The sequence below is a fragment of the Microbacterium sp. 2MCAF23 genome, from assembly GCF_052115565.1.
Classification (GTDB): Bacteria; Actinomycetota; Actinomycetes; order Actinomycetales; family Microbacteriaceae; genus Microbacterium.
The window spans coordinates 56,976-113,161 of the sequence record NZ_JBFRGY010000014.1; the positions used below are offsets into that span (position 1 = coordinate 56,976).

Annotated in this window: 50 protein-coding genes, 1 tRNA gene and 1 other RNA gene (2 of these 52 cut by a window edge); 25 read left to right on the forward strand and 27 right to left on the reverse strand. The window is 69.6% G+C overall.

Annotated elements, in window-relative coordinates; all coding sequences use genetic code 11:
- Positions 1-18, reverse strand: the 5' end (the start) of a protein-coding gene (locus AB4078_RS15105) for an NAD-dependent epimerase/dehydratase family protein (protein WP_441977809.1). 990 nt of this gene lie to the left of the window's left edge; 18 of the gene's 1,008 nt are visible here — the first part of the coding sequence; its start codon is at positions 16-18; its stop codon lies beyond the left edge, outside the window.
- 86 nt (positions 19-104) lie between these two features.
- Between AB4078_RS15105 and AB4078_RS15110 the strand changes: the two genes are divergently transcribed.
- Positions 105-1,334, forward strand: a complete 1,230-nt coding sequence (locus AB4078_RS15110) for a glycosyltransferase (RefSeq protein ID WP_441977810.1) — start codon at positions 105-107, stop codon at positions 1,332-1,334.
- A 3-nt stretch (positions 1,335-1,337) separates the two neighbouring features.
- Here the strand turns inward: AB4078_RS15110 and AB4078_RS15115 are convergent, their stop codons facing one another.
- The 3 genes from AB4078_RS15115 to AB4078_RS15125 are packed head-to-tail and all read right to left on the reverse strand — an operon-like array spanning position 1,338 to position 4,873.
- Positions 1,338-2,249: an arginase family protein gene (locus tag AB4078_RS15115; RefSeq protein WP_441977811.1), complete on the reverse strand. Its 912-nt coding sequence runs from the start codon at positions 2,247-2,249 to the stop codon at positions 1,338-1,340.
- Positions 2,250-2,261: 12 nt separating this feature from the next.
- Positions 2,262-2,738: a GNAT family N-acetyltransferase gene (locus AB4078_RS15120; protein ID WP_440731866.1), complete on the reverse strand. Its 477-nt coding sequence runs from the start codon at positions 2,736-2,738 to the stop codon at positions 2,262-2,264.
- Positions 2,738-4,873, reverse strand: coding sequence for a DNA gyrase/topoisomerase IV subunit B (locus tag AB4078_RS15125; RefSeq protein WP_441977812.1), 2,136 nt, complete (start codon positions 4,871-4,873; stop codon positions 2,738-2,740). The genes AB4078_RS15120 and AB4078_RS15125 overlap by 1 nt, the downstream gene beginning before the upstream one ends.
- Positions 4,874-5,056: 183 nt before the next feature.
- Between AB4078_RS15125 and AB4078_RS15130 the strand changes: the two genes are divergently transcribed.
- Positions 5,057-5,269 (forward strand): DUF7455 domain-containing protein, encoded by a 213-nt coding sequence (locus AB4078_RS15130; RefSeq protein ID WP_440731868.1) that lies wholly within the window; start codon positions 5,057-5,059, stop codon positions 5,267-5,269.
- An 82-nt stretch (positions 5,270-5,351) separates the two neighbouring features.
- Here AB4078_RS15130 and AB4078_RS15135 read toward each other — a convergent pair whose 3' ends face one another.
- Both AB4078_RS15135 and AB4078_RS15140 read right to left on the reverse strand, forming a co-directional pair.
- Positions 5,352-6,401: an alanine racemase gene (locus AB4078_RS15135; RefSeq protein WP_441977813.1), complete on the reverse strand. Its 1,050-nt coding sequence runs from the start codon at positions 6,399-6,401 to the stop codon at positions 5,352-5,354.
- Positions 6,389-7,111 carry an alanine racemase gene (locus tag AB4078_RS15140; protein WP_441977814.1) on the reverse strand — a complete coding sequence of 241 codons (723 nt, stop codon included), beginning with the start codon at positions 7,109-7,111 and terminating at the stop codon, positions 6,389-6,391. The genes AB4078_RS15135 and AB4078_RS15140 overlap by 13 nt, the downstream gene beginning before the upstream one ends.
- Before the next feature lie 116 nt (positions 7,112-7,227).
- On the opposite strand from AB4078_RS15140, the gene AB4078_RS15145 reads away from it, so the two are divergent.
- Positions 7,228-8,250: a sugar-transfer associated ATP-grasp domain-containing protein gene (locus AB4078_RS15145; RefSeq protein ID WP_441977815.1), complete on the forward strand. Its 1,023-nt coding sequence runs from the start codon at positions 7,228-7,230 to the stop codon at positions 8,248-8,250.
- Positions 8,251-8,320: 70 nt separating this feature from the next.
- Here the strand turns inward: AB4078_RS15145 and AB4078_RS15150 are convergent, their stop codons facing one another.
- From AB4078_RS15150 to AB4078_RS15160, 3 genes are all read right to left on the reverse strand, one after another.
- A complete protein-coding gene (locus AB4078_RS15150) occupies positions 8,321-9,025 on the reverse strand; it encodes a coenzyme F420-0:L-glutamate ligase (protein ID WP_441977816.1) in 705 nt (234 codons plus the stop codon).
- The gene (locus AB4078_RS15155; protein ID WP_441977817.1) at positions 9,022-10,263 is read right to left on the reverse strand and encodes an RNA polymerase sigma factor; all 1,242 of its coding nucleotides are present in this window, start codon (positions 10,261-10,263) and stop codon (positions 9,022-9,024) included. The genes AB4078_RS15150 and AB4078_RS15155 overlap by 4 nt, the downstream gene beginning before the upstream one ends.
- Before the next feature lie 224 nt (positions 10,264-10,487).
- Positions 10,488-11,423, reverse strand: a complete 936-nt coding sequence (locus AB4078_RS15160) for a proteasome assembly chaperone family protein (protein WP_441977818.1) — start codon at positions 11,421-11,423, stop codon at positions 10,488-10,490.
- 111 nt (positions 11,424-11,534) lie between these two features.
- On the opposite strand from AB4078_RS15160, the gene AB4078_RS15165 reads away from it, so the two are divergent.
- From AB4078_RS15165 to sucB, 3 genes are all read left to right on the forward strand, one after another.
- Complete coding sequence (locus AB4078_RS15165) at positions 11,535-13,013, forward strand: leucyl aminopeptidase (protein ID WP_441977819.1); 1,479 nt, start codon at positions 11,535-11,537, stop codon at positions 13,011-13,013.
- A complete protein-coding gene (gene lpdA / locus AB4078_RS15170; protein WP_441977820.1) occupies positions 13,010-14,383 on the forward strand; it encodes a dihydrolipoyl dehydrogenase in 1,374 nt (457 codons plus the stop codon). Before AB4078_RS15165 ends, lpdA begins: the two co-directional genes overlap by 4 nt.
- A gap of 97 nt (positions 14,384-14,480) precedes the next feature.
- Entirely contained in the window at positions 14,481-16,187 is a 1,707-nt protein-coding gene (gene sucB / locus AB4078_RS15175) for a 2-oxoglutarate dehydrogenase, E2 component, dihydrolipoamide succinyltransferase (protein WP_441977821.1), read from the forward strand.
- 6 nt (positions 16,188-16,193) lie between these two features.
- Here sucB and AB4078_RS15180 read toward each other — a convergent pair whose 3' ends face one another.
- The gene (locus tag AB4078_RS15180) at positions 16,194-17,771 is read right to left on the reverse strand and encodes a hypothetical protein (RefSeq protein ID WP_441977822.1); all 1,578 of its coding nucleotides are present in this window, start codon (positions 17,769-17,771) and stop codon (positions 16,194-16,196) included.
- Between the two features lie 156 nt (positions 17,772-17,927).
- Here AB4078_RS15180 and AB4078_RS15185 point away from each other — a divergent pair, with 156 nt between their 5' ends.
- Positions 17,928-18,638, forward strand: a complete 711-nt coding sequence (locus AB4078_RS15185) for a DUF4191 domain-containing protein (protein WP_441977823.1) — start codon at positions 17,928-17,930, stop codon at positions 18,636-18,638.
- 73 nt (positions 18,639-18,711) lie between these two features.
- On the opposite strand, the gene AB4078_RS15190 is transcribed toward AB4078_RS15185, so the two are convergent.
- Positions 18,712-19,908, reverse strand: coding sequence for a RimK family alpha-L-glutamate ligase (locus AB4078_RS15190; protein ID WP_440731880.1), 1,197 nt, complete (start codon positions 19,906-19,908; stop codon positions 18,712-18,714).
- A 17-nt stretch (positions 19,909-19,925) separates the two neighbouring features.
- Here AB4078_RS15190 and AB4078_RS15195 point away from each other — a divergent pair, with 17 nt between their 5' ends.
- Positions 19,926-20,417, forward strand: a complete 492-nt coding sequence (locus AB4078_RS15195) for an ATP-dependent zinc protease family protein (RefSeq protein WP_440731881.1) — start codon at positions 19,926-19,928, stop codon at positions 20,415-20,417.
- A gap of 54 nt (positions 20,418-20,471) precedes the next feature.
- Here AB4078_RS15195 and AB4078_RS15200 read toward each other — a convergent pair whose 3' ends face one another.
- The gene (locus AB4078_RS15200; RefSeq protein WP_441977824.1) at positions 20,472-20,900 is read right to left on the reverse strand and encodes an RDD family protein; all 429 of its coding nucleotides are present in this window, start codon (positions 20,898-20,900) and stop codon (positions 20,472-20,474) included.
- A gap of 163 nt (positions 20,901-21,063) precedes the next feature.
- Between AB4078_RS15200 and glnA (AB4078_RS15205) the strand changes: the two genes are divergently transcribed.
- Positions 21,064-22,488 carry a type I glutamate--ammonia ligase gene (gene glnA, locus AB4078_RS15205; RefSeq protein WP_441977825.1) on the forward strand — a complete coding sequence of 475 codons (1,425 nt, stop codon included), beginning with the start codon at positions 21,064-21,066 and terminating at the stop codon, positions 22,486-22,488.
- A gap of 152 nt (positions 22,489-22,640) precedes the next feature.
- A complete protein-coding gene (locus AB4078_RS15210; protein WP_441977826.1) occupies positions 22,641-23,036 on the forward strand; it encodes a hypothetical protein in 396 nt (131 codons plus the stop codon).
- A gap of 49 nt (positions 23,037-23,085) precedes the next feature.
- On the opposite strand, the gene AB4078_RS15215 is transcribed toward AB4078_RS15210, so the two are convergent.
- Genes AB4078_RS15215 through AB4078_RS15230 form a run of 4 tightly spaced genes read right to left on the reverse strand, consistent with a single transcriptional unit; the run spans position 23,086 to position 28,604 of the window.
- The gene (locus tag AB4078_RS15215) at positions 23,086-24,009 is read right to left on the reverse strand and encodes a diacylglycerol/lipid kinase family protein (protein WP_441977827.1); all 924 of its coding nucleotides are present in this window, start codon (positions 24,007-24,009) and stop codon (positions 23,086-23,088) included.
- Positions 24,010-24,057: 48 nt separating this feature from the next.
- Positions 24,058-27,039: a bifunctional [glutamine synthetase] adenylyltransferase/[glutamine synthetase]-adenylyl-L-tyrosine phosphorylase gene (locus tag AB4078_RS15220; protein ID WP_441977828.1), complete on the reverse strand. Its 2,982-nt coding sequence runs from the start codon at positions 27,037-27,039 to the stop codon at positions 24,058-24,060.
- Positions 27,040-27,051: 12 nt separating this feature from the next.
- The gene (gene glnA / locus AB4078_RS15225) at positions 27,052-28,389 is read right to left on the reverse strand and encodes a type I glutamate--ammonia ligase (protein WP_440731905.1); all 1,338 of its coding nucleotides are present in this window, start codon (positions 28,387-28,389) and stop codon (positions 27,052-27,054) included.
- 5 nt (positions 28,390-28,394) lie between these two features.
- Positions 28,395-28,604: an SPOR domain-containing protein gene (locus AB4078_RS15230; RefSeq protein ID WP_440731906.1), complete on the reverse strand. Its 210-nt coding sequence runs from the start codon at positions 28,602-28,604 to the stop codon at positions 28,395-28,397.
- A 65-nt stretch (positions 28,605-28,669) separates the two neighbouring features.
- Here AB4078_RS15230 and ppgK point away from each other — a divergent pair, with 65 nt between their 5' ends.
- Positions 28,670-29,416: a polyphosphate--glucose phosphotransferase gene (gene ppgK / locus AB4078_RS15235; RefSeq protein WP_441977829.1), complete on the forward strand. Its 747-nt coding sequence runs from the start codon at positions 28,670-28,672 to the stop codon at positions 29,414-29,416.
- Between the two features lie 63 nt (positions 29,417-29,479).
- Here ppgK and rnpB read toward each other — a convergent pair.
- Both rnpB and AB4078_RS15245 read right to left on the reverse strand, forming a co-directional pair.
- Positions 29,480-29,853: RNase P RNA component class A (gene rnpB, locus AB4078_RS15240), an RNA gene on the reverse strand.
- A 12-nt stretch (positions 29,854-29,865) separates the two neighbouring features.
- Positions 29,866-31,593: a bifunctional 3'-5' exonuclease/DNA polymerase gene (locus AB4078_RS15245; protein WP_441977830.1), complete on the reverse strand. Its 1,728-nt coding sequence runs from the start codon at positions 31,591-31,593 to the stop codon at positions 29,866-29,868.
- 143 nt (positions 31,594-31,736) lie between these two features.
- On the opposite strand from AB4078_RS15245, the gene AB4078_RS15250 reads away from it, so the two are divergent.
- Positions 31,737-32,576 carry an aldo/keto reductase gene (locus AB4078_RS15250; protein ID WP_441977831.1) on the forward strand — a complete coding sequence of 280 codons (840 nt, stop codon included), beginning with the start codon at positions 31,737-31,739 and terminating at the stop codon, positions 32,574-32,576.
- 34 nt (positions 32,577-32,610) lie between these two features.
- Here the strand turns inward: AB4078_RS15250 and AB4078_RS15255 are convergent, their stop codons facing one another.
- Positions 32,611-33,363 carry a zinc ribbon domain-containing protein gene (locus AB4078_RS15255; protein WP_441977832.1) on the reverse strand — a complete coding sequence of 251 codons (753 nt, stop codon included), beginning with the start codon at positions 33,361-33,363 and terminating at the stop codon, positions 32,611-32,613.
- A gap of 49 nt (positions 33,364-33,412) precedes the next feature.
- Positions 33,413-33,817 carry a YchJ family protein gene (locus tag AB4078_RS15260; protein WP_440731911.1) on the reverse strand — a complete coding sequence of 135 codons (405 nt, stop codon included), beginning with the start codon at positions 33,815-33,817 and terminating at the stop codon, positions 33,413-33,415.
- A 70-nt stretch (positions 33,818-33,887) separates the two neighbouring features.
- Here AB4078_RS15260 and AB4078_RS15265 point away from each other — a divergent pair, with 70 nt between their 5' ends.
- Positions 33,888-36,068 carry a heavy metal translocating P-type ATPase gene (locus AB4078_RS15265; RefSeq protein ID WP_441977833.1) on the forward strand — a complete coding sequence of 727 codons (2,181 nt, stop codon included), beginning with the start codon at positions 33,888-33,890 and terminating at the stop codon, positions 36,066-36,068.
- Between the two features lie 27 nt (positions 36,069-36,095).
- Here the strand turns inward: AB4078_RS15265 and AB4078_RS15270 are convergent, their stop codons facing one another.
- Entirely contained in the window at positions 36,096-37,226 is a 1,131-nt protein-coding gene (locus AB4078_RS15270) for an aminotransferase class V-fold PLP-dependent enzyme (RefSeq protein ID WP_441977834.1), read from the reverse strand.
- 42 nt (positions 37,227-37,268) lie between these two features.
- Between AB4078_RS15270 and AB4078_RS15275 the strand changes: the two genes are divergently transcribed.
- Positions 37,269-37,341, forward strand: a tRNA-Val gene (locus tag AB4078_RS15275).
- A gap of 18 nt (positions 37,342-37,359) precedes the next feature.
- On the opposite strand, the gene AB4078_RS15280 is transcribed toward AB4078_RS15275, so the two are convergent.
- Positions 37,360-38,688, reverse strand: a complete 1,329-nt coding sequence (locus AB4078_RS15280; protein ID WP_440731914.1) for an MFS transporter — start codon at positions 38,686-38,688, stop codon at positions 37,360-37,362.
- Positions 38,689-38,810: 122 nt separating this feature from the next.
- On the opposite strand from AB4078_RS15280, the gene AB4078_RS15285 reads away from it, so the two are divergent.
- The 8 genes from AB4078_RS15285 to AB4078_RS15320 all read left to right on the forward strand — a co-directional run bounded on the left by AB4078_RS15285 (position 38,811) and on the right by AB4078_RS15320 (position 48,836).
- Positions 38,811-40,244 (forward strand): aromatic amino acid lyase, encoded by a 1,434-nt coding sequence (locus AB4078_RS15285; RefSeq protein WP_441977835.1) that lies wholly within the window; start codon positions 38,811-38,813, stop codon positions 40,242-40,244.
- A 14-nt stretch (positions 40,245-40,258) separates the two neighbouring features.
- Positions 40,259-41,020: an IclR family transcriptional regulator gene (locus AB4078_RS15290; protein WP_440731916.1), complete on the forward strand. Its 762-nt coding sequence runs from the start codon at positions 40,259-40,261 to the stop codon at positions 41,018-41,020.
- 124 nt (positions 41,021-41,144) lie between these two features.
- Positions 41,145-43,868, forward strand: coding sequence for a pyruvate dehydrogenase (acetyl-transferring), homodimeric type (gene aceE, locus AB4078_RS15295; protein WP_441977836.1), 2,724 nt, complete (start codon positions 41,145-41,147; stop codon positions 43,866-43,868).
- Positions 43,869-43,881: 13 nt separating this feature from the next.
- Entirely contained in the window at positions 43,882-45,108 is a 1,227-nt protein-coding gene (locus tag AB4078_RS15300) for a PucR family transcriptional regulator (RefSeq protein ID WP_440731918.1), read from the forward strand.
- A 109-nt stretch (positions 45,109-45,217) separates the two neighbouring features.
- Positions 45,218-46,153, forward strand: coding sequence for an ACP S-malonyltransferase (locus AB4078_RS15305; protein ID WP_440731919.1), 936 nt, complete (start codon positions 45,218-45,220; stop codon positions 46,151-46,153).
- A complete protein-coding gene (locus tag AB4078_RS15310; protein ID WP_440731920.1) occupies positions 46,150-47,148 on the forward strand; it encodes a beta-ketoacyl-ACP synthase III in 999 nt (332 codons plus the stop codon). Before AB4078_RS15305 ends, AB4078_RS15310 begins: the two co-directional genes overlap by 4 nt.
- 62 nt (positions 47,149-47,210) lie before the next feature.
- Positions 47,211-47,459 (forward strand): acyl carrier protein, encoded by a 249-nt coding sequence (locus AB4078_RS15315; protein WP_045270633.1) that lies wholly within the window; start codon positions 47,211-47,213, stop codon positions 47,457-47,459.
- Between the two features lie 135 nt (positions 47,460-47,594).
- On the forward strand, positions 47,595-48,836 hold the full coding sequence (locus AB4078_RS15320; RefSeq protein WP_441977837.1) for a beta-ketoacyl-[acyl-carrier-protein] synthase family protein: 1,242 nt from the start codon (positions 47,595-47,597) through the stop codon (positions 48,834-48,836).
- A gap of 284 nt (positions 48,837-49,120) precedes the next feature.
- On the opposite strand, the gene AB4078_RS15325 is transcribed toward AB4078_RS15320, so the two are convergent.
- Positions 49,121-49,621, reverse strand: a complete 501-nt coding sequence (locus AB4078_RS15325) for a DUF3145 domain-containing protein (protein WP_440731922.1) — start codon at positions 49,619-49,621, stop codon at positions 49,121-49,123.
- A 180-nt stretch (positions 49,622-49,801) separates the two neighbouring features.
- Positions 49,802-50,575: a hypothetical protein gene (locus AB4078_RS15330; protein ID WP_440731923.1), complete on the reverse strand. Its 774-nt coding sequence runs from the start codon at positions 50,573-50,575 to the stop codon at positions 49,802-49,804.
- A 174-nt stretch (positions 50,576-50,749) separates the two neighbouring features.
- Here AB4078_RS15330 and AB4078_RS15335 point away from each other — a divergent pair, with 174 nt between their 5' ends.
- A complete protein-coding gene (locus AB4078_RS15335) occupies positions 50,750-52,750 on the forward strand; it encodes a DUF262 domain-containing protein (protein ID WP_441977838.1) in 2,001 nt (666 codons plus the stop codon).
- Positions 52,750-54,027, forward strand: a complete 1,278-nt coding sequence (locus AB4078_RS15340; RefSeq protein ID WP_441977839.1) for an alpha/beta fold hydrolase — start codon at positions 52,750-52,752, stop codon at positions 54,025-54,027. The genes AB4078_RS15335 and AB4078_RS15340 overlap by 1 nt, the downstream gene beginning before the upstream one ends.
- Positions 54,028-54,078: 51 nt before the next feature.
- Here AB4078_RS15340 and AB4078_RS15345 read toward each other — a convergent pair whose 3' ends face one another.
- Together AB4078_RS15345 and AB4078_RS15350 are read right to left on the reverse strand one after the other, a co-directional pair.
- Complete coding sequence (locus tag AB4078_RS15345) at positions 54,079-54,597, reverse strand: SRPBCC domain-containing protein (RefSeq protein WP_441977840.1); 519 nt, start codon at positions 54,595-54,597, stop codon at positions 54,079-54,081.
- 2 nt (positions 54,598-54,599) lie between these two features.
- Positions 54,600-54,917 (reverse strand): ArsR/SmtB family transcription factor, encoded by a 318-nt coding sequence (locus AB4078_RS15350; RefSeq protein ID WP_441977841.1) that lies wholly within the window; start codon positions 54,915-54,917, stop codon positions 54,600-54,602.
- Positions 54,918-55,064: 147 nt separating this feature from the next.
- On the opposite strand from AB4078_RS15350, the gene AB4078_RS15355 reads away from it, so the two are divergent.
- Complete coding sequence (locus tag AB4078_RS15355; RefSeq protein WP_440731928.1) at positions 55,065-55,271, forward strand: CsbD family protein; 207 nt, start codon at positions 55,065-55,067, stop codon at positions 55,269-55,271.
- Between the two features lie 84 nt (positions 55,272-55,355).
- Here AB4078_RS15355 and AB4078_RS15360 read toward each other — a convergent pair whose 3' ends face one another.
- A protein-coding gene (locus AB4078_RS15360; RefSeq protein WP_441977842.1) for an alpha/beta fold hydrolase crosses the window boundary here: on the reverse strand, positions 55,356-56,186 show its end. The gene runs 975 nt beyond the window's last position; the window shows 831 of its 1,806 coding nt (coding positions 976-1,806); the start codon falls outside the window, past its right edge; the stop codon is at positions 55,356-55,358.

Sequence of the window (56,186 nt, forward strand, 5' to 3'; positions counted from 1 at the left end):
CCGGGCGGACGCAGACATGCCCCGATGCTATGGCACGATCGCGCCGCCGACGGGAGGTCCGGCGCACATGCGATGAGGCTCGGGGTCCGCCCTAGAGTGGGACGGTGCGCATCGCGATGGTCACGGACTACTACCTGCCCACGCTCGGCGGCGTCCAGACCGCGATCAAGGCGCAGCGCGAAGAGCTCGTGAGCGCGGGGCACGAGGTCGTCGTGTTCGCCCCTCTGAGCGAACCCTCGTCCGACCCGCCTGTCGTGCGGTTGCCGACGGCGCGCGGCTTCGCGCCCGACGGCTACCCGTTCACCTGGCCCCTGCGGGACGCCGCCGCCCAGCTCGAACGCGAACTCACAGGCTTCGACGTCGTGCACGTGCACACCGAGATGTTCGCCGCGCTCGCCGCCTATCGCGCCGCCCGGGCGCTCGGCATCCCGCTCGTGCAGACCATGCACGGGCGCATCGACGTCTACACGCGCTCGGTGCTCCCCCTGCCGGCGATCACGACGGTGCTGCTCGCCGGCCTGCATCGCCGCGGGCTCGGCTCTGCGCCCGGTTCACGACCGCTTCCCCTCGACACGCGCGCGCACTACACCCGCACCCGCACGGCCCGTCGGATGTGGCGGCTCATGGTGAGCCAGGCGGAGCGCGCGGATCGGGTGATCGTGCCCTCCGCGCACTTCGCGGCGAAACTGGTGGCACAGGGCGTGCAGACGCCGGTGGACGTGCTCTCGAACGGGCTCGAGGCGACGGTGCTCGATGCGATCGGGACGCCCGTCCCGCGCCGGCCGGAGCCGGGAGCCGCGCTGCGGGTGCTCTGGTGCGGACGCCTGTCGCCGGAGAAGCGTCCTGAGATCTTCCTCGACGCCGTGTCCCGCACACCCGGGATCGAGGCCGTGATGCTGGGTGACGGCATCTCACGCCGGACGGTCGCGCGTGAGGCGTCCCGGATCGGATTCGGGCGGGTCGACGTGCGCGGAGCCGTGCCGCAGTCCGAGGTGCTCGACGCGATGCGCACGGCGCACGTGCTGGTGTCCAGCTCCTTCGATTTCGACAACCAGCCGATGGTGCTGCTGGAGGCCGTCGCGGCGGGGCTGCCGGTGATCGTCGCGGATCCCGAGCTGTCCGAGACCCTGCCTCGTCAGGGCCATCTGGTCGCGTCGCGGCCGGATGCCGCCGGTCTCGCAGACGCTCTCGCCGCGCTCCGCGACGATCCGGCGCGCGTCGCCGGCATGAGCGCGGCCGCGATCGCACATCGACCGCATGTCGCGCAGAGCGCCCACCGCGGTGAGCTGCTCCGCGTCTATCGTGCGGCCGGGGCCGCGCGAGCCGCGCGCTGACCCTCAGTCCTCGACGAGGGCGGCCCCGAGCTCCGCGAAGCCCTCCGCGATCACCTCGGCGAGGGTCGCCGCATGAACGCCATCCGGATCCAGATCCGGATCGAACACCGACACGGCAGCGCCCCATGCGTACGGAGCGAGGTCGCGCAGCAGACCGATCAGCTCGTCCGGAGCGAGGCCACCCGGGTCGGGGCTGTCCACGGCCGGCATGTGCAAGGGGTCGAGGACGTCGACGTCCACCTGGATCCAGTAGTCGCGCTCGAGCCCCTCGACCGCCCGCACGCGCGACGCTGCCCGCGCGGCGCCGTGCAGGATCACGTCGTCCGCGGGAACGACGAGGGCGATCGCCTCGCGCACCTCGTCGACGAACGCGTCCTCGTAGCGGTGGCCGATGTGCGCGACGCGCGCGGCGTCGAAGTACGGCCCCAGTCCGTCGATCTCGGCGAGTTCCGGCGTGTGACGGCCGATCGCGATCGCCAGATCCTCGCCGGCGACGCTGCCTACCCCTGTGCTGTTGCCGGGATGGCGGAAGTCGGTGTGACCGTCGATGTGCACGAGCCCACCGCCGCCGGTCACCCGCGACGCCAGGCCTGCGGCGATCGCGAGGCTGCAGTCTCCGCCGAGCACGAGCGGCGCCTGGCCAGACTCCCTGATGTCGAACAGCCGATGGGCGAGCCGCCGGGCGTGCTCCACGATCGCCGCCTGGTTGCGCACCGTGCCCGCCGGACGGCGTCCGTCATCGTCCACGTAGCGTCCGGGCAGCACGACGCCGGCGTCGACCGCTCCCGCGGCGTACAGCCGCCGGTGCAGACCCGCCTCGCGCAGGGCTTCGGGCGCCTTCGCCGTGCCGGGCACACCGCCGCGCACCGGCGGGCGCAGTCCGAGGTTCGTGGGGACGGAGACGATGGCGACCATCGACTCAGTCTGTCAAGACGCCGCGACGGACTCGGCAGCCGCGCGCGGATCGCGGCGCATCCAGATGTCGATGCCGTCGTTCTGCTCGACGACGAAGCCATGCCGCTCGTACAGACGCCGCGCGGCGGATCCGACGAGCACCTGAAGCCGCAAAGGCCGATCAGCGGGTGCGTCGGCCAGCACGGCACGGAGAACGGACGATCCGATCCCGCGGCCCTGGTGCGGCCCGTCGAGATAGAACATCTCCAGCCACAACGCGTCATGATCGGGGCGCAGTGTGATCGTGCCTGCGGTCTCACCGTCGACGGCGATCATCCAGGTGTGCTCCGGCGAGAAGTGCTCGACGACCCGGGCGCGCGAGCGCGCCGGATCCCAGCCGACCAGCGGTTCCAGATCCTGCCGCAGCACCCTCTCCTTGAGCGCCGCGATCGCGTCGACGTCGCCCGGAAGCGCGGGACGCAGCGACACATCCGAGGGGAGCGCGGCCATCAGGCGTCGATCGCCTCGCGGGCCAGGCGATCGGACGAATCGATGATGAACTCGCGTCGCGGGGCGACCTCGTTGCCCATCAGCAGCTCGAACACCCGCCCCGCGGCCTCGGCGTCCTCCATGCGCACACGGCGCAGCAGGCGGCCGGAACGATCCATCGTGGTGGAGGCGAGCTGCTCGGCGTCCATCTCACCGAGACCCTTGTACCGCTGGATCGGCTCGTGCCAGCGCTTGTTCTGCTTGCGCAGCTTCGCGAGCAGGGTGTGGAGTTCGCCCTCGCTGTAGGTGTAGATCGTCTCGTTCGGCTTGGATCCCGGGTTCATCACGATGACGCGGTGCAGGGGCGGCACCGCGGCGAAGACCCGGCCGTCCTCGATGAGCGGGCGCATGTAGCGGTAGAACAGCGTCAGGAGCAGCGTGCGGATGTGCGCGCCGTCGACGTCGGCGTCGCTCATCAGGATGACCTTCCCGTAGCGCGCCGCCGCGAGGTCGAAGGAGCGACCGGATCCGGCTCCGATCACCTGGATGATGGAGGCGCACTCCAGATTCGACAGCATGTCGCTGACCGACGCCTTCTGCACGTTCAGGATCTTGCCGCGGATCGGCAGGAGTGCCTGGTACTCGCTCGTGCGGGCGTGCTTGGCCGTGCCGAGCGCGGAGTCGCCCTCCACGATGAACAGCTCGGTCTGTGCGACGTCGGTGGACCGGCAGTCGACGAGCTTCGCCGGCAGCGACGACGACTCCAGCGCGTTCTTGCGGCGCTGGGTCTCCTTGTGGGCACGGGCGGAGACGCGCGCCTTCATCTCGGCGACGATCTTGTCCAGCAGCATCGACGCCTGGTTCTTGTCATCGCGCTTGGTCGAGGCGAAACGCTCGCCGAGCGCCTTGCGGACCACCTGCGCGACGATCGTACGCACGGCCGGCGTGCCGAGGACCTCCTTGGTCTGCCCCTCGAACTGCGGTTCGGGGACGTTGACGGTCAGCACGGCGGTGAGCCCCGCGAGAACGTCGTCCTTCTCGATCTTGTCGTTGCCGGCCTTCAGGCGACGGGCGTTCTGCTCGACCTGGGCGCGCAGCACCTTGAGGAGCTCCTGCTCGAAGCCCTGCTGATGCGTCCCGCCCTTGGGCGTGGCGATGATGTTCACGAACGAGCGCATGCTCGTGTCGTATCCCGTCCCCCAGCGCAGGGCGATGTCGACGGCGCAGACGCGCTCCACCTCGGTCGCGACCATGTGGCCGTCGGGCTGCAGCACCGGCACGGTCTCCTTGAACGTGCCCTCGCCCTGCACGCGCCAGGTGTCCGTGACGGGCGCGTCCGTTGCGAGGTACTCGACGAACTCCGCGATGCCGCCCTCGTAGTGGTACGAGGTCTCGTTCACCGCGTCCATGGCGCCGGTGGCCGGCTCGCCTTCGACGCCGTCCTGCGACGTCGCAGAAGTCGCCGCGCGCTCGTCCCGGACCACGAGCTCGAGTCCCGGCACGAGGAACGCGGTCTGCCGTGCACGGGTCTCGAGGTCGGCGAGCTGGAACGCGGCGTCCTTGGTGAAGATCTGCCGGTCGGCCCAGTAGCGGATCCGGGTGCCGGTGACGCCCCGCGGCGCCTTGCCGATCACGCGCAGCTCGCTGTTGTCCTGGAACGGCGTGAAAGGCGCGTCCGGCCTCTTCTCCCCCGCATCCGTGAAGATCCCGGGCTCGCCGCGACGGAACGACATCGCGTAGACCTTGCCGCCGCGGTCGACTTCGACGTCGAGACGTTCGGACAGGGCGTTCACCACCGAGGCGCCGACGCCGTGCAGGCCGCCCGATGCCGCGTACGAACCGCCGCCGAACTTGCCTCCCGCATGCAGCTTCGTGAAGACGACCTCGACGCCGGTGAGACCCGTGCGCGGTTCGACATCGACCGGGATGCCGCGCCCGCGGTCATGCACCTCGACGCTGCCATCGGGATGAAGGATGATATCGATCTTCGAGCCGTTGCCCGCGACGGCCTCGTCGACGGAGTTGTCGATGATCTCCCAGAGACAGTGCATGAGGCCCGGGGAGCCGTTCGAGCCGATGTACATTCCGGGCCGCTTGCGGACGGCTTCGAGACCCTCGAGGACCTGGAGATGATGGGCGGAGTACTCGGCTGTCACAATCCCCCATCGTATCGAGCAGCACGGACTTGGCCCCGACGACACTCCTGGCCGTCACCCGCTCGTCACCGGGCGCGTACGCGGTGAGCGAAACACGCCGTCTCGCGGGCATGACTCTCAGCTCTGCGTGGTTGTATTGAGCACACTCCACACAGCGGACCCGAACAACGAGGAGGCATCGAGATGAACGCGACGACCGAACGGGATAGCACAGTCATCCCCCGCCTCACGGCGATGGACCGATGCGACTCCTGCGGAGCCCAGGCCTACATCGCCGCCGAGGTCAACGGCAGCGAGCTTCTGTTCTGCGCCCACCACGGACGCAAGTACGAGGAGAAGCTCCGCGCGGTGGCCACGAGCTGGCACGACGAGACGTCGCGTCTGCTCGAAGGCTGACCCGCCCATAGACAGAAGCGCCCGGTGTCCTCGGACATCGGGCGCTTTGCTTTCTGCGGCGGGCGACTCCGAGAACGGGAACTCAGCGCGCTTCGCGCCGCACGTGCGCGGTGAGCCGGCACAGGATCTCCTCGCCCACAGTGCCGATCGCCTCCGCGAGGGTCGTCGGCGTGCAGTCCCCGTGGGCGCCACGGCCGAACAGCACCACCTCGTCGCCGACGGCGGCGTCATCCCAGCCGGCCATACGCACCGTGTCCGCGCCGACGGCAAGGAGCGCGCGAGCTCCGGCGGGAGTGCCCACCTGCACGCGCCCGGCGAGGATGCTCGGCAGCCCGTCGAAGGATCCGACCCCGACGATGACCTCGTCGCCCTCGACCTGCAGCACCGGTGCGACGAGCTCGGCCGCGGGGGCGATCCCGGGCAGGTCGGGTCCGTCGGCGGAGCGCACGCCGAAGCAGAAGGCGCCCACACGCACGAGCGTGCCGCGCAGCTCGGGACGAGCCCAGGTGGCAGCGGACGCCGTGAGGTGCCGGTACGGCAGCTCTGCGCCGAGCTCGCCGGCACGTCGCACGGCCGCGAGGAAGAGCTCCTGCGCGGCGTCATCCTCGTCATCGCTCGCCTCGGCGAGGTGGCTCCACGCACCTACGAGCAGCACGTGCCCATCCTTCTGCGCGCGCAGCGCCGCAGCGACGCCCTCGTCCCACTCCGCGGCCGACAGTCCGTTGCGATGCAGCCCGGTGTCGACCTTGAGATGGATGCGCGCGACGGCACCGAGTACCGCTGCCCGCGCGATCACCCGGCGCAGATACTCGAGCGTTCCCACGCCGAGGTCCACGTCGGCTCGCAGCGCTGCATCGATCTCCGCATCAGCGGAGGTCGCCCAGGCGAACAATCGGGGCGCCGCACCGATCTCGCCACGCAGCCGGATCGCGGTGGGGATGTCGTAGGTTCCGAACCATCCGACGCCTGCGTCCGCCGCGACCCTGGCCGCCCAGATGGCGCCGAGACCGTATCCGTCGTCCTTGAGGACCATCATCAGGGTGGAGGGGGCGACGCGCGCGGTCACCGCCGCGATGTTCGCCCGCAGCACGCCCTGGTCCACCCGCAGCACGGGCCCGGTCATGCCTCCCATGCGCGCTCCGTCCGCTGCCCGACGACCGCCACCAGCTCATCGACGCCCATGCCGGTGATCCGCGCCCAGTCCGCGACTCCGGCCGACAACGGGCCGGATCCGCCGAAGTACGTCACCTCGGCGCCCACGGCGACGTCGGCCTCGCCGATGTCCACGACGCAGACGTCCATCGCGATCCGGCCGACGATCGGGTGCACCACGCCGTCGATCTCGACCGCGGCCCTGCTGCCGAGCGCACGCACGACCCCCTGCGCGTAGCCACCGGTGACGAGTGCCAGACGAGAGTCCTCCGGAGCGCGATGGATGTAGCCGTAGGAGACGCCGTCTCCGGCCGCGATGTCCTTGGTCGAGAGCACGCGCCCTGCCACGCGCATCACCGGCCGGCCCGGCAGCGCACCGGTCGCATCCGGCAGGCCGTACAGCAGGCGCGGATCCAGCTCGGGTGCCTCCGTGCAGGTCGCGTCGATGGCTTCCGCACGCAGCAGCGCGACGTCGTCCGCATCGTCCACACGCACGGCGCGCGCACCGGCTGCGGTGACGACCCGGGCCACCTCGAGGAGGCCATGCCCCCAGGCATCACGGCGAAGATCGGCGACGCCCGCTCCCCCGGTGGTGACGGCTGCAGCCGCCCCGTCCTCGAGCGCGGATCGCGAGATCACCGAACGCAGCATCGCACTCTGCGCAAGCGTGTCGGGGAGCGGCTCGTTCACCGTTCCAGCCTACCCAGGCGGATCCGGCCGGGTCCGCCCGACGCCGGCGCCCGGGGGTTCTCGGAGGCGGGCCACCTAGAATGGACCGGTCCCCGCCCGATCTCCCCGGAGTACGCATGCCCTCGAACGGCCTCGGCCTCAAGTCCCGTCTCGGCTACCTCGCCGAGCGCGCCCGTCGCATCAACGTCGGCTCGGTGATCGAGCGCGCCAAGGAGGCGTCCGCGCAGCACGGCAAGGCCGTCCCCGCCGTCGTGGTGGACATGCTGTGGTCGGCCGGCCGGCACAATGTCGGCTTCCAGGACTACATCGACTACGACTTCGCGATCCTGAACAGGGCCGAGCGCGCCACATACATGACGCACCCTGTGTCGAACCAGATCTCGGAGCGCTATGCCCACCCCGATTACCGGCACCTGTTCCACGACAAGATCGAGTTCGACGAGAAGTTCTCCGACTTCCTCCGTCGCGAATGGATGGTCGTCAAGCCGGGCAACGCCGACGAGCTGCGCGACTTCGTGCAGCGTCAGGGCACCGTCATCGTGAAGACGCCGATGGGCCAGGCAGGATCCGGCGTGTTCCGTTACCACGCCGCAGAAATCACCGACTGGGACGCGTTCCACGCCGACCTGCTCGGCAAGGGCCGTCTGCTCGTCGAGGAGGTCATCCGACAGCACCCCGACCTCGCGGCCGTCTGCCCCGGCACCGTCAACACCACGCGCGTGACCGCGTTCTTCGACGGGGAGAAGACGCACATCCTCGCGATGGCGCAGAAGTTCGGCCGGGGCGAGGTCAGCGACCAGATGTCCTTCGGCGGCTTCTACACGATGCTCGACGACGACGGCCACGCCATCAGCGCCGGCTACGACTCGCACGGGCACGTGCACGAGCTGCACCCCGACTCCGGCTTCCGCATCGCCGACTTCCAGCTGCCGATGATCGACGAGGTCAAGGCGTTCATCGACCAGGTCGCGCGCGTGGTGCCCCAGGTGCAGTACGTCGGCTGGGACATCGTGGTCGGCCCCGACGGCCCCGTGCTCGTGGAGGGCAACTGGGGCGCCGGCGTGTACGAGAACAAGCCGAGCGTCTCGGGCATCCGCACCGGCCACAAACCGCGCTACCAGGCCGCCATCAAGTTCTGAGCGCGCCGTTCACGCGAAGAAGGCCGCCCCGTCATCATGACGGGGCGGCCTTCTTCGTGGATCCGGGTGGTCAGGCCGGGCGGATGATGCCCATCGGCGTCGACTCGGTGCCCTGGCCGAGCGGATTGTCCTTGAGGATCGCGACGAGGCGCTTCTCGGCGCCCTTCTCGAGCGTGGAGCCGAGGATGTTGCCGCCGAGGTCGTTGATGTCGACCACGGCCACATCGCACACCCCGCCGATCAGCCGCTGCATCTCGTGCGCCACCTCGCGCGGGCGCGCCGGCCCCAGCACGACCGAGCGGTCGTACGGCGGCATGGTGCCCTCCGTCGGTCCGTCGATCGCACGCGCCTTCTCGCCGGCGATCCGGTAGAAGTCGCCGCGCCGGCCGAACGCCTTGGTCACGGCGGACACCGCGGCCGCGAGCAGGATCCGGGGCGTGCCGCATTCGCGCAGCGCCATCTCCATCGTCTCGGGCATGCCGAGTCCGATCCCGTAGGGCGTGCGCGTCACGTACTTCGACAGGAAGTGCGCGAGCCGGCGCGGATGGATCTCCTCGAGCAGGAACGAGCGCCCCTGCGTGATGCCGACGATCTTCTCGGTGATGAACAGCAGGTCGCCCTTCTGCACCTCACCCGCGGCGTACTCGGTCACGACATCGCCGAGCACGTCGCCCGGCATGACGACCTTCGTGCGGATCGGGATCCGCAGCCAGCGCGTGCCCTCGACGGAGATCTCGAGGTTCTTGCCGTCGTTCGGCTTCGCCTCCGCGCTCACTCGAGGTAGTCCCGCAGCGACTGCGAACGGCTCGGGTGGCGCAGCTTCGCCATCGTCTTGGACTCGATCTGCCGGATCCGCTCGCGGGTCACACCGAACGTGTCGCCGATCTGGTCGAGCGTCTTGGGCTGGCCGTCGCCGAGGCCGAAGCGCATCCGGATCACGCCGGCCTCGCGCTCGGACAGCGAATCGAGCAGCTGCTCGAGCTGACGCTGCAGCATCGTGAAGCCGACCGCGTCCGCGGGGACCACGGCCTCGGTGTCCTCGATGAGGTCGCCGAACTCGCTGTCGCCGTCCTCGCCGAGCGGGGTGTGCAGGGAGATCGGCTCGCGGCCGTACTTCTGCACCTCGATGACCTTCTCGGGGGTCATGTCGAGCTCGCGGCTCAGCTCCTCGGGCGTGGGTTCGCGGCCCAGGTCCTGCAGCATCTGCCGCTGCACGCGGGCGAGCTTGTTGATGACCTCGACCATGTGCACGGGGATGCGGATGGTGCGGGCCTGGTCGGCCATGGCGCGGGTGATGGCCTGACGGATCCACCACGTCGCGTAGGTCGAGAACTTGAAGCCCTTGGTGTAGTCGAACTTCTCGACCGCGCGGATGAGACCGAGGTTGCCCTCCTGGATGAGGTCCAGGAACTGCATTCCACGGCCCGTGTACCGCTTCGCGAGCGAGACCACGAGCCGCAGGTTGGCGCCGAGCAGGTGGCTCTTGGCGCGCTGACCGTCGCGGGCGACCCACTGCAGGTCGAGTCCGAGCTGGCCGGTCTTCTCGGCCGCCGACATCGCCGAGAGCTTCTCCTCGGCGAACAGGCCGGCCTCGATCCGCATCGCGAGCTCGACCTCTTCGGCCGCGTTCAGCAGCGCGACCTTTCCGATCTGCTTCAGGTAGTCCTTGACCGGGTCGGCGGTGGCGCCGGTGATCTGCGTCGAGTAGACGGGGACGTCGTCCTCGTCGGTGGAGCTGATCCGGATCGCACCCGTGGGCAGCGGCTCGGTGAAGGCGGGCTTGCCGCCCTCCTCCTCGTCGCCCTCATCGTCCGCGGGGGCTTCCTCCGGAGCGGTCTCGCTCTCCGCCTCGTCCTTGCTCTTCGCCCTGGACGTCTTCTTGGCCGCCGGCTTCTTCGCCGCCGCCCTCTTCGGCGCGGCGGTCGCCGCGGCGTCGACGGCCTCGGCCGCGACCTCCTCAGGCTCGGCCTGGTCGCTCTTGGTCCGGGTGTTCTTCTTCGTGGCAGTCGTCACGTCTCGCCTTTCAACGGAGCGCTTGCGCAGGCGCCCTGTGGTTCTTGGCCTGTGGGCCTTGACAGCCCGTGCCCTTGCGGGCACTAGTAAGACCCTTGTCAAGTCCCCGACCTTGCGGAGAGGGTATTGACAACGGGTCGTCAGATAAGTATCGCACACTCTGCGGGCGCAGACACCGGATCCCGCATTCCGCCTGAATCCTCCCGGGACACTCCCGGAATCGCTCAGATCCGGCCGTTCTTGTCCTCGTCGCCACCGGGCCGGGTAGCCAGGAATCGCTCCAGCTCCGCGGCGAGCTCATCGGCGCTGGGGAGTGATCCCTCGTCGAAACGCGCAGGCGCCTCGTCCTCCAGCTCGAGCCCGGACATGTAAGCGTCATACCGGTGCTCAAGGGTCTGCACCATCTGGCCGAGCTCCTCGTTGTCACGCACCTGCTCGTCGACCCGCTCGAGATACTCCGCGCGCTTCTCCCGCAGCGCATCCGTCAGCAGCACCAGACCCGTGGCCGCCATGACCTTCTCGGCGGCGGTGAGAACAGCATCCGGATACTCGGTGTCGGCGAGATAGTGCGGCACGAGCAGGACGAAGCTCGCGACACTGCGCTCCGCCTGCACGAAGCGGTACTCCAGTAGATGGCCCGCCGTGCCGGGTACCTGCGTGCGCGGGCGCCACACCGAATGCGCCGCCGTGAGCTCGGCCCGGTTGCCGCTCGCGGTGACGCCGATCGGCCGGGTGTGCGGAACCGGCATCGCGATGGAGTGGACCCACGTGACGGTGGATACGTCGTACTCCGCGGCGAAGTCGAGGACCACATCGGCGAACGTGTTCCACGCGAAGTCGGGTTCGTAGCCGGCGAGAAGCAGGAACGGCCGCCCCAGCGCGTCGTGCGCCAAGGACAGCTCGAGCCGCGCGGGCTTCAGTTCCGCGATGTGGTCCTGATCGAAGGTGAGCACCGGGCGGCGCGCACGATAGTCCAGCAGCATGTCGTTGTCGAAGACCAGCACCGGCTGCGGATCGGTCGTCTCAGAAAGGTGATCGATGAGCCCCGACACCGCGGATCCCGCGTCCGTGAAGCCGGTCAGCAGGATGACGAGCGGCAGGCCGGACGGCACGCCGCCGGGGTAGGCGACGCGTTCGTGGATCTCTCCGGAGATGGGCATGCCTCCATGCTACGAGTCGCCCCGCCCCGCGGATCCGCTGAGCGCTGACAGCGAACACGCGGGCGGGGCCATCCTCTCTTCGTGCACGGCGCCGAACCTAGGATGGAACCCATGACGTCACCTGCGCTCGAGCTGCACACAGGCGCTCCGGCGGACGCGAACGCTGATGCGGTCGTGCTCGTCGTCGCCGGTCTCACGGACACCCCGGAAGACCTGTCCCCCTTCTCCACCACCCACGCCGCGCTGACCGCGGTCGGCTTCACCGGGAAGGCGGGCGCGTACGCGCGCATCCCCGCTCCCGAGGTCGCGGACGTCCCGGTCGCCGTCGTGAGCGCAGGTTCCGCGCCGGATGCGGATGCCGTGCGCGAGGCCGTCGGTGCCGCGCTGCGCACACTCACCGGGTTCGAGCGCGTCTTGGTGCTGCTCGGCGACGCCGTGGCCGAGTTCGCGACGGCTGCGGCCGAAGGCGCGCTGCTCGGCGGCTACCGCTTCGACGACTACCGCTCCGGCGAGCAGCCGAAGCGCGCCGGGACGGTCGTGCTGCATGCCGACCTCTCCCCCGACGACGTCGCGCACGCGACGGCGCTCGCCGGCGCTGTCGCGCTGACCCGCGATCTGGTCACCACCCCGGCCGAATGGCTGGGGCCGGCAGATCTGGCGGCGCGTGCCGTCGACGAGCTCTCCGGACTCGACGTCGCCGTCGAGGTGCTCGACGAGGCCGCTCTCGCCGCCGGGGGCTTCGGAGGCATCCTCGGTGTCGGTCAGGGATCCGACCGCCCGCCGCGCCTCGTGCGCCTCGACTACTCCCCCGCCGATGCGGTCAGCCACATCGCCCTCGTGGGCAAGGGCATCACCTTCGACACCGGAGGCCTGTCGCTCAAGCCGCCGGCGAGCATGGTCGGCATGAAGACGGACATGGCGGGTGCGGCCAGCATCCTCGCCGCGACCAAGGCCGTCGCGGCTCTCGGCCTGCCCGTCCGCGTGACCGCCTGGATGTGCATCGCGGACAACATGCCGTCCGGCTCGGCGATCCGCCCTGGCGATGTGCTGCGCTTCGCCGACGGGCAGACCGTGGAGGTGCTCAACACCGATGCGGAGGGGCGTCTCGTCCTCGCGGACGGGCTCGTCGCGGCGAGCCGTGAGCACCCCGACGTGATCCTCGACGTCGCGACTCTCACCGGCGCCATCATCGTCGCCCTCGGGATGCGCCACACCGGCGTCTTCGGCGACGACGACACCGTGCAGGAGGTGCTGACCGCGGCGGCCTCGACCGGTGAGGCCGCCTGGCACATGCCGCTCCCCGAGCACATGGAGGACGAGCTGAAGTCGCCGATCGCCGACCTGGTGAACGCCAAGACCGGCGACCCTGCCGGCGGCGCCCTCTTCGCGGGCCTGTTCCTGCGCCGCATGGTCGGACGCACCTCCGACGAGGCCGACGCACCGCGCATCCCCTGGGCGCACCTCGACATCGCCGGATCGTCCGAGCACAAGGGCGCCCCGTACGGCTTCACCGACAAGGGCGCCACAGGCGCGATCGTGCGCACGCTGATCGCCTTCGCCGAGGCCCGCGCGAACGGAGTACACGCATGACCGCTCACGCCTTCGACATCGTGATCCTCGGCGGCGGCAGCGGCGGGTACGCCGCGGCGCTCCGCGCCGCCGAACTGGGCAAGTCCGTCGCGCTGATCGAGAAGGACAAGGTCGGCGGCACCTGCCTGCACCGCGGATGCATTCCCACCAAGGCGCTGCTGCACTCGGCGGAGATCGCCGAGAACGTCCGCGATGCCGCGAAGTACGGCGTCGGCGCTTCCTTCGACGGGATCGACCCGGCCGGTGTCCGCTCCTATCGGGAGGGGATCGTCGCCAAGAAGTACAAGGGTCTCGAGGGCCTCATCAAGGCGCGCGGCATCACCGTCGTCGGCGGCGAGGGCGTTCTGCGTCCGGACCGGACCATCGCGGTCGGGGACGACGTGTACACCGGATCCGATGTGATCCTCGCGACCGGGTCGTACAGCCGCTCGCTGCCCGGCCTGGAGATCGGCGGACGGATCCTCACCAGCGAGCAGGCGCTCGCACTCGAAGAGGTGCCTCAGCGCGTCGTCATCCTCGGCGGCGGTGTGATCGGCGTCGAGTTCGCGAGCGTCTGGCGCTCCTTCGGCGCCGAGGTCACGATCGTCGAGGCGCTCGACCACCTCGCCCCCAACGAGGACATCGCGCTGAGCAAGGGGCTCGAGCGCGCGTTCCGCCGGCGGGGCATCACCTACTCGCTGGGCGTGCGGTTCGCGAGCGCCGCCCAGACCGAGCACGCCGTCACCGTGACTCTGGAGAACGGCACCGCCTACGAGGCCGACTACCTGCTCGTGGCCGTCGGCCGGGGCCCGGCCACGGCGGGCCTCGGCTTCGAGGAGGCCGGCGTCGCCATGGACCGTGGTTTCGTGCTCACTGACCCCGAGCTGCGCACGAACGTCGACCACGTCTGGGCGGTCGGCGACATCGTGCCAGGGCTTCAGCTCGCGCACCGCGGGTTCCTGCAGGGCATCGCCGTCGCCGAGCGCATCGCGGGGCTGAGCCCTGCAGTGATCCCGGATGCGCAGATCCCCCGCGTCACGTACTGCAGCCCGGAGGTCGCCTCGGTCGGGGTGACCGAGGCCGCAGCGATCGAGGCGCTGGGCGCCGATGGGGTCGTCGCCTACGAGTACAACCTCGCCGGCAACGGCAAGAGCGAGATCATCGGCACGGGCGGGCTCGTCAAGGTCGTGCGCCAGAAGGACGGCCCCATCCTGGGCGTTCATCTGCTGGGCGACCGTGTCGGAGAACTCATCACCGAGGGGCAACTCGCGGTGAGCTGGGATGCGCACCCCGAGGACATCGCCCCGCTGATCCACGCCCACCCGACGCAGAGCGAGGCTCTCGGCGAGGCGTTCCTCGCCCTCGCCGGCAAGCCACTTCACGCATTGTGAAAGATTTCTTGCGCATCGTGGAATTCAAGGCTGGGCTGAACGCCCTGTTGCCCACTAAGCTGAACACCATCACGAACTTCCTTAAGGAGACTCCGTCATGAGCACACCCGTGGTCCTTCCCGCCCTCGGCGAAAGCGTCACCGAGGGCACTGTGACCCGTTGGCTCAAGCAGGTGGGCGACACCGTCCAGGCCGACGAGGGCCTGCTCGAGATCTCGACCGACAAGGTCGACACCGAGATCCCCTCGCCGGTCAGCGGCGTGATCGAGGAGATCCTCGTCGCCGAGGACGACACCGTCGAGATCGGTGCGATCCTCGCCCGTATCGGTGACGGCTCGGGCGCATCGGCTCCCGCCACCCCCGCTGCCGAGGCCGCTCCCGCCGCCGAAGCGCCGGCTGCCGAGGCGCCCGCACCTGCCGCCGAGCCCGCACCTGCCGCTCCGGCTGCCGCTCCCGCCGCGTCTTCGGACGCCACCGACGTGCGCCTCCCCGAGCTGGGCGAGAGCGTCACCGAGGGCACCGTGACCCGCTGGCTGAAGCAGGTCGGCGATGACGTGGCCGTGGACGAGCCGCTGCTGGAGATCTCGACCGACAAGGTCGACACCGAGATCCCCTCGCCCGTCGCCGGCACGCTGCAGGAGATCCTGGCCGCCGAGGACGAGACCATCGCCGTCGGCGCGGTGCTCGCTCGCATCGGCAGCGGCGCTCCGGCTGCTGCCGCACCGGCAGCCGAGCCGGCCCCGGCTCCCGCAGCCGCTGCACCGGCGCCTGCCCCCGCCGCTCCCGCAGCTGCGCCGGCACCTGCCCCCGCTGCACCCGCCGCTGCTCCCGCACCCGCCGCTGCACCCGCACCGAGCGCCGCGACGCCGGCACCGGCAGCTCCGGCTGCCACCGACGCCGGCTCCGACTCGGTGTACGTGACGCCGCTCGTGCGCCGTCTCGCCGCCGAGAAGGGCGTCGACCTGGCGTCGATCACCGGCACCGGCGTGGGCGGACGCATCCGCAAGGAGGATGTGCTGAATGCCTCCGCGACCCCGGCTGCGGCACCCGCTGCAGCCGCCGCACCGGCGAAGGCCCGTGAGATCTCGCCGCTGCGCGGGACCACCCAGCCGATGTCGCGTCTGCGCAAGGTGCTCGCCGAGCGTGCTGTCGCATCCATGCAGCAGACCGCTCAGCTGACCACGGTGGTCGAGGTCGACGTCACGAAGCTCGCCGCGTACCGCGACGAGGTCAAGGGCTCGTTCCAGCAGAAGACCGGCGACAAGCTCTCGTTCCTGCCGTTCTTCGCCCTCGCTGCCGCCGAGGCTCTGCAGGAGTTCCCGATCGTGAACGCCACGGTGGACGGCACGGACATCGTGTACCCCGCGTCGGAGAACATCTCGATCGCGGTGGACACCGAGCGCGGCCTGCTCACGCCCGTGCTGCGCGATGCCGGATCGAAGAACATCGCGCAGATCGCCCGGGAGATCGCAGATCTCGCGGCGCGCACCCGCGACAACAAGCTGAAGCCCGACGAGTTGGCCGGCGGCACCTTCACGCTGACCAACACGGGTTCGCGCGGCGCGCTGTTCGACACCCCTGTGGTGTTCCTGCCGCAGTCGGCGATCCTCGGCACCGGCATCGTGGCGAAGCGCCCCGGGGTGATCACGGTGGACGGCCAGCAGGCCATCGCGGTGCGGTCCTACGTCTACCTCGCTCTGTCGTACGACCACCGCACGGTCGACGGGGCCGACGCCGCAAGGTTCCTGTCGTCGGTGAAGGCGCGCCTGGAAGCGGCGGACTTCGCCGCTCAGCTCGGCGCCTGACCACGCTCACGGGGCTCCGGTCCCTTCGGATGGCGGGTTCGCGATGTCGTACACATCGCGGATCCGCCATTCGGCGTCCCGGCGGATGATCACGACCATCTGCGCTCCCTCTTCGGAGGCGTTCCTGATCGCGGCGATATCGCCGTAGTCCTCGATCAGCACCGGCGGTTCGTCTGCCTCCCGCAGGTGCCGGGATGTGGTCGCACCGCCGTCCCACACCTCCGCGCACTCCGGCTGCGGGTGCACCTCGCAGTTCCGGCCCGCAGCGATCAGCTCTTCGCCGGCGGCCCGTGGATCCGATTGCGCCGACGCACCGAGGGTGCGGGTCCGTACAGGAGCGGCCGGCGTCGCTCCCCCGCGGTCAGGCAGCGTAGGAGACGGGGACGGCAAGGGCGGCCGTCCGGTCGACGATGGAACGGCCGGAGTCGCCGTGGACGGACGGTCGGCCGCGTCAGCACTGCCCGTGCCGGACGGCCACAATGCGCCGACCACAGCGATCACGGCGGCCGCCGACACGGCGACAAGAACTGGCCCCCTCCACCGCTTGCGTTCGACCGACCGATCCGGCCGCGATGCGGGGAGCCGGGACTGCACCCGGGCCGTTCTCCGGAACGGCATGACGCGCCCGGTACGTTCCCGCACATGGCCCAGGGCGTCGCGCAGCCGCAGCATCAGCAGCGGCCCGGGGGCGGAAGAGCGCCTGCCGCGTGCGTGGCGCCCCTTCGCCCCCGCGGGGCGATTCCGCTGCGCCACAACCTCCCGTCGCCCGTCGTCTCGTGCGGCGGTACGCAGGTCTCTCCGTCGCGGAGGACGGTCGCCTCCATGCGGCGACGTCCGCAAGGTGTCCCTCCTCTGGCTCCCGTCGTCAGGTTCCGGGACCCCGCCGACGTCCAGTCGCAACGCTCGCGGGGCGGCGATCTCGAGCAGTTCGCTTTCCCACCGCGCGGCTTCGACGCGGAGGCGGCGCGGATCATCCAGCGCGTCGGCGAGGCGTGTCAGCACGCGACGGAGCGCACGGTCCTCGATCCGCGCCTCGAGATCACGCAGCAGCCGTTCTCCGGTCTCGCGCGGCGATCCCCCGGCACCCGGCGAGTCGGCCGCTCCGATCGCGAACAGTGGACGCGCCTCATCGGTCAGCCACCAGCCGCCGTCCAGGCCTCCTTCGGCCTCATCGTCCGCACTCGAACGTGCGCCTGCACTCCGCTCGCCGGACGGCGCGTCCTGCGGGACCTCCAGCTCGAGCACACCGCGCAGCACGCTGACCGCGAGGGTCACCGCCTCACCGTGTCCGATCCCGCCGGTGTCCGCCGTTTGCGCGAGGTGCGCACGCACGGTGCGCACGCACCACGGCAGCAGCACGTCCTGCCCATCCGGCCTCAGCGCGACATCGAGCGGCGCGGCCACGTGCTCGGCGCCGGCGAACACCCATCCGGCCCAGCCGTGCAGCTGCGCCGCATCGACCCGCAGGGCCATGCCGTTCCTGCACGTGACGAGCTCGCCGTCATACGGACCCTCCCCCTCCGCGAGCACACGGACGGTGCGATGCGCACCCGCCACGGCGATGCCTCTGCTTCGTTCCGTCATGCCCCCATCCCAACGCGCCGGGATCCCTCACAACGGGGGCATCACGCAATCCGTGCACATTCCGGATCGCGAGCCCTCTGTGCAGGACGATGCTGTTCGCCCACCGCGTGTCCATCCGGGCCGTCACGGCCTCGCAGAATCGGTAGGCTGGAGGGTATGGCAAAAAGTCCCTCCGCGACGGAGAAGCAGCCCGGCTTCTTCTCGCAGCTGCGCTCGCTCTTCCGCTTCACCCGGGAGATCTACCCGTGGCTGCCCTGGGCGCAGATCGCGCTCCTGGTCGTCGGCGTCCTCATCGGCCTGATCGTCGGCTACCTGATTCCCCCGTTCCAGATCTGGAGCCTCGTACTGTGGGGCATCACCGGCCTGCTGCTGGGTGTGCTGGGCGCCATGTTCCTGATGACGCGCCTGTCCACGACCGCGATGTACCGCAAGATCGACGGCATGCCCGGCGCGGCCGGCCATGTCCTCAGCACTTCGCTGGGCCGCAGCTGGCAGGGTTCCGAGGTCCCGGTCGGCGTGAACCCGAAGACGCAGGACGCGGTCTACCGCGCGATCGGTCGCGGCGGCATCGTGGTCGTCGCCGAGGGCGCGCGCGGCCGGCTCACCCGGCTCGTCAAGGATGAGAAGACGAAGGCGATGCGCGTTGCCCAGGGCGTGCCCGTGAACGTGTTCTACGTCGGTCACGGCGAGGACGAGGTCTCGATCGACAAGCTCTCCAAGACCATCAAGAAGCTGCCCAAGGCCATCGACAACGCGACCATGGCCGCCGTGATCAAGCGCATGGAGTCGGTCTCCCAGTCCGTCGCCTCGCTGCCGATCCCCAAGGGCATCGACCCGCTCAAGACGCGCGCACCGCGTCCGCGCTGAACCTGCTCCTGACACGACGAGCGCCCGGTCCCTTTCGGGGCCGGGCGCTCGTCGTGTGGCCGATGGGACTCGCTCAGCCCGTGGTGTCCGGCATGTGCTCCTTCTGGAGCTTGCGCACCTTGGCCCGCCGGCGACGGCGCTCCGGGATCATCGAGCGCATCTCGTCGAGCTTGCCGAAGCACAGCAACCGGTCCTCGTCCTCGAGCACGACGTGCTTGCGCGGATTCGGGATCACCGTGACGCCGCGGTGCAGCGTGAGGACGGTGATGTCGCGATCCCACAGACCGAGGTCGCCGAGCTGCTTGCCGACCTGCTCCGCGCCGGCGTGGATCACGAGCTCGGCCACGCCGTAGCCGGTCGAGACGCTCAGGCGCTGGCGCACGTCGATCTCGGGGAAGTTCACCTGGTTGGCGATGAAGTCGATGATCGCGCCGGCCACGTCCAGCCCGGTCGCCGCCTCGATGCCCTGCAGGCCCGGCGAGGAGTTGACCTCCATGACCAGGGGCCCGTCCTCCCCCTCGAGCATGTCCACACCCGCCACGCGCAGCCCCATGATCTGCGCGGCCCGCACGGCCGTCTGCTCGTAGATCGGGTCGAGGTGCACGGCCTCGACGGTGCCCCCGCGGTGCACGTTCGAACGGAACTCGTCGCCGTTCGCCACGCGCCGCATGGCCGCGACCACCCGATCACCGACGACGAGGGCCCGGATGTCGCGGCCCCGGCTCTCCGAGATGAACTTCTGGATCAGCACGTTCTGCTTGGTCGAGTGCAACGTCTCGATGATCGCCTCGGCGACTTTGACCTGCGGGGCGAGGATGACGCCGATCCCCTGCGTGCCCTCGAGCAGCTTGATGACGACCGGCGCCCCGCCGACGCGTTCGATCGCAGGACGCACGTCGGCCCGGTTGCGCACGAACGCCGTCGGCGGCATCGCGATGTTGTGCCGGGAGAGGATCTGGTTCGCGCGGAGCTTGTCCCGCGCGCTGGAGATGCCGTTCGCGGTGTTCGGCGTGTAGACGTCCATCTGCTCGAACTGACGGACCACCGCCGTGCCGAAGTACGTGATCGAGTTGCCGATGCGCGGGAGGATCGCGTCGTAGTCGCTGAGACGGCGCCCGCGGAAGTGCAGATCCGGTTCGTCCGCCGTGAGGTCGATCGCGAAGCGCAGCGTGTTCAGCACCTTGATCTGGTGACCGCGCTGCGTCGCGGCGGCACGGAGGCGCTGGGTCGAGTAGGACTGCGGGGCGCGCGAGAGCACGGCGAGCTTCACGGTGATTTCCTGCCAGGATGTGTGTTGTGGACCGACCTACTCATTCAAGCACCCTAATCGGGTGGCGGGAGTGGGTGTCGCTCCCCGACGTCGGAATCCCCTGGATCAAGGCGAAGGTCGACACCGGGGCGCGAAGCTCATCGCTGCACGCCCAGCACATCCGCGAGTTCGAACGCGACGGCGCCCCGTGGGTGCGGTTCGACGTGCGCCCCTGGCAGGGCGCGCACGAACTGGTCCCGGTGGAGCTGCCGGTGTTCGACCGCCGCGACGTGCGCTCCTCATCCGGGCACGCGCAGAGCCGCCTGGTGGTGCTGCTCGATCTCGTACTGGTCGACCACAGGGTCACCGCAGAGGTCACTCTCAGCAATCGCAGCGAGATGGGATTCCGGATGCTGATCGGCCGCGAGGCGCTGCGACAGGGCTTCACGATCGACCCGGCGCGCTCCTTCGTCGGAGGCAAGGCCCCGAAGACGTTCCGCCGCCTCAACCGCGGTCACGCCGCCGCCTGAAGGCTCTGCGGAGCCTTGCGCATCTCCTGCGCGATCGCGTCGTAGCTCGGCGCGTCAGGCGCGGATGAGCACCGTTCCGACCGCCTTGTCGTGCAGCCCGCGCTGATCCGCATCGAAGATCACGGCCGGGATCACGAAGACGAGCAGCAGGGTGCGCACGATCGGACGCCACAGGCCCACCCAGGAACCGTTCATCATGACCAGGCGCAGGCCCACGATCCGGTGCCCCGGGCTGCCGCCGATAGTCGGGATGAACACGATCTGCAGCACGGCGAACACGATCATCGGCGCGAACTGGGTGATGCCCGCCTCCTTCGGCAGGGCGAACTGCTGGAAGCCGAGGAACGCGCTCGCGATGATCGATGCCGCGGCGTAGTCGATCACGAGAGCGGCGATCCGTCGTCCGATCCGGCCGACGCTGCCCGGGCCGGTCTTCGGGAGACCGAGTCGTTCTCCGGGGTAGCTCTGCGCGGTGTCGGACATCCCTTCAGCCTAGGCGAGCGCGCTCCCTGATCCCGCCGCGGACGCCTCAGCCGCAGGCAGACCCGTAACACGCCGGAAACATTCCAGACACGGCCGCGTCATCCCCTGCTCGTAACCTGCTTGCAGGTCGCTCGACCGCACCCGTTCCTCCAGGAGTTGATGCATGTTCACCACCCCCGCCGACGTGCTCGCGTACATCCGCGACAACGACGTCAAGTTCCTCGACATCCGCTTCACCGACCTGCCCGGCGTGCAGCAGCACTTCAACATCCCTGCCGCGACGGTCGACGAGGACTTCTTCGCCAACGGCCAGCTGTTCGACGGCTCCTCGATCCGCGGCTTCGCGTCGATCCACGAGTCCGACATGCAGCTCATCCCCGACGTGACCACGGCCTACGTCGACCCGTTCCGCGAGGCCAGCACGCTCGTCATGGTCTTCGACATCTACAACCCGCGCACGGGTGAGATCTACAGCAAGGACCCGCGTCAGGTCGCCAAGAAGGCCGAGAAGTACCTCGCCTCGACCGGCATCGCCGACACCGCGTACTTCGCCCCCGAGGCCGAGTTCTACATCTTCGACGACGTGCGCTACTCGGTCACCGCCGGTGAGAGCTTCTACAAGGTCGACTCCGAGGAGGCCGCGTGGAACAGCGGCCGCGAGGAGGAGGGCGGCAACCTCGGCAACAAGACGCCGTTCAAGGGCGGCTACTTCCCCGTGGCGCCGGTGGACAAGACCGCCGACCTGCGCGACAACATGACGCTGAACCTCATCGACGCGGGGTTCCACCTCGAGCGCTCGCACCACGAGGTCGGCACGGCCGGTCAGCAGGAGATCAACTATCGCTTCGACACCATGGTGCACGCGGCGGACGACATCCTGAAGTTCAAGTACATCATCAAGAACACCGCTGAGGAGTGGGGCAAGACGGTCACGTTCATGCCGAAGCCGCTGTTCGGCGACAACGGATCCGGCATGCACACGCACCAGTCGCTCTGGCTGGACGGCAAGCCCCTGTTCTTCGACGAGAACGGCTACGGCCAGCTCAGCGACACCGCCCGCTGGTACATCGGCGGCCTTCTCAAGCACGCGCACGCGGTACTCGCCTTCACCAACCCGACCCTGAACAGCTACCACCGCCTGGTGAAGCACTTCGAGGCGCCGGTCAACCTGGCCTACTCCGCCGGCAACCGCTCCGCCGCGATCCGCATCCCGCTCACGGGCTCCAACCCGAAGGCCAAGCGCATCGAGTTCCGCGTTCCGGACGCCTCGGGCAACCCGTACCTCGCCTTCGCCGCGCAGCTCATGGCCGGCCTGGACGGCATCCGCAACCGCATCGAGCCGCTCGAGCCCATCGACAAGGACCTCTACGAGCTTCCCCCTGAGGAGGCCAAGAACATCCCGCAGGTGCCGAACTCCCTGCTGGACTCGCTCGAGGCTCTCCGCGCCGACCACGCCTTCCTGCTCGAGGGCGGCGTGTTCACCGAGGAGCTCATCGAGACCTGGATCTCCTACAAGTACAACAACGAGATCCTGCCGATGGCCCAGCGCCCGCACCCGTACGAGTACGAGCTGTACTTCGGCGTCTGACCCCCGATCCGACGAACGCCCTCGACCTTCATGGTCGGGGGCGTTCGTCGTTCCGCCCGGCACGGCGTGGTTCGTCGCGGCGGATTCACGGATATGCCAAGGTGAGGCCAGTCACCCCGGTGACTGCATCTCCGGCCCGCAGAGGAGTCAGCATGCTCACCCCCACCACCGTCAAGATCTCATTCTGGATCTTCCTGATCGGCATCATCCTCGACGTCGTCGGCGCCGTCCTGATCATCATCGCGGGAACGGCCGTCACCACGACCGGCGACTCGGCCACTGTCGCGGGCACCAGCGTCAACGGGACCGTCCTCATCGCCACGGGTGCCATCGCACTCGTGTTCGCGATCATCGAGCTGTTCATCCTCCGGAGGATGAAGGCAGGTAGGAACTGGGCACGCATCGTGCTGACGGTTCTGGAGATCCTCTCGATCGGCTCACTGTTCAGCGGCACCAACGGCATCGGGATCCTCGCCCTCCTTCTCGGCATCGTCGCAGTCGTGCTCCTGTGGCTGCCCGCCTCGAACACCTACTTCCGCGGCGCCTGAGGTCTCGTGCGCTCGGCCCGGGCCGAGAGACCCCGGCACCTTATCCGGTTCAGGCGCGGACCAGCAGCACTCCGGGACGGATGCCCGCGGTGAAGGAGCGCACCTGGCCGCGCTCCTCGCCGTCGATCTGGAAGGGCTGCGAGCGCGCCAGCTCTACTCTGATGCGCTGCGCCGAAGCATGCCGCACCACGTCGGTGCTGGTCGTCTCGCCACCGAGAAGCCTGCGCAGACCGTTGTCCCAGACGACGGTGCGCACCGTCTCGAACCAGTCCGCCACGCCCTCCGCGCTGACGAGAAGGAGATCCAGCCGCCCGTCGTCCGGTACGGCGTCCGGAAGCAGGGTGATCCCGCCTTGGATCATGCCGCAGTTGCCGATCATGAGGGTGTGGATCCGCGCCCGGTCCGCGTGCTCCCCGTCCAGGGCGAGCTCGACGGAGACGAGCTCGGTCCCGGCGGCCGCGGCGCCCAGCGCCTTCACATAGGCGAGCCAGCCGGCCTTCGCCTTGAGCTCCTCGTCGGTCTCCTCGAGCATGCGCGCATCGAGCCCGAGGCCGGCCATCACGACGAACACGTGCTCTCCCGGAGCGTCACCCTCGCTCACCTCGATGGTGCCCACGTCGATGCGGCGCGGCTCTGCGGTGAGCGCGTGGGCGACCGCGGCCGCGACCCCGTCCAGCGGCACGCCCAGATTCCTGGCGAGCAGGTTGCCGGTGCCGTGCGGCAGGATCCCGAGAGCGGCATCGGTGCCGGCGAGCACCTCGGCCACTGCGCGGACCGTGCCGTCGCCACCCGCCGCGAAGACGAGCTCGCAGCCGGCATCGACCGCCTCCTGCGCCATCGCCCGTCCCGGGTCCTCCTCGGTCGTCAGGAAGAACCGGATGTCGGCATCGGAGATGTGCGCAGCGACCGCGGCGCGCACCTCATCCTCCGATTCGAGCTTCACCGGATTGCGGACCACGCCGATCATCGTCATGAGACCATCCTCGCCGCATCGCCGGCCGAACGCCGCGCACAGCGCCCGTCAGCCGTAGAACAGCGTCTCGAAAGCCTTCCTGGCGCGCCGCGTCACGCGCAGGTATTCCTCCTCGACGGCGGCCGCCGAGCGGTCGGGGTAGCCGAGGATCCGGCCGACGCCGTCGAGTTCGCGCGGATCAGCCGGCAGCACGTCCTTCGTCTGCCCGGTGAGCAGTGTCATCGCCGAGCGCAGCCGGCTGGAGAGCCGCCATGCCTCACGCAGCCGCTCCCCCGCCGCGGCCGGCACGAAACCGTTCTCGACGGCGACGTCGAGTGCCGCCAGCGTCGAGGTCGTGCGCAATGCCGGCACGGCATGCGCATGCTGCAGCTGCACGATCTGGATCAGCCACTCCACGTCGCTGAGAGTGCCGGGGCCGAGCTTGAGGTGCCGGCGCGGGTCCACGCCCTGCGGCAGGCGCTCGCCCTCGACGCGTGCCTTGATCCGCTTGATCTCCCGCAGCGACGTGAGATCCAGCGCCTCCGGATAGCGCACGCCGTCGGCGAGCTCCAGGAAGCGCTCGATGAGCTTGTGGCTGCCCGCGACGCCACGGGCGCGCAGCAGCGCCTGAGCCTCCCAGGACAGCGACCAGCGGCGGTAGTACGCGGCGTACGCGTCGAGGGTACGCACGAGAGGGCCGTTGCGCCCCTCTGGGCGCAGATCCGCGTCGAGCTCGAGCGGAAGCCGATGGTCGGTCAGGTGCTCCCGCAGCCCTGCGACGATCCGCGCGGCGAGCTGCTGCGCACGCTGCGCGTCGACACCATTCGCGTCGTACACGAAGAGCACATCCGCGTCGGATCCGAATCCGAGCTCCGCGCCGCCGAAGCGCCCCATTCCGATGACGGAGAAGTCCAAGACGTCGTCTTCGTCGGGCACGACATCGCGGCGCACGGCTCGCAGCGCGGCCTGGATCGCGGCATCGGTGATCGTCGTGAGCGCCAACGCGACCTCGTCGATGCTCAGCACGTCCAGCACGGCGCCCATCGCGGTGCGCAACAACTCCCGGCGTCGCAGCGCCCGTACCGAGCGCATCGCATCCAGGATCGTGTCGTGCCGGGTCTGGATCGCCCTGGCCTCCTCATCGAGCGCCTGCCACGGCCGCGGTCGCAGCTGCTCGGTGCTCTCCAGCCACGCGACCGACTCCGGGATCCACTCCATCAGCTCGCCGATGTACCGCGAGGTCGAGAGCACGCGGGTGAGCCGCTCCGCGGCGCCCGACGAGTCGCGCAGCATGCGCAGGAACCAGGGCGTGTCGCCGAGCCGCTCGCTGATGCGCCGGAACGCGATCAAGCCGTAGTCGGGATCCGTCCCGTCCGCGAACCAGCGCACCATCACCGGCATCAGGTGCCGCTGGATCGTCGCCTTCCGGCTGAGTCCGGTGGTCAAGGCGCCGATGTGGCGGAGCGCACCGGCAGGGTCGCGGAAGCCGATCGCGGCGAGGCGGTCGTGCGCCTGGTCCGTGGAGAGCGTGCGCTCCTCCTCCGGCAACGATGCGACCGCGCTCAGCAGCGGACGATAGAACAGCCGGGTGTGCAGGTCCCGCACCTCACGGCGCACGTCCTCCCACACCCTCCTGATGCCGTCCGCAGTCTCGGCGAGGCCGGTGGCGCGGCCCAGCACGCGCAGCGCCTCCTCCTCGCGCGGCACGAGATGGGTGCGCTGCATCTCGCGCAGCTGCAGCCGGTGCTCGATCAGTCGCAGCACCCGGTAGTCCTGCGCGAACAGGCCGGCCTCGGCTCGGCCGATGTAGCCACCCGCGACGAGCGCGTCGAGCGACTCCAGCGTGCCCCTCGTGCGGATCTGCGGATCCGTGAGGCCGTGCACGAGCTGCAGCAGCTGCACGGTGAACTCGATGTCGCGCAGTCCTCCCGGTCCGAGTTTGAGCTGGTACGGCACGTCCTCGGCAGCGATGTGCTCGGTGACGCGCTCGCGCATGCGCTGCACGCTGCCGACGAAGTCCTCGCGTGCTGCACTCGACCACACCTTGGGCTGCACAGCCTCGATGTATGCCGTGCCCAGGGCGTCATCGCCGGCGATCGCCCGCGCCTTCAGCAGCGCCTGGAACTCCCAGCTCTTCGCCCAGCGGTCGTAGTAGGCGACGTGTGAGCCCAGGGAGCGCACGAGCGCGCCCTGCTTGCCCTCGGGGCGCAGCGCCGCGTCGACCTCCCAGAGCGGCGGCTCGGACTCGATCCCGGCGATGACCTGCATGGTCTCCCGCGCCAGCCGTGTGGCGATGTCGATCGCCCTGGGCTCGGTCAGCCGCTCCTCATCCGCGGTGCCCGCGACGAAGATGACGTCCACGTCGCTGACGTAGTTCAGCTCGCGCGCCCCGGTCTTGCCCATGCCGATGATCGCCAGCCGGGTCAGAGCGACGTCCCGCCGGACGTCGGCGGAACCGGCCGCGATCGCGGTGCGCGCGATCGCGAGCGCCGCCTCCAGCGCAGCGGACGCCGCATCCGCGAGCGCCGCCGAGACGTCCGCCACCGCGGCGACCGGTTCCGATGCGGTCAGATCCCACGCCGCGATCCCTGCAACCGCACGCCGGTACGCGATGCGCAGCCGGATCCGGGCCGCCGCGTCTCCGGTCGCCGCGAACCCGTCCGCCGCATCCACTGAGGACAGCAGCAGGTCGCGCAGCCGCTCGGCGCTCGGCAGCGCCGAGCGGTCCTCACGCAGCAGCGCCAGCTCCTCCGGACGGCGTTCGAAGAACCGGCCGAGCCCCGGCGAGGCGCCGAACACCGCCCAGGCGCGGGCGCGCGGCGCCGTGTCCGACAGTACGGCGGCCACCCCGGTCGGATCCCGGCGGGCGACGCGGATGAGCCCGGCCAGCGCCTCGTCGGGATCGGCGCTGCGCAGCGGCTCGATCAGCGTCGACGGCGTGAGCCCGGTGATCTCTCCCAGTTCACGCAGCCCGGCGGACGCGGCGGACAGGCCGACAAAGCCCAGCCGGGCGAGCGCGGACAGCGAGAGCGAGTCGTCGAAACGGGGCACTACGACCCCTGCTCAGAGCAGTTCGAGGTTGCTCTTGAGCTCGAACGGCGTGACCTGACCGCGGTACGCCTCCCACTCCTTGCGCTTGTTCAACAGCACATAGTTGAAGACCTGCTCGCCGAGCGTTTCGGCGACGAGTTCCGACTCCTCCATGAGTTCGAGTGCGTGGTCCAGGCTCGCAGGCAGCGCCGCGTAGCCGAGCGCACGCCGTTCCGCGTCGCTCAGAGACCAGACGTTGTCCTCGGCCTCGGGCGGCAGCTCGTAGCCCTCCTCGATGCCCTTGAGTCCGGCCGCGAGCATGAGGGCGTATGCCAGATACGGGTTGGCCGCAGAGTCCAGGGCGCGGTACTCGATCCGCGTGGACTGGCCCTTGTTGGGCTTGTACATCGGCACCCGGATCAGCGCGGAGCGGTTCGCGTGGCCCCATGTCACGAAGCTGGGCGCCTCGTCGCCGCCCCAGAGCCGCTTGTACGAGTTCACGAACTGGTTCGTCACCGCCGCGATCTCGTTCGCGTGCCGCAGGAGCCCAGCGATGAACTGGCGCCCCGTGCGGGAGAGCTGGTACTTCGCCCCCTCCTCGTAGAACGCGTTCAAGTCGCCCTCGAACAGCGACAGGTGCGTGTGCATGCCGCTGCCGGGGTGGTTGTTCAGGGGCTTCGGCATGAACGTCGCGTACACACCCTGCTCGATCGCCACCTCCTTCACCACGGTGCGGAAGGTCATGATGTTGTCGGCGGTGGTGAGCGCGTCCGCGTAGCGCAGGTCGATCTCGTTCTGGCCGGGACCGCCCTCATGGTGGCTGTACTCCACCGAGATGCCGAGGTCCTCCAGCATCCGCACAGCGCTGCGCCGGAAGTCGTGCGCCGTCCCGCCGGGCACGTTGTCGAAATAGCCCGCCGAGTCCGCCGGGACGGGCCCCTCGGGTCCGAACTGCGACGACTTCAGCAGGTAGAACTCGATCTCGGGGTGCGTGTAGAACGTGAAGCCCGCATCAGCCGCCTTGGCGAGGGTGCGCTTGAGCACGTGCCGCGGGTCCGCGACGGCCGGACGACCGTCTGGCGTGGTCAGGTCGCAGAACATCCGCGCCGTGGGGTCGATCTCCCCGCGCCAGGGCAGGATCTGGAAGGTCGTCGGATCCGGCTGCGCGAGCAGATCCGACTCGAAGGTGCGGGTCAGGCCCTCGATCGCGGAGCCGTCGAACCCGATGCCCTCGGCGAAGGCGCCCTCGACCTCGGCCGGGGCGATCGCCACCGACTTCAGGGTGCCGATCACGTCGGTGAACCAGAGTCGGATGAACTTGACGCCGCGCTCCTCAATGGTGCGCAGCACGAAGTCCCGCTGCTTGTCCATTCCGCTCATCGAGTACCGTCCGTGCCCTTGCCCCAGTTGTCCTCGGCCGCATCCTCATCGGCCCAGGCCTTGGCACGCTCCTGGAGCACCTCCGGGGCGCGACTGGCCTCCTCGGCGGTGTCGAACGGGCCGATCCGGTCGATAGACGGCGATTCCAGACCGTATTCGACCTCACCGGTGCTGCTGTTGAACCAGTACTTGTTCTCGCCGGACATCGCTGCTCCTCCTGGGCTTTGTCACGATCCTACTGGCGTGCCCGCCTCTCGCTAGGCTGTTGCGCATGGCAAAAGCGATCGGCGTCGACATCGGCGGCACGGGTATCAAGGCAGGAATCGTCGACCTCGAGCACGGGACCATGGCGTCCGACCGCGTACGTGTGCCCACCCCCGAGGGCGCCTCGCCCCAGGATGTGCTGACGGCCGTCCAAACCGTGCTGCGGACCCTCGAGGTGCACGAGTCGACCCTTCCACTCGGCGTCGCCTTCCCCGCGATCGTCAAGCGCGGAAGGACGCTCTCCGCCGCCAACGTCTCGAAGAAGTGGATCGACTTCGACGCCGAGCGCTTCTTCCGGGACGGCCTGGGTCGCAACATCGTCTTCGTGAACGACGCGGACGCTGCCGGTGTCGCCGAGGCGCGCCACGGCGCGGCACGCGACGTCATCGGGCTCACCCTGATGACCACGCTCGGCACCGGCATCGGCTCCGCCTTCCTGTACGACGGCGTCCTGATCCCCAACTCCGAACTCGGGCACCTCAACTTCCGCGAGTTCGAATCCGTGGAGAAGTGGGCGGCCACCTCCGCCCGCGAACGCGAGGGGCTCAGCTGGGCGGCATGGGCCGAGCGCCTGCAGGCCTTCTACTCGCACATCGAGTTCCTCTTCAGCCCCGACCTGTTCGTCGTCGGCGGGGGCGTGTCCAAGAACGCAGGCGATTTCCTCCCGCTTCTCGAACTCAAGACACCGATCGTCCCGGCCATCCACCGCAACAACTCCGGCATCATCGGCGCGGCCTCGCTCGCGGGCGACTGACGCCCCCTGCACGCCGAAAGGCCCGGATCCGCTGAGCTGCGGATCCGGGCCTTCTTCGTGAGAGGAACGGGCCGGCCTGTACGCCGGGTTCTGTGCCGGGGCCCCTCTCGGGGCATCCCTTCGACGGTCATCTCTCTCGGCGACGCGTTGCCGCGCCGCTCCAGCGGCCTACCCGGGGACTCGGCGAGCCGCGTCATCATCCCCTGTCTGGCCTTGCTCCGGGCGAGGTTTACCTGGCGGGCCGTGTCGCCACGGCCCCCGGTGGTCTCTTACACCACCCTTTCACCCTTACCTCGGTCCTTGCGGGCCGCGGCGGTCTTCTCTCTGTGGCACTGTCTCGCGGATTGCTCCGGGTGGGTGTTACCCACCGCCCTGCCCTGTGGAGCCCGGACGTTCCTCGGTGCGGTCTCCCGCCACGCGACCGTCCAGCCGACCCGTTCGCATCCAGTCTACGAGTCCTTGCCCGCGTCCTCGGCGATGCGCAGGTCGAGGGGGATGTCGATCTCGAACCCGGGGAACAGCCGGCGCGTCGCCGCGTCCGCCGCGTCTTGCACCACACGCGCGGCCTCGTCGGCCTGCGCGACAGGCGCGTGCACGATCACCTCGTCGTGCAGGAAGAACGCCAGATGCGCGCGCCGTGAGAACACCGGTCCAGAACCGGACGCAGGCTCGGCAGCCTCGGGCAGCGCGGTCAGGCGGTGCCGGATCTCGGCCAACCAGAGCAGCGACCATTCGGCCGCGGTGCCCTGCACCACGAAGTTGCGGGTGAACCGGCCGCGATCCCTGGCCCTGCTGCGGGCCAGCCGCTCGTCGGCGCCGTCCGCATCGGGGTCGCTCGCCCGCGACTGCGTCGCGGTCCAGAGCACATCCGGCCGTGGCGAACTGCGGCCGAGCAGCGTCGAGACGACGCCCCCGTCCTCCCCCGTCTTCGCCGCGCCGTCCACGAGCGCCATCGCCCGGGGGAAGACGCTGCGCAGCCGCGGACCGAGCTGGCCGCTCGGTCCCGTGGTCGCGCCGTACATGGCCCCGAGGACCGCGTACTTCGCCTCCTGACGCGTCTGAACCGCACCCGAGCGCACGACGCCCTCGTACAGGTCGGCGCCACGCGCAGCCGCAGCCATCGCCCGGTCCTTCGACATCGCCGCGAGCACCCGCGGCTCCAGCTGCGCCACGTCCGCGCACACCAGCGTCCAGCCGGCATCGGCGCGCACCGCCGGGCGCAGGCTCCGCGGGATCTGCAATGCTCCCCCGCCGCTGGACGCCCAGCGCCCGGTGACCACGCCGCCGGTGAGGTAGACGGGCCGGAAGCGCTCCTCGCGCACCCACTCCGCGAGCCACGCCCAGCCGTTGGCGGAGTAGAGCCGAGCCAGCTTCTTGTACGTCAGGAGCGGTTCGACGACGGGGTGCTCGACCTCGCCGAGTTCCCAGCGCGAGGTCGAGTCGATCAGGATCCCGGCCCGCCGCAGCGCCTTCAGCAGACGCGGCGGGCTGTCGGGGTTGACCGTGGCGTCCTCCAGGGTCTCACCGATCACGGCCGCGAGCTCGGCCATCCGAGCGGGCCGCGCACCGGGCACCGGCCGCGGGCCGAGCGCCTCGGCGAGTAATTGCTCGTGCACGGCGGTGCTCCACGGCAGGCCGGCGGCCGTCATCTCCTCGGCGACGAGAGCCCCGGTCGACTCGGCGGCGCACAGCAGAGCGAGGCGACCGTCCGGGGCACGCACCAGAGCGGCGCGCTGGCGACCGTACTCGGCGAGGAGTTCATCGATCTCCACGTACGGGTCTCCGGAGGCCTGTGACGCGACCTCATGCAGATCGAACAGCGCGGGCGTCTCGATCGTCGTCGCCAGCGGATCCGAGCGGATCCAGCGCGACGAAGCCGGGACCGGATCCGCCAGACTCGCCGTATCGCGCAGGATCGCGTGGCAGAGCACCAGGTCGTGCGCGCGGCGGATCCGTATCCCGGCGGCGAGCAGCGGCGGGTACACCTCGCGGAGATGACGCACCACCCACCGCGGATGGGCCCGCTCCTCCAGAGCGGCCACCTCGGTGGTCAGCGCGGATGCCGCGATCTCATTCCTGCACAGCTCTGCGCCGTCCTCGTCGAACAGCACCAGAGTCCAGCTGGTTCGTGCGGACCGCCCCAGCACGACCTCGTGCGGAGCAGCCGATTCGATCATGTCTTCGAATCTACGCCCTCCGGGAGCCAGGCACGGCATCCGCGATTCTGTACACCGGATCCTCGGGTGTGTCGGTGTGTATCGCCGCGCGCGCACCCGAACCCGGCGGCGGTTAGCGTGGAGTCACCGGAGAGGAGTCCCCCATGTCCGATGCGTCCCCCTTCATCGCCCACAACGGCTTCGCCCTGCCTGCCCAGGGCCTCGGCACCTACGGTTTCCGCGGAGAGGCCGGTGCGGATGCGGTCCGCAGCGGCATCGAGAACGGCTATCGGCTGATCGACTCCGCCTTCAACTACGAGAACGAAGGTGCGGTCGGCTGGGGCATCTCCGGGGCAGCCGTCGACCGGGCCGAACTCATCGTCACCTCGAAACTCGCCGGGCGCCACCACGCGCGCGCCAAGGCGCTCGACGCGATCGAGGAGAGCCGGTTCCGCCTCGGCGTCGATGCGATCGACCTGTTCCTCATCCACTGGCCGCTGCCGCGCGTGGACGCGTACATCGAGGCCTGGCAGGCGCTCATCGAGGCGCGCGACCGGGGCCTGGTACGCCAGATCGGCGTGTCGAACTTCCTGCCGGAGCATCTGGAACGCATCGAGGACGCGACCGGGGTGCGCCCCGTGGTCAACCAGATCGAGCTGCACCCGCGCTTCCCGCAGGAGGAGGCCCTGGCGTACCACCGCGCTCACGGCATCCTCACCGAGGCGTGGAGCCCGCTCGGCAGAGCCGGCGAGGTGCTCGAAGATCCGGCGGTCACCGCCGTCGCCGCAGCGCACGGCCTGACGCCTGCGCAGGCCGTGCTGGCCTGGCACGCCGGACGCGGCGTGGTGGCGATCCCGAAGGCCGCCTCGGCCGAGCATCAGACCCTGAACCTCGCCGCGGCCCAGGTGCGGCTGAGCGTCGACGAGATCGCCGCGATCACGGCTCTCGGCGCACCCGACGGGCGCCTCTGGGACGCGGATCCGGCCACGCACGAGGAATTCTGAGCGCGCTCCACCGCCGGGGTCGGCGCCGCCCCGCTCACTCCGCAGGGGCGGAGCTCTTCTGGCCCGACTCCTCGGTGCGGATCAGGATGCACCCGCACTCGGGGCATGAGACCACGTCGTCGTCCGCAGCCTGGCGGATGGCGTTCAGGTCCGTACCGGAGAGCACCATGCGGCACCCCTCGCAGGTGGCGCGGCGCAACAGCGCCGCGCCCGCGGTGCGTCCGACGCGGCGCTGGTACTCGGCCATGAGCGACGGGGAGACCGAGTCGACGAGCGCGACGCGGTCTCGAGCGAGCTGCTCGCCCTCGGTCGTCGCTGCGGCGATGAGGGCCTTGGCCTCCGCGGTCAGCCGCGTGCCCTCGGCCACGGTCTGGTCGATGAGCGCCTGCTGGGCGGAGACGGCCGCCTCGGCATCCTCCAACCGGCCCATGAGCTCGAGCTCGGCGTCTTCCAGGTCGCTGATCCGGCGTGCGAGGCTCGCGATCTCCTGCTCGAGGGCGACCGCGTCCTTGGGGTTCTGCGTGGCAGCGAGCCGGCCGGCATCGCGGTCGCGGCGCTGTGCCGCGAGGGCGACATCCGACTCGAGGCGCTTCAGCTCGGTCTGCACGTCATCGCGCGTTCCGGCCAGTTCGGTCAGCTCGCGCAGCTGTCCCTGCCGCTGCGCGGAGAGCTCGTTGATCCGCTCCCCCTGCACCGGATGCGTGCGCGCGTAGTCGGCCTGCGCGATACGGCGGTCGATGTCGGCGATGTCGAGGAGCACGATCTGGTGCGCGGGGTTGGCTTTCACGCGTCCAAATCTACGCCAGGCGGGAATCCGGCCGCGCGCGCATCCCGCGTCAGGACACGTCGCCGTCGACGTAGAGCCATTGGCCGTCCTCGCGCACGAAGCGACTGCGCTCATGCAGCACGCCACGACCCGTCGCGTCCCGGTGGATCGCTTCGAACTCCACGATGCCCTCCGTGTCGAAGGGCCCTCCAGCGTGCTTCGCGAGGATGTCGAGGCGGAGCCAGCGCAGATGCGCGTCGAGGTCCAGCTGCGCCGGCCGGGTCGTCGGATGCCAGGAGCGCAGCAGGTACGCGGCATCGCCGACCACGAACGCCGTGTAGCGGGAGCGCATGAGACGCTCCGCGGTGGGCGCAGGTCGCCCCGCGAGGATCGGACCGCAGCAGGTCTCGAAGAGGTCGCCGCTGCCGCAGGGGCAGCGCTGCGCCGCCCTTCCGGCCATCGATCCATCGCTCATCCCGTCCAGCCTATTCGTTGATGTCGATACCCTTCGAAATACCCCTAGGGGGTATATGGTTGGTCCGATTATGGACGAACGAACGCAGAACGGCAGCCCCCACGCCGACGGCATCGCGACGCACGGTCATGGAACGGCGCACGAGACGCCGACCCCGACGGATCACACGCAGATGCACGACTCCCCTACGGATCACGGCGACATCGATCACGCGGAACTGCACGCCCACTCGGGCCATGCCGGCCACTCGGGCCACGCCGGGCACGGCGATCACGTCGCGCGATTCCGGCGCCTGTTCTGGATCATGCTCGTCCTGGCAGTCCCCGTCGTCGCCTTCTCCCCCATGTTCGCCATGCTCGTCGGGTACCACGTTCCCGACACCCTCGTCGTGCGGGCGATCCCGCCGGTGATCGGCACCGTGCTGTACGCGTGGGGCGGACAGCCGTTCCTGGCCGGCGCGATCTCCGAGCTGCGCGCACGGCGTCCGGGGATGATGCTGCTGATCGCGCTCGCGATCACCGTCGCCTTCCTCGCCTCCTGGGGTGCGACTCTCGGAGTCCTCGACCATGAACTCGACTTCTGGTGGGAACTCGCCCTCCTCGTCGTGATCATGCTGCTCGGGCACTGGATCGAGATGCGTTCCCTGGCCCGGACGACGTCCGCACTCGACTCACTGGCCGCACTCCTGCCCGATGAGGCGGAGCGCCTCGTCGGCGACGACGTGGAGCTCGTGTCACCGGCGGAGCTCCGGGTCGGCGATGTCGTCCTGATCCGCCCCGGCGGACGCGTGCCCGCGGATGCGGTGGTGGCGGAGGGATCCGCCACCGTCGACGAGTCCATGATCACGGGCGAGTCGCGCGCGGTGCCGCGCACCGTGGGCGACCAGGTCGTCGCCGGCACGATCGCGACGGACTCGGCCTTGCGCGCCCGCGTGACGGCGGTAGGTGCCGACACCGCCCTCGCGGGCATCGGACGGCTCGTGGCCGAAGCGCAGTCGTCCTCGTCCCGGGCGCAGCGCCTCGCGGACCGCGCCGCGGGCTGGCTGTTCTGGTTCGCCCTCATCGCCGGCATCGTGACCGCCGTGGTGTGGACCGCGATCGGCCTCCCCGACGCCGCCGTCGTGCGGGTCATCACCGTGCTCGTGATCGCCTGCCCGCACGCACTCGGCCTGGCGATCCCGCTGGTCGTCTCGATCGCGACGGAGCGGGCCGCGCACGGCGGGATCCTGGTGAAGGACCGGATGGCCCTCGAGCGGATGCGCCAGGTCGATGCCGTGCTGTTCGACAAGACCGGCACGCTGACGGAGGGTGCTCCCGCTGTGATCGGGATCGCCGTCGCGGCGGGCTTCACCGAGGACGAGGTGCTCGGCGCCGCCGCCTCTGCAGAGTCCGACTCCGAGCACCCGCTCGCCACGGCGATCCGCACGGCCGCTGAGAACCGCGGTCTGGCCCGAGGCGCCGTGTCGGGATTCCGCTCCGAGCCGGCGCTCGGTGTCCGGGCCGTCCTCGACGGCCGCAGCGTCGAGGTGGGCGGACCGGGGCTGCTCGCGCAGACCGGCGCGGCGGAGATGCCCGAGGCGTCGGCGTGGCGTGCCGAGGGTGCGATCATCCTGCACGTGCTCGTGGACGGAAGGCTCGCCGGAGCTCTCAAGCTGGCCGATGCGATCCGGGCGGAGTCCCGCGATGCGGTGCGGGCACTCCAGCAGCGCGGCGTCGACGTCGTCATGATCACCGGCGACGCCGAGGCGGTCGCCGCGTCCGTGGCGGCGGAACTCGGCATCCGGCGGTTCTTCGCCGGCGTGCGCCCCGAGGACAAGTCGACGCGGGTCGCCGAGCTGCAGGCCGAGGGACGGGTGGTCGCCATGGTGGGCGACGGTGTCAACGACGCCCCCGCACTGGCCACGGCGGACGTGGGCATCGCGATCGGCGCCGGCACCGACGTGGCCATCGGATCCGCCGGGGTCGTGCTGGCCAGTTCGGATCCGCGCTCGGTGGTCGCGACGATCGACCTGTCGCGGGCCGCCTACCGCAAGATGCGGCAGAACCTGTGGTGGGCGGCCGGATACAACCTCGCCGCCGTGCCTCTCGCCGCGGGCGTGCTCGCCCCCATCGGCTTCCTGCTGCCGATGTCGGTCGGTGCGATCCTGATGTCGGTCTCCACCGTGGTCGTCGCCCTCAACGCGCAGCTGCTGCGCCGGCTCGACCTGCGGCCCGAGAGCGTCGCCGCCTCACCGGAGCACGGCTCGCACTGAATGTCCGGTGGCCCGGCCGGATCGGACTCAGAGTCCGATCCGGTCCAGAGCGCCTGCCAGACGATCGACCGTGCCGTCCACATCCGCGAGCTTGTCGAGACCGAACAGCCCGATCCGGAACGTCGAGAACGATTCCGGCTCTCCGCAGTGCAGCGGCACACCGGCCGCGATCTGCAGCCCCTGCTCGCGGAACAGCGCTCCGGTGCGCAGTCCCAGCTCCGTGGTGTGCACCACGGCGACGCTCGGCGAGGCGAATCCCTCCGCGGCCACCGAGGGCAGACCACGCTCGGCCAGCAGGGCGCGCACCCGGCTGCCGAGGTCCCACTGAGCGGCACGCAACGCCTCGAAGCCCCGCTCGCGGGTCTCGGTCATGAGTGCGGCGTTGTGCGCGAGCGTGTCGGTCGGCATGGTGGCGTGGTACGGCGCACGGCCCGCCACATACTCCTCGGAGATCCACAACCATTTCGCCAGGTCCATGGCGAAGCTCGACGACGTGCGCGACGTCACAGCCTCGCGACCCGCGTCGCCGAGCATCACATAACCGGCGCCGGGTGATCCGCTCCACCCCTTCTGCGGAGCGCTCAGCAGCACGTCCACGCCGAGGGCTGCCATGTCCACCCAGAGCGCACCCGACGCGATCGAGTCCAGGACGAACAGCCCGCCGACCTCGTGCACCGCGTCGGCGAGAGCGCGCACATAGTCATCGGGCAGCAGGATCCCCGCCGCCGTCTCGACGTGCGGTGCGAAGACGACCTCGCTGCGCTGGGCGCGGATCGCGGCGACCACCTCGTCGATCGGTGCGGGGGCCCAGGCAGCCTGCGCGCCATCGGAATCCGGGCGCGCCGCGCACACAACCGTGTTGTGCGCGACGTCGCCGGCATCGAGGATCTGCGACCAGCGGTAGGAGAACAGTCCGTTGCGCACGATGAGGCAGCGGCGCCCGGTGGCGAGCTGGCGAGCGACGCCCTCCATCGCGTAGGTCCCGCCACCCGGGACGATCGCCGTCGTCGTCGCGCCATAGGCGGCCCGCAGATCGGACTGCACGCTCTGCATCACGCGGAGGAATCGCGCGGACATGTGGTTCAGGGAGCGGTCCGTGAAGACCACCGAGTACTCCAGCAGGCCGTCGGGATCGACATCGTCGTGCGGAAGGTTCATGCGCTCAGCCTGGCACACCGCTCCCGCTAGGCTGGAGGGAACGCGCCTATAGCTCAGTTGGTAGAGCACGTCCTTTACACGGATGTGGTCGGGAGTTCGAGTCTCTCTGGGCGCACCGCGAGGCGCCCATCGATCAGACGAGCCTCTTGCCCTCCGTCTTCGGCGCCCACAGCCAGGTGACCAGCGCGCCGAGTGCGAGCACCCCGGCGAGCCAGTACATCGACACGGACACTCCCCACTTCTCCAGGCTGATCGGCAGCAGGAATGTCCCGATCGCCGAGCCGATGCGGCTGGTCGCGTTGAGCAGGCCGACGCCGCTCCCCCGCAGATGCGTCGGGAAGAGCTCGGGCGGGTACACCTGGGTGATGTTCGACGCCGCGGACATCACGAACGAATAGACCACGAACGGGATGAGCATCAGCCACGGCGACGCCTCCGCGAGGAGCCCGAGCAGAGCCAGCATCACGGTCATGATGACGAACGTCCAGAACGTGAAGGCCTTGCGCGGGAATCGCACGATCGCCCAGAGGCCCGCGACGCCACCGGCCAACAGGAAGATGTTGATCAGCAGGTTCTGCACGTTCGCGTCCGACACCTTCATCGCCTCGAGGATCGTGTAGACGAACGTGTAGATGGCGAAGTACGGGAGCACCTGGCAGGTGTAGAACAGGATCCCGAACCAGGTGCTCTTGCGCAGCGCGGGGCTGAAGAGCTCGCGGTAGCTGCTCTTCTCCTCGACATGAGCTGCCGGGATGAAGATGTTCCCCGTCTTGAGATACTTCTCCGCGATCGCTGCGGCCTCATCGCCGCGCCCCCTGCTGATGAGCCAGCCCGGCGACTCGGGTGAGCCGATGCGCACGATCAGGACGAACAGAGCCGGGATGAATCCTGAGGCGAGAAGCCAGCGCCAGGTGTCCGGGCCCACGTTCACATAGGCGCCGATCACGTTGGCGATGACATACCCGACGGTCCACAGCACGGTCAGCGAGGAGAGCATGAGGCCGCGGGACTTGCGCGGCGCGAACTCCGACAGGAGCGTCGGACCGACGGCGTAGTCCGCGCCGAGACCGAAGCCGATCAGCAGGCGAAGCACGAAGATCGTCTCGACGTTCGGTGCCCAGAACTGCGCCAGGGATGCGGCGGCGATCAGGATGAAGTTCAGGACGTAGACGCGCTGCCGACCGATCCGGTCGCTGATCCGGCCGAGGATCAGCGATCCGAAGAACAGGCCGATCAGCGCCGAGCTCGCCAGCATGCCCTGCCAGAACCCGTCGACGTGCCACTGCTGCGACAGCAGGGGCAACGCGCCGCCGATGATCCCCAGCGCATAGCCGTCCGAGAAGTTGGCGCCGAAGGTCATCATCGTGACCTTGAAGTGGAACCGTCCGAACGGGATCTGATCGAGAGCGATCTTCCCTTCGGGGACCGGCTCCTGGGCCTCGTCGGTGATGGCGGAATTCATCAGCAGCTCCCTTGCCACGTTGTGTTCCCATGTAGTGAAATAGTGATTGTTCACCACATGAAACTTGGTGACTGCCAGAATGTCAAGACCCGAGTGCGAAGCGCTCCGTCGGAAGGAGTCCCATGATCGACGCGAAGCGGCGGTCGAATCGAGCCACCGCGCCTGCGGCGGCGTCCGCAGGTGTCACGATCGTGCTCGGCGACCAGCCGCTGCAGCTGGACGACATCCGAGTCTTCGCCGAGGACGGCGCGCGCGCGCAATACTCGGCGGCGGCCGTTGATGCCATCGCTCTTGCCCACGACACCCTGCTGCGCCTCGCCGAGACGCGCCCGGTCTACGGTCTCTCCACGGGAGTCGGCGCACGGCGCAGCGTCGCCGTCGTGCGCGACAGGGCGTCGTGTCTGCGCCTCTGGCGCAGCCACGCGCTCCAATACGGTCCTGCCGTCGACGCCGAGCGCGTACGGGCGATGCTGCTCATCCGCGCCAACCAGCTCGCGCAGGGCGGATCCGGCGTCAGCCCGGCGCTCGCCGACGCCCTGCTCGCTGCGACGACCCGCGAGGATCCGCCGACGGTGGCCTTCGGCGGCGCGCTCGGCACGGGCGATCTCGGCGCGCTCGCGGCCCTTGCGCTCCAGATCACCGCGGACGGGCCCTCCGGTCCGTTCGCCGCTTCCGACGGCCTTCCGTTCATGAGCAGCAGCGCGCTGACACTCGCCGATGCGGCGCTCACGCTCGTCGATCTCGATCGTGTGATCGATGCGGCGATGGTGCTCGGTGCCGCCACCGCGACAACACTTCGGACGACGGCCGAGCACTTCGCGGCGGCGGCGTTCGCGGACCGCTACCCGGCGATGCGCGATGCCGCGACCAGGCTCGCCCCCTCCGACACCGGCCCCGGCGCGCGAGTGCAGGACCCCTTCTCGATGCGCCTGCTGCCGCAGTCGCTCGGCTCCGTGCGATTGTCCTGGGAGCGCTGCCGGGATGCGATGCTGGCCGAAGTCAACAGTGCGCACGAGAACCCCCGCGTGTTCATCCGTGAGGAGCAGGTCGCGCACACCGGCAACTTCTACACCGTCGACCTGGAACTCGCCTGCGGTACGGCGCTGCGCGCCCTCGCTCAGGACGCGAGCCTGCTCCTCGCGCGGCTCGGGCTGCTCATGAACCCCCGCTACACCGGTCAGGCCGAGTTCCTCGGCGACGGAACTCCCGATGCGACGGGGGCGATGATGCTGGAGTATGTCGCGGCCGCGGCGCTCGCCGACATCCGGGATCTCGCAGCCGCGCACGGGGGTCATGGCGTGCATCTCTCGCTCGGCGCCGAGGAGCATGCGCCGTTCACGCCGCAGGCGGTGCGGCGCCTCCGTCTCGCGACAGAGAGCTACCGTACGATGCTCGCCTGCTTCGCGGTCGCCCTGCGTCGCCTGCCCGGTGCGGAAGATCTGCTGCGGGGTTTGCCGGAGAGGCACGGCGGACTCGAGGATCGCGATCTGAGCAGTGAGCTCGCCGACACCGCGTCGGCGCTGGATAGGATTCGGCTCGGTGAGTCGCACGAGTAGACGGAGGAGCATCGATGAGCACGATCGGACCCGGCGGGGTGCCTGCCGCGGAGGAGAGAGCTGAGGCGCTCGACTCGGGTTCGGGTCCCCGTTCCGTGCACAGGGCGCTCGAGCTGCTCACGATCGTGGTCGAGACGGGACCCCAGCCGCTCACCGAGCTGGCGCGCGCGAGCGGTCTGCCCACGAGCACGACGATGCGTTCGCTGCGCGCCCTCGAGCACTGGGGCTATGTCGCACGCACAGCCGACGGCGGCTACGTCTCCGGTCACCGCTTCGCCCGCTCGCGCTTCGACGCAGAACCCGCCACCGCGGAGCACCTCTTCGAGCGCTCCGCAGAGGTGCTGCAACGGCTCACGGACCTCAGCGGAGAGTCGAGCTACCTGACCGTTCGCGGCCCCGGGCGCAGCTGCATCTATCTGCGTGAGGTGCAGAGCGACCAGCCGATCCGGCACGTCGGCTTCGCCGGATGGGCGGGCCGTACGGTGCAGATGGACGGCTCGGCGGTCGGCGCCGTCCTGGACGGCGAGACGCCGGACACCGGGTTCGTGACTCTCGGTGCGGTGTCCGCGCCCGACGCCACCGTCATCGCGGCTCCCGTGCTCGACAGCGAGGGCGCCGTCGTCGCGGCCCTCAGCATCGTCGGGCCGAGTTTCCGCATGGGTGCGGATCGCGTTCAGCAGCTCGGCGGACTCGTGCGCGACGCCGCGCAGAACCTGACTGCGGTACTCCGCCCCGAGCACTCCGCACCGACGACGGCGGACGCAGACCTTCGATAACCGGCCTGACCGCTGGGAGGGCTAGGCTGAGATCCGCGCGTCTTTTGTGCGGAGTCGACAAGCCTCCCCGGCGCCGCATCCCGATTTCGTTGGCATGACCTGCCAGACAGACGAAAGGCCTCCTGTGACTGTTCACGACCAGGATCCGTACTCCCAGGGCCCGCTCGACAGCGATCCCGAAGAGACCAGCGAATGGCAGCAATCGCTCGACGAACTCGTCGACGCGAAGGGCCACGGCCGCGGCCGCGAGATCATGCTCAGCCTGCTGAAGCGCTCGAAGGACCTGCATCTGGGCGTGCCGATGGTCCCGACCACGGACTACATCAACACCATCGCCCCGGAGAACGAGGCCGCCTTCCCCGGCGACGAGGACCTCGAGCGCCGATACCGGCACTGGATCCGCTGGAACGCCGCGATCACCGTGCACCGCGCGCAGCGGCCCGGCATCGGCGTCGGCGGTCACATCTCCACCTACGCCTCGGCCGCCTCGCTGTACGAAGTCGGCCACAACCACTTCTTCCGCGGGCGCGATGACGCCGCCGGCGGGGACCAGATCTTCTACCAGGGCCACGCCTCCCCCGGCATGTACGCCCGCGGCTTCCTCGAGGGCCGGATCACCGAGCAGCAGCTCGACGCGTTCCGCCAGGAGAAGTCCGGCGCCCCGAACGGCCTTCCCTCTTATCCGCACCCGCGGATGATGCCGGAGTTCTGGCAGTTCCCGACCGTGTCGATGGGCCTCGGACCGATCAACGCGATCTACCAGGCGATGACGAACAAGTACCTCGCCAACCGCGGCATCAAGCAGAACGACTCCCATGTGTGGGCGTTCCTCGGCGACGGCGAGATGGACGAGGTCGAGTCGCGGGGCCAGCTCCAGGTGGCCGCGAACGAGGGTCTGGACAACCTCACCTTCGTGATCAACTGCAACCTGCAGCGCCTCGACGGTCCGGTCCGCGGCAACGGCAAGATCATCCAGGAGCTGGAGAGCTTCTTCCGCGGGGCCGGCTGGAACGTCATCAAGGTCGTCTGGGGCCGGGAGTGGGACGACCTGCTCGCCCGCGACACCGACGGCGCCCTGCTGAACCTGATGAACGTCACGCCCGACGGCGACTACCAGACCTTCAAGGCGGAGAGCGGCGCCTACGTGCGCGAGAACTTCTTCGGCCGCGACGAGCGCGCGCTCGCCCTGGTCAAGGATTACTCCGACGACGACATCTGGCACCTGCGCCGCGGCGGCCACGACTACCGCAAGGTGTACGCCGCCTACAAGGCAGCGATGGAGCACAAGGGCCAGCCGACCGTCATCCTCGCCAAGACCGTCAAGGGCTACGGCCTGGGTCCGCACTTCGAGGGCCGCAACGCGACCCACCAGATGAAGAAGATGACGCTGGACGACCTCAAGCTGTTCCGCGACACCATGCACATCCCGATCTCGGACGCGCAGCTCGAGGCCGACCCGTACCGTCCGCCGTACTACCACCCGGGACAGAACGACGAGACGATCCAGTACATGCTGGAACGCCGTCGCGACCTGGGTGGCTTCCTCCCCGAGCGCCGCAGCACTCACGTCGGCCTGAACCTCCCCGAGGACAAGGACTACGCGCTGCCGAAGAAGGGATCCGGCAACCAGGAGGTCGCCACGACCATGGCCTTCGTGCGCATGGTCAAGGACCTCATGCGGGTCAAGGGCTTCGGCGAGCGGATCGTCCCGATCATCCCCGACGAGGCGCGCACGTTCGGCATGGACGCGTACTTCCCCACGGCGAAGATCTACAACCCGAACGGCCAGAACTACACTGCGGTCGACCGGGAGCTGCTGCTCGCGTACAAGGAGAGCCCGCAGGGGCAGATCATGCACGTGGGCATCAACGAGGCCGGCGCGGCTGCGGCGTTCACCGCCACCTCGACGGCGTACTCCACGCATGGCGAGCCGCTCATCCCGATCTACATCTTCTACTCGATGTTCGGCTACCAGCGCACCGGCGACGCGTTCTGGGCGGCCGGCGACCAGATGGGCCGCGGCTTCATCATCGGCGCCACGGCCGGTCGCACCACGCTGACCGGCGAGGGCACGCAGCACGCGGACGGCCAGTCCCCGCTGCTCGCCTCGACCAACCCCGCCACGCTCGTCTACGACGCGGCGTACGGCTACGAGGTCTCGCACATCGTGCAGGCCGGCATCGAGCAGATGTACGGCGGCACCCACCCGAACCCGGACGTCATGTACTACCTGACGGTGTACAACGAGCCGATGCGGATGCCGGCAGAACCTGCGGACGTGGACGCGGAGGGGATCCGGAAGGGTCTGCACCGCATCTCCGTCGGATCCGGCGAGGGGCAGCGCGTGCAGTTGCTCGCCTCGGGCGTCGGTGTGCCGTGGGCGATCGAGGCACAGGAGCTGCTGCTCGCCGATTGGGGCGTGTCCGCGGACGTGTGGTCGGTCACCTCGTGGACCGAGCTACGCCGCGACGGCCTGGCCGTCGACGAGCACAACTTCCTGCACCCGGACCAGGAGCTGCAGACGGCGTACCTCACCGAGAAGCTGAAGGACGCCCAGGGTCCGTTCATCGCGACGAGCGACTACATGCACGCGGTGCAGGACCAGATCCGCCAGTGGGTCCCCGGTGCGTACTACACGCTGGGCGCCGACGGCTTCGGCTTCGCCGACACGCGTGCCGCCGCTCGCCGCTTCTTCAAGATCGACGGCCCGTCCATGGTCGTCCGCGCTCTGCAGGCGCTCGCGGACGAGGGGCGGATCGACCGCTCCGTCGTGGGACAGGCGATCGCGAAGTACGACCTGTACAACGTGAACGCCGGCACCAGCGGCAACGCCGGTGGCGACAGCTGATGCCAGCGGCACGATGAGCAGACCTCCCGAGATGACCAAGGAGGAGACGCTGGCGTGGCTGCGCCGCATCTCCGGGGATCTCGCCACGGCGACCCTGCAGCGTCTCGAGGACTCGCTGCCCTGGTACGCCGAGATGCCACCGGCCCGACGCTCCGCCGTCGGGCTGGTGGCCCAGGCGGGCATCACCTCGTTCATCCAGTGGTACGACGACCCCACGTCGACCCCCTGGATCGCCGCGGACATCTTCGCCGCCGCACCGCGTGAGCTGCTGCGCAGCGTGAGCCTGCAGCAGACGCTGCAGCTCATCCGCGTCACCGTCGAGGTGACAGAGGAGCGCGTGGCAGGCAACGGCCAGCACCTGCGCGACGCCATCCTGCTGTACTCGCGCGACGTGGCCTTCGCGGCCGCCGATGTGTACGCGCGCGCCGCCGAGGCCCGAGGGCTGTGGGACGCGCGCCTGGAGGCGCTCGTCGTGGACTCGATCCTCACCGGCGAAGCCGACGAGGAGCTGCCCAGCCGCATCGCCGCCCTCGGCTGGCACGGCCACGGCGAGGTCTGCGTGATCGTGGGAACCACACCGCCGCAGTTCGATGTGGACCAGGTGCGCCGCACCGCGCGCAAGCTGGCGGTCGACGTGCTGATCGGCGTGCAGGGGTCACGACTCGTGCTGGTGGTCGGGCGCGCCAAGCCCGCCGCCACGGACGACGCCACCGACGGCACTGAGCCCGCTGAGTTCTCCTTCGCGGAGATCGCCCGCACCTTTGAGCCCTCCTTCGGGCCGGGGCACATGGTGGTCGGCCCCGCCGTCGCCGCACTCGTCGACGCCGGGCAGAGCGCCCGTGCCGCCCTGGCCGGTTTCGCCGTGGCGCGCGCCTGGCGCGGCGCGCCGCGGCCCGTCGACGCCGACGAGCTGCTGCCGGAGCGCGCGATCGCCGGCGACCCGCTGGCCAAGCAGACCCTCATCGAGCGCGTGTTCCGTCCGCTGCACGACCACTCCACCGACCTCGTCACGACGCTGTGGAGCTACCTCGACAACGGCCGTTCCCTCGAGGCGACCGCGCGGGAGCTGTTCGTGCACCCGAACACCGTGCGCTACCGCCTGAAGCGCATCAGCGAGGTGATCGGCTGGGACGCCACCGGTCCGCGTGAGGCCTTCATCCTGCAGACCGCGCTCGTGCTCGGCACGATCGGCACGGCGGATCCGGTCCGGCGCGGACTTCGTCCTCGTCGCCCGCGCTGATCCTTCGACGCCGCGATACCGAACGCGTTGTACGTCTCAGATAACCGATCTGCGGATTCTTGTGAGGGTTGAGCCACCGAAACCGGCGGATCGTTGGCAGACTGGGAACGTGATCGTCTTCGCATGCCCTGGACAGGGCTCCCAGACCCCCGGCTTCCTCTCCCCCTGGCTCGAGCTCGACGGTGTCGCCGACGACCTCGCCGCGTACTCGGAGGCCGCCGAGGTCGACCTGATCCAGCACGGCACCGTCTCCGACGCCGACACGATCCGCGACACCCGCATCGCGCAGCCCCTGATCGTGGCCGCCTCGCTGGTGGCGGCGAAGGCCCTGCAGGAGCGCGCGGGCCGCGGCCCTGACGGGATCGCCGGCCACTCGGTCGGCGAGTTCGCCGCCGTGTCGGGTGCCGGCGTGATCCCCGCCGAGACCGCGATGCGCTTGGTCGGCATCCGCGGCCGCGCGATGGCCGACGCCGCAGGCAGGACCCCGACCGGGATGAGTGCCGTCCTGGGCGGCGACGAGGAGGCCGTGCTCGCGCTGCTGTCCGACCTCGACCTCACCCCTGCCAACTACAACGGCGGCGGTCAGATCGTCGCCGCAGGCGCCCTGCCTGCCCTCGCGGCACTGGCCGAGGCCCCCGTGCGCGGATCCCGCGTGATCGCGCTGCAGGTCGCCGGCGCGTTCCACACGCACTACATGGCCTCCGCCGTCGACACGCTGCGCGAAGCCGTCGCCGGCGTCGACGCGGCAGATCCGACGGTGACGCTCTGGACGAACAAGGACGGATCCGTCCTCGCAGACGGCGCCACGGCGCTGGAGAACCTCGTCACCCAGGTCTCCTCCCCCGTACGGTGGGACCTGTGCATGGCCTCATTCGCCGAGCGCGGTATCACCGGCCTCATCGAGCTGACCCCGGCAGGCGCCCTCACCGGTCTTGCCAAGCGCGGGCTGCGCGGCGTTCCCGCCGTCGCTGTGAAGACCCCGGACGACCTCGACGCGGCGGTCGCGCTGCTGAACGGCGCTGACGACAACGGAGAAGCAGCATGACCACGCTCAAGCAGGCCACCGGCCCCGCGTACACCCGCATCTACTCCGTGGGCGCCGCCCGCGGGGAGAACGCCGTTCCGAACGAAGACCTCATCGGCCCGATCGATTCGAGCGACGAGTGGATCCGTCAGCGCACCGGCATCGTCACGCGTGCCCGTGCGCTGCCGACCACCGACGCGATCGATCTGTCCACGGCCGCCGGGATCGAGGCGATCGAGAAGTCCGGCGTGGCGCCGTCCGACATCGACCTCGTGATCGTGGCCACGATCAGCAACCCGAAGCAGACCCCCTCCGTCTCGGCGATCGTGGCCGACAGAGTCGGCGCGAACCCGGCCGCCGCCTACGACCTCAACGCGGCATGCGCCGGTTACGCCTACGCCGTCGCCCAGGCGGATGCCCTGATCCGCGCCGGCGCCGCTCGGTATGCGCTCGTCATCGGCGCCGAGAAGCTCTCCGATGTCGTGGACCCGACTGACCGGAGCATCTCGTTCCTGCTCGGCGATGGGGCCGGCGCCGTCGTTGTCGGCCCCAGTGACTTCCCCGGCATCTCGGGCACGGTCTGGGGCTCGGACGGCTCGAAGGCCGACGCGGTCGGCATGAACCACACCCTCACCGAGTTCCGCGATGGGCAAGCGCCCTGGCCGACGCTGCGCCAGGAGGGCCCGACCGTGTTCCGCTGGGCTGTCTGGGAGATGGCCAAGGTCGCCAAGCAGGCGCTCGAACAGGCCGGCGTCGAGGCATCGGATCTGGCAGCCTTCATCCCGCACCAGGCCAACATGCGCATCGTCGACGAGTTCGCCAAGCAGCTGAAGCTGCCCGAGACGACCGTGATCGCGCGCGACATCGAGACCACCGGCAACACTTCCGCGGCGTCGATCCCACTCGCCACGCACCGCCTGCTGCAGGAGCACCCCGAGCTCAGCGGCGGACTCGCTCTGCAGATCGGCTTCGGCGCCGGCCTGGTGTTCGGCGCGCAGGTCGTCGTGCTCCCCTGACCGGGCGCCGCCGACTCCTAGACTGTTCACCGGTTCCCAACCATCCAAAGAAAGAGGAAATCATGGCCTTCAGCAACGACGAGGTCCTCGCTGGCCTTGCAGAGCTCATCACCGACGAGACCGGCATCGACGCCTCGGAGGTCGCTCTGGAGAAGTCCTTCACCGACGACCTGGACATCGACTCGATCTCCATGATGACGATCGTCGTCAACGCCGAGGAGAAGTTCGGCGTCACCATCCCCGACGACGAGGTCAAGAACCTCAAGACCGTCGGTGATGCCGTGAGCTTCATCGTCGCCGGCCAGGAGTGACACCCGCGGATGCCACCCCCGCGCTTCTGCGGGGCGTGGCATCCTCCTCTTCCGCCCCCATCGACCGCTGAGCGTTCGACAGGCTCAGCAACCGGTCGATCGCAGCACCCACCCGCTCCCCGAGAAGGAACACGCATGACCAAGCGCATCGTCGTCACCGGCATAGGTGCCACGTCCGCCCTGGGCGGCACCGCCCCGGAGAACTGGGCGAACCTGCTCGCCGGTGTCTCCGGCACGCACACCCTCACCCACGACTGGATCGAGACCTACCAGATCCCGGTGACGTTCGCTGCGGAGGCGTCCGTCCGCCCGGAGGAGGTCCTTCCCCGGCACGAGGCCAAGCGCCTGGATCCTTCGGTGCAGTTCGGCATGATCGCCGCCCGCGAGGCCTGGGCCGACGCGGGAGCCCCCGACATCGCCCCGGAGCGCCTCGGCATCGACTGGGCCACCGGCATCGGCGGCCTGTGGACCCTGCTGGATGCCTGGGACACGCTGCGTGAGAAGGGCCCGCGCCGGGTCATGCCCCTCACCGTGCCGATGCTCATGCCGAACGCGGGCGCGGGCAACCTGTCGCTGCATTTCGGTGCGAAGGCCTTCGCGCGCACCGTCGTGAGCGCATGCGCGTCCAGCACCGAGTCGATCGCGAACGCCTACCAGCATCTGCAGGACGACCTCGCCGACGTCATCATCGCCGGTGGCGCGGAGTCCGCGATCCACCCGATCACCATGGCCTCGTTCGCGTCTGCGCAGGCCCTGTCGCGTCGCAACGACGACCCCGAGCACGCCTCGCGCCCCGGCGCGATCGACCGTGACGGCTTCGTCATGGGCGAGGGCGGCGCAGCCCTGGTCATGGAGACCGAGGAGCACGCCAAGGCCCGCGGCGCCAAGATCTACGCCTACGTGGTGGGCGGAGGCGTCTCTGCGGACTCGTACCACATCACCGGCAACGACCCCGAGGGCCATGGTGCGGCCCGCGCCGTGGAGCAGGCGCTGGCACAGGCCGGCGCGACCCCCGACGAGGTCACGCACATCAACGCGCACGCCACGTCGACCCCGGTCGGCGACCCGAACGAGTACGGCGCCTTGAAGCGCGTCTTCGGCGACCGGATCGACGAGATCCCGGTGTCGGCGACCAAGGCGTCCACCGGGCATCTGCTCGGCGGCACGGGCGCGCTCGAGGCGGTCTTCACGATCCTCGCGCTGCGCGACCGGGTGGCTCCGCCGACGATCAACATGACCGAGCCGGATCCGGCGGTGCCGTTCAAGCTCTCCGGTGAGGCGCAGCCGCTCGGCGACGGCCCGCAGCTCGCGATCAGCAACTCGTTCGGCTTCGGCGGGCACAACGCGGTCGTCGCGTTCCGCTCCTACGACGGCTGATCCGCACGGACGAGAATCGCCCCGGTCGCTTCCTCATCGAAGCGGTCGGGGCGATTCTCTTCTTTTCGTTTGTGCTGTTCTGTTATCTCTCCGGCCCAGGACCGGGGATACGCTTTCTCGGGTTCCGGGTCCTTGCTCTCCGACCCCCGATAATCGCGCCTCCTCCGATCCCCGTCCCTTCGTGTGATCCGGTGCCCTCGATCCCTCGGACCCCGGAGACCGGATCACACGAGTCCTTTCCGACCCGCCAGCGCCGCGGTCAACCCACCCGCCAGCGCCGCGGCCTATCCCACCTTGTGGAGCCAGACCACGCGGGCGTCGTCGCTCGCATGCCGGAACGGCTCGAGCTCTTCGTCCCATGCGGATCCGAGTGCGACGTCGAGTTCGCGCTGCAGCTCGATCGGGCTGCCGGCGGCGATCTCCATGGCGTAGCGGATCCGGTCCTCGCCGACGACGATGTTGCCTGCCGCGTCGGTCTGCGCATAGTGCACACCCAGGTCGGGCGTGTGCAGCCACCGGCCTCCGTCACTACGCGGGGTCGGATCCTCCGTCACCTCGAACCGGAGGTGCTCCCAGCCGCGGATCGCGGTCGCGAGAGCGGCGCCCGTGCCCACGGGACCGTCCCAGTAGAACTCGGCCCGGCGGGCGCCATCGAGGACGGGCTGCTCGGTCCACTCGAAGTTGACGGCGCGCCCGATAGCGCGTCCGACCGCCCATTCCAGGTGCGGGCAGAGCGCGCGCGGTGCGGAGTGGATGTACACCACTCCGCGTGCTTGTGCAGCCATGGTCTCTCCGTTTCATCAGGTGCGTCTTCCCCTACGACCTGATCCGCGAAGCACGGCGTTATGCGGTTATGGGCCCATTCTCACTGATCATCGGCGAAATCACAACTGTGTAACTCATTGCGAAAAGGAAACGGTCCCCAGCGCCGAAGCGCCGAGGACCGTCTATAGGACGAGGGAGGCTCAGGCCTCGCTCATCGCGATCTTCTCCTTCTGACCCTTCGCGGCGTAGTACGCGGCGCGGGCCGCGTCACGGCGGGCCTGCTCCTCGTAGCCGGCGTCGAGGGTCGCCTGGTCGACAGGGTAGTTCTCCACCTCGTCCGTGCCGTGGTACTTCTCGATGTAGGCGTCCAGCTCGGGGCCGGAGGTCCACGACGTGATGAGGCAGTAGCGCGGCTCGGTGCCGTTGTGGGTGGCGGCATGCCAGAGGCGCTGCGTGTCGACGATCAGCTGCGCGCCGGCCGGCAGCGCGATGCGGTACTCGACGCTCGGGTCGGTGCGGTTCTCGCGCAGGACGAAGTAGCTGTCCTTGTCGTCGGTGAGGTTGAAGAAGCCGCGCACGACCCAGCCGGTGCCGTCAGGGTTGAGGCGGTTGTTGTCGTCCTGGTGCAGGTTGTAGAGGCACTCGCCGTAGGGCGTGGGCTGCAGCTCGATGACACGGCAGCGACCGACGTTCGCACCCGGCTCCTGCGCACGGCGCGTCAGGTTCGGGGCCTTCGAGGTCTGCGCGTCGATCCAGACGCCGTCCTTGTCGGTGCGCGGGGGCACGTGGTTCCAGAAGCCGTTGCACTCGATCTCGCCCTTGGCGGAGGCGAGCGGAGCGAAACGGGTGTCACCCGAGGACTTCCAGTCGTTGTACTCGATGTCGAGCCACTCCTTGGGGTCGAGCTCCTGGTTGTAGCTGTCGAGGACGACGAAGCCCTTGTCCTCGAGGGCGGCGGACTTGATGTATGCCATGAGCGAGTCATGTCCTTTCATAAAGGGGCCAGCACGTTTTAACAGGCCCTTCTTAGGACAGCCTAACAGCGCGACTTCGACGCGCCCGGAGGGCCGGCCGTGAATATCCAGGCGCCTCCGGTCGCTGAATAGACTGGTCCCGGCAGCACGCGATCCGAGGAGAAGCCCAGCAGCATGAGCACGGCCACGAACGTCGAAGCAACCGCAGTCTCAACGATCGAGTGGCTCTCCTCCCCCGCGACCACGATCGTCGTGCCGGTCTACCAGCGCCAGTACCGCTGGGACATCGGCGGCTGCGAGAAGCTCCTGTCCGACATCCGCGCCGTGGCGGACGAGGACGACGCGCATCGGCACTTCATCGGCTCGATCCTCTCCGCCGAGGACCATGCCCACCCGGACGCCGACCTGATCCTGATCGACGGTCAGCAGCGCATCACGACGCTCATGCTGCTCATCGCGGCCCTGCACCACGCGGTGCACGAGATCGATCAGGAGCTCGCCGACGAGCTGGCGCGAGTGCTGGTGCGACCCGACGACGCGCACCGCACCAAGCTCCGCCCGCATGAGGCCTGGGCCGGCCTGTTCGAGTCCGTCGTGCTGGACCGGCGCGGCCCCGACCAGCCGGAGTCGCGCTTCGACGACAACTACGCGTTCTTCCGATCCCAGGTGCACGCCGACGAGGCGCCGCGGATCTGGCGAGGGCTGCAGAAGCTCGAGCACGTCTCGATCACCCTCGGCGAGGCCGCCAACGCGCAGCAGATCTTCGAGAGCCTCAACTCCACCGGAGAGCCGCTGCGTGATCACGAGCTGATCCACAACTACATCCTCATGGGGCTCTCGCACGCGCAGCAGCAGCAGGTCGAGGAGGATTTCTGGCTGCCGATCGAGCGCAACACGGGCGAGGCGATCGGCGCATTCTGGCGCCACCTCCTGATCATGACCACCGGCCGCGAGGTGTCCGTCGACGGCGAGCACGGCGTCTACAGCGCGTTCCGGCATGAGTTCCCGCACATGGGCATGGAGGACCTGCCGGCGCAGGCGAGCGTGTGGCGGGAGTTCTCGGACATCTACCGGATCCTGCTGAATCCCTCGCAGGAGCAGGATCCAGAGATCCGGCGGCAGCTGGTCTACGTCAACACCTTCGGGCGCTCCACGTATCCGCTCGTGCTCAGCGCCTATCGCGACCACCAGCTCGGCCTGATCTCCAAGGACGAACTGGTGCAGACGCTGGAGCGGATGCAGTCGATGCTGCTGCGCCGCGCGGTCGTCGGCATCCCGAACGACCGTCTCATCGCCCGACTCTGCCGTGCCAGGGCACAGGGACCGGAGGAGCTGCTGCGCGCCTTCGCCCGGATCACGCCGTCGGACGAGCGGATCCGGGTGGCGCTGAAGTTCACCGACCTCCCTCACGCACTGTACGTGCTGGGCCGGATCGAAGGCGTCGCCGACCCCGGTGGCTTCGACGTCGAGCACATCGTGCCGACCGCGCCGCACGACTCCTGGTCCGGCGACGGCGTGCGTGCATGGAGCGAGTACTCCGAGGACGAGCAGAACAGCCACCGCGCCCTCGCCGGGACGCTGGGCAACCTGACCCTGCTGGAGGAGCCTCTCGCCGAACGCGTCTACGGCGCGTCGTTCCCGGACAAGCGCGATGCCTACCGCCGCAGCAGGGTCGATGAGAACACCGCCCTCGCCGGTCTCGACGCGTGGGGCACCGCGGCGATCGCGGAGCGGACGGCCGCGCTCACCGACGCGTTCGTGCAGGTGTGGCGCCGACCTGCCGTCGTGGACATCGACGACGACGGACTCACCCCGATCCTCGACGCCGTGCGACGGCGCGGCTGGCCGACCGGATGGGAGCGGGAGTTCGACTACGTCGAGTATCGCGGTGAGCGCTGGGAGGTTCCGGACGTGAAGTACCTGTTCAACCGCGTCTTCCGGCGCGGCTGGACGGACACGCGCGACGCTCTCGACGCGTTCAACAACCGCAACGGCGGGCCGATCTACGACGAGAAGGCGTGGAACGGGACCTGGGACGAGCTGGACGAGGGCCACTTCCTCTACATGGGGTGGGACGCGAAGTACATGATGAGCGCGGTGCAGGGCCTCTTGGAGGAGTCGGGCCTGGCCGCGGAAGTGTTCGTGAAGTACTCCTACATCGGGAATGTGATGTGATGACGATCTCTGCCGCCGCTCCTTTCGAGAGCACTGTGATCCGCCGCCGGATGATGGACCTCGCCGTCGAGGAGCACACCCTCACCGTGCCGCTCGTGTGGTCGGATCCCTCCGACAGCCGCACGATCGACGTATTCGCCTCCGTCGTCGCACGCGAGGGCGGAGAGGATCTTCCCTATCTGGTCTTCCTCCAGGGTGGCCCCGGTTCCGAGGCGCCCCGCGCGCTTCATGCGCCGGCGGCGCCGTCGTGGCTGGATCAGGCCCTTCAGCACCACCGCGTGGTCATGATCGATCAGCGCGGCACCGGTCGGTCCACCCCGGTCGGCGACGGCATCCTGTCCCTCGGGTCGGAGACGGTGGCGGAGTACCTCACCCATCTGCGCGCGGATGCGATCGTGCGGGACTGCGAGGCGATCCGTTCGCATCTGGGAGTTGACCGCTGGAACGTCCTCGGGCAGTCGTTCGGCGGATTCACGACTCTCGCGTACCTCTCCACCGATGCCTCGTCGATCGATCGCGCGTACCTGACCGGCGGCCTCAGCACGGTGACACGCAGTCCAGACGAGGTGTACGCGCTCTGTTACGAAAAGATGCGCGATGCGTCGGAGCGGTACTACCGGCGCTTCCCCGAACACCGCGAACGCATGCGCCGCCTGGTGGATCTCGCATCGGCCGGCGAGATCGTGCTGCCGAGCGGCGAGGTCGTCTCGCCGTCCCGGTTGCGCTCGGTGGGATCCGCCCTGGGCACCAACGACGGTTGGCAGACGCTCTGGCAGCTTCTCGAACTGGATCCGTCGAGCAACGCGTTCCGCTACGACCTCGCGAGCGCGATGCCGTTCGGCGGTCGCAACCCGCTGTACTTCGTCTTCCACGAGTCCAGCTATGCGAACGGCCATGTCACGGACTGGTCGGCCGAGCGCGTCGAGCCCGACGACTTCGTCCAGGATGTCACGCTGTTCACCGGCGAGCACATCCGTCGCGACTGGACGGAGACGGTCCCGGCTTTCCAGCCGTGGCGTGAGGTCGCACTGATCCTGGCCGACCACGAATGGCCCGCGATCTACGATCCTGCGGCGTTGGCCGCATCCGGTGTGAAGGGCGCCGCCTCCGTCTACGTGAATGACCCGTACGTTCCGATCGAGTACTCGCTCGAGACCGCGGCGCTGCTTCCGGATCTGCGTCTGTGGGTCACGAGCGAGCACGAGCACAACGGGTTGCGCGCCGGGCGCGTGTTCGAGCACCTCGTCGACCTCGCCCACGACCGCCGGGTGCGCTGACCCCCGCCGACCTGACCCCGACGCTGACGCACGGGAGCGGTGCGCGCGGCGTCAGCCGACGCGCACCGCCTCGTAGTCGGGCAGCAGTGCCTGCCAGCGCTCCTTCCAGGCCGGCGCCGGCTGGGACGAGGACCACCCGGTCGGATGCGCTGTCGCACCTGACTCCAGCGCACGCCGGAGGTCTTCGAGATGCACCTGCCATCCCGCGGCGTGGAAGTGGAGCACTCCGACGCCCAATCCGCGTTCCTCGACGACCAGCCGGGATCTCTCCCCCTCAGCGGACAGCCAGGCCTCGATCACCGTCTCCTCGTCCGTGCCCGGTTCCTGGGTGAGGACAAGGTGATGCGGAGCCTCGCAGACGTCGATCCGCATGGATCCGGTCCAGGTGCTCGTGAAGGTGGCGCGCAGCATGCCACCCGGACGGAAGTCGCCCGCCAACTGGGCGATCCAACGCGCCGCGCGCTCCGGATCCGTGCACGCCTGCCACAGGTCGTCCACGTCGGTGTCGTAGACGTCCTCCACGCGGATCGCGCCCGTGGCGTCGTCGAGCTCCCACATCGTGCCGGTCATGATCATGTCCTGTCCTTCTTCCCTCGGGCGATCTCGGTATGCAAGGCGTCGAGTCGCTGCGTCCACAGATCGCGGTACCGTTCGAGCCACTCGTCGAGGTCGGCGAGCGCTTCCGGCCGCAGCCGGTAGATGCGCCGCTGTGCATCCTGTCGCACGTCGACCAGACCCGCTTCGCGCAGCACCCGCAGGTGGCGGGACACTCCCGGCCGCGCGATCGGCAGCGCATCGGCCAGCTCCCCCGCGGTCGCATCGTGAACCCGCAGGATGTCCAGCACGACGCGCCGGTTCGGGTCGGCGAGGGCCTGCAGTACGGCGTCCATGGCCCTGAACGTACCGCATCGGGTACGTACCCACAAGGTTACATTCGGGCGGAACATAGCGGCGTCGCGTGCGCTCGTCAACCCCGTGGTGTTCGATCCGCCGTCCTGTGAACGTGAGATCCACGACACACGAGAGGAGGGGCGCACATGAGCGCTGCAGACCACGTGAAGAACGCGGCGGAGAAGATGTCCGGCAAGGTCAAAGAGGGGGCCGGCAAGGTCACCGACAACGAGGAACTCGAGAACGAGGGCCGGATGGATCAGGCCAAGGCCGACCTCAAGGAGGCGGGCGAGCACCTGAAGGACGACGCGAAGAACGCCGGCGAGCACATCAAGGACGCGATGGACCGCTGATACGAACAGACGCGCCGCCCCGCCGGACATCTCCCCGATGCCCGGCGGGGCGAACGCGACATCACGCTGACTCGTCTGCGTGCGTCACACCCGGGCGCCGTCGAACGATCCCGTCAGCACATCGACAAGAGCATGCCCGTGCGTCAGCTGCGGGTGGTGTCCGGCACCGGGCACCGAGATCAGCTCGACGTTCGGACGCGACCTGAGCATCTCCTCCACTCCGGGATCGAGCGGATCCTTGCTTCCCGTGATGATGCGGATCGGGCCGTCGAATCGCCCGAGCACCTCTCGGAGCTCGGACCGCCACCGGGCCGAACTCGCCAGGGCGAGCTGCGCAGCGACCCTCGCAGCCCCGCTGCGCTTGAGATCGCCGACGGTGGACTCGAGAGCGGCTGCGCTCGCGTCCGACCCGGTGAGCCGGAACGACAGCCGCACCGGGTCGATGCGGCGCAGGTAGGCGCGTACGAACGGCCGCAGGCTCGCTGAGACTCCGGCCCGGGGCTGGAGGAAGAACGGCGCGACCAGAGTGAGCGACGTGACCCGGCCCGGGAGCCGATCGGCCGCGAGCACCGCCGCGGCCGAACCGAGCGAATGGCCGATGATCTCGACGGGCTCCTCGCCCAGCAGGCCCGGCAGCCACCGATCCCAGTCCCGCACTCCGGTGCCACCGCTGAGACCGAGGCCCGGGAGGTCCAGGGCGCGCGCATCGACGGCCTCGGCGACCTCGGTCCAGGTGTCGGCGTTGACGGGCAGCCCCGGGAGGATCAGCCGGGTGGCGTCGCGCCGGCCGAGCTCGAACGTCTTCAGCCCGCCGACGTCCACGAACCTCCGGTCGTCGGCCCCGGCACGGCCGAAGCGATGCGCCGCCAGATGGTCGGCCCAGCGATCGAGGGAGACCAGAACGTCCGGCGTGCG

What these genes read in the sequence shown, in the direction of transcription:
- AB4078_RS15215 (WP_441977827.1), bottom strand. Translation starts at nt 24,009, where the DNA reads ATGACGATGATCGGCGTGGTCCGCAATCCGGTGAAGCTCGAATCGGAG.
- AB4078_RS15330 (WP_440731923.1), bottom strand. Translation starts at nt 50,575, where the DNA reads ATGGCATACATCAAGTCCGCCGCCCTCGAGGACAAGGGCTTCGTCGTC.
- sucB (WP_441977821.1), top strand. Translation starts at nt 14,481, where the DNA reads ATGAGCACACCCGTGGTCCTTCCCGCCCTCGGCGAAAGCGTCACCGAG.
- glnA (WP_441977825.1), top strand. Translation starts at nt 21,064, where the DNA reads ATGTTCACCACCCCCGCCGACGTGCTCGCGTACATCCGCGACAACGAC.
- ppgK (WP_441977829.1), top strand. Translation starts at nt 28,670, where the DNA reads ATGGCAAAAGCGATCGGCGTCGACATCGGCGGCACGGGTATCAAGGCA.
- AB4078_RS15120 (WP_440731866.1), bottom strand. Translation starts at nt 2,738, where the DNA reads ATGGCCGCGCTCCCCTCGGATGTGTCGCTGCGTCCCGCGCTTCCGGGC.
- lpdA (WP_441977820.1), top strand. Translation starts at nt 13,010, where the DNA reads ATGACCGCTCACGCCTTCGACATCGTGATCCTCGGCGGCGGCAGCGGC.
- AB4078_RS15180 (WP_441977822.1), bottom strand. Translation starts at nt 17,771, where the DNA reads ATGACGGAACGAAGCAGAGGCATCGCCGTGGCGGGTGCGCATCGCACC.
- AB4078_RS15250 (WP_441977831.1), top strand. Translation starts at nt 31,737, where the DNA reads ATGTCCGATGCGTCCCCCTTCATCGCCCACAACGGCTTCGCCCTGCCT.
- AB4078_RS15195 (WP_440731881.1), top strand. Translation starts at nt 19,926, where the DNA reads ATGTGTGTTGTGGACCGACCTACTCATTCAAGCACCCTAATCGGGTGG.
- AB4078_RS15270 (WP_441977834.1), bottom strand. Translation starts at nt 37,226, where the DNA reads ATGAACCTTCCGCACGACGATGTCGATCCCGACGGCCTGCTGGAGTAC.
- AB4078_RS15345 (WP_441977840.1), bottom strand. Translation starts at nt 54,597, where the DNA reads ATGACCGGCACGATGTGGGAGCTCGACGACGCCACGGGCGCGATCCGC.
- AB4078_RS15340 (WP_441977839.1), top strand. Translation starts at nt 52,750, where the DNA reads ATGACGATCTCTGCCGCCGCTCCTTTCGAGAGCACTGTGATCCGCCGC.
- AB4078_RS15325 (WP_440731922.1), bottom strand. Translation starts at nt 49,621, where the DNA reads ATGGCTGCACAAGCACGCGGAGTGGTGTACATCCACTCCGCACCGCGC.
- AB4078_RS15160 (WP_441977818.1), bottom strand. Translation starts at nt 11,423, where the DNA reads ATGCCCATCTCCGGAGAGATCCACGAACGCGTCGCCTACCCCGGCGGC.
- AB4078_RS15280 (WP_440731914.1), bottom strand. Translation starts at nt 38,688, where the DNA reads ATGAATTCCGCCATCACCGACGAGGCCCAGGAGCCGGTCCCCGAAGGG.
- AB4078_RS15350 (WP_441977841.1), bottom strand. Translation starts at nt 54,917, where the DNA reads ATGGACGCCGTACTGCAGGCCCTCGCCGACCCGAACCGGCGCGTCGTG.
- AB4078_RS15135 (WP_441977813.1), bottom strand. Translation starts at nt 6,401, where the DNA reads ATGGGAGGCATGACCGGGCCCGTGCTGCGGGTGGACCAGGGCGTGCTG.
- AB4078_RS15185 (WP_441977823.1), top strand. Translation starts at nt 17,928, where the DNA reads ATGGCAAAAAGTCCCTCCGCGACGGAGAAGCAGCCCGGCTTCTTCTCG.
- AB4078_RS15355 (WP_440731928.1), top strand. Translation starts at nt 55,065, where the DNA reads ATGAGCGCTGCAGACCACGTGAAGAACGCGGCGGAGAAGATGTCCGGC.
- AB4078_RS15165 (WP_441977819.1), top strand. Translation starts at nt 11,535, where the DNA reads ATGACGTCACCTGCGCTCGAGCTGCACACAGGCGCTCCGGCGGACGCG.
- glnA (WP_440731905.1), bottom strand. Translation starts at nt 28,389, where the DNA reads ATGGACAAGCAGCGGGACTTCGTGCTGCGCACCATTGAGGAGCGCGGC.
- AB4078_RS15210 (WP_441977826.1), top strand. Translation starts at nt 22,641, where the DNA reads ATGCTCACCCCCACCACCGTCAAGATCTCATTCTGGATCTTCCTGATC.
- AB4078_RS15200 (WP_441977824.1), bottom strand. Translation starts at nt 20,900, where the DNA reads ATGTCCGACACCGCGCAGAGCTACCCCGGAGAACGACTCGGTCTCCCG.
- AB4078_RS15145 (WP_441977815.1), top strand. Translation starts at nt 7,228, where the DNA reads ATGCCCTCGAACGGCCTCGGCCTCAAGTCCCGTCTCGGCTACCTCGCC.
- AB4078_RS15260 (WP_440731911.1), bottom strand. Translation starts at nt 33,817, where the DNA reads ATGAGCGATGGATCGATGGCCGGAAGGGCGGCGCAGCGCTGCCCCTGC.
- AB4078_RS15320 (WP_441977837.1), top strand. Translation starts at nt 47,595, where the DNA reads ATGACCAAGCGCATCGTCGTCACCGGCATAGGTGCCACGTCCGCCCTG.
- AB4078_RS15230 (WP_440731906.1), bottom strand. Translation starts at nt 28,604, where the DNA reads ATGTCCGGCGAGAACAAGTACTGGTTCAACAGCAGCACCGGTGAGGTC.
- AB4078_RS15310 (WP_440731920.1), top strand. Translation starts at nt 46,150, where the DNA reads ATGACCACGCTCAAGCAGGCCACCGGCCCCGCGTACACCCGCATCTAC.
- AB4078_RS15315 (WP_045270633.1), top strand. Translation starts at nt 47,211, where the DNA reads ATGGCCTTCAGCAACGACGAGGTCCTCGCTGGCCTTGCAGAGCTCATC.
- AB4078_RS15130 (WP_440731868.1), top strand. Translation starts at nt 5,057, where the DNA reads ATGAACGCGACGACCGAACGGGATAGCACAGTCATCCCCCGCCTCACG.
- AB4078_RS15265 (WP_441977833.1), top strand. Translation starts at nt 33,888, where the DNA reads ATGGACGAACGAACGCAGAACGGCAGCCCCCACGCCGACGGCATCGCG.
- AB4078_RS15290 (WP_440731916.1), top strand. Translation starts at nt 40,259, where the DNA reads ATGAGCACGATCGGACCCGGCGGGGTGCCTGCCGCGGAGGAGAGAGCT.
- AB4078_RS15245 (WP_441977830.1), bottom strand. Translation starts at nt 31,593, where the DNA reads ATGATCGAATCGGCTGCTCCGCACGAGGTCGTGCTGGGGCGGTCCGCA.
- AB4078_RS15115 (WP_441977811.1), bottom strand. Translation starts at nt 2,249, where the DNA reads ATGGTCGCCATCGTCTCCGTCCCCACGAACCTCGGACTGCGCCCGCCG.
- AB4078_RS15300 (WP_440731918.1), top strand. Translation starts at nt 43,882, where the DNA reads ATGAGCAGACCTCCCGAGATGACCAAGGAGGAGACGCTGGCGTGGCTG.
- AB4078_RS15335 (WP_441977838.1), top strand. Translation starts at nt 50,750, where the DNA reads ATGAGCACGGCCACGAACGTCGAAGCAACCGCAGTCTCAACGATCGAG.
- AB4078_RS15285 (WP_441977835.1), top strand. Translation starts at nt 38,811, where the DNA reads ATGATCGACGCGAAGCGGCGGTCGAATCGAGCCACCGCGCCTGCGGCG.